At 66.9% G+C, this 50,506-nt stretch carries 52 protein-coding genes, 1 pseudogene and 2 riboswitches (1 of these 55 running past the window's edge); of the genes and pseudogenes, 21 read left to right on the plus strand and 32 right to left on the minus strand.

What is annotated here, in order from left to right:
* The 5 genes in view from RM96_RS04985 to RM96_RS05005 are tightly spaced (at most 41 nt apart) and all read left to right on the plus strand, a layout consistent with a single transcriptional unit that may run on beyond the window.
* Positions 1–733: the 3' portion of a branched-chain amino acid ABC transporter permease gene (locus RM96_RS04985; RefSeq protein WP_039008351.1), read on the plus strand. It extends 164 nt beyond the left edge of the window; only the last 733 of its 897 coding nucleotides appear in the window; the start codon falls outside the window, past its left edge; its stop codon occupies positions 731–733.
* Entirely contained in the window at positions 730–1,752 is a 1,023-nt protein-coding gene (locus RM96_RS04990; protein ID WP_152624042.1) for a branched-chain amino acid ABC transporter permease, read from the plus strand. Before RM96_RS04985 ends, RM96_RS04990 begins: the two co-directional genes overlap by 4 nt.
* Positions 1,749–2,495 (plus strand): ABC transporter ATP-binding protein, encoded by a 747-nt coding sequence (locus RM96_RS04995; RefSeq protein WP_039008353.1) that lies wholly within the window; start codon positions 1,749–1,751, stop codon positions 2,493–2,495. Before RM96_RS04990 ends, RM96_RS04995 begins: the two co-directional genes overlap by 4 nt.
* 2 nt (positions 2,496–2,497) lie before the next feature.
* Entirely contained in the window at positions 2,498–3,325 is an 828-nt protein-coding gene (locus RM96_RS05000) for an ABC transporter ATP-binding protein (protein WP_039008355.1), read from the plus strand.
* Between the two features lie 41 nt (positions 3,326–3,366).
* On the plus strand, positions 3,367–3,804 hold the full coding sequence (locus RM96_RS05005; RefSeq protein WP_039008356.1) for a universal stress protein: 438 nt from the start codon (positions 3,367–3,369) through the stop codon (positions 3,802–3,804).
* A gap of 10 nt (positions 3,805–3,814) precedes the next feature.
* Here the strand turns inward: RM96_RS05005 and RM96_RS05010 are convergent, their stop codons facing one another.
* From RM96_RS05010 to RM96_RS05025, 4 genes are all read right to left on the minus strand, one after another.
* Entirely contained in the window at positions 3,815–5,050 is a 1,236-nt protein-coding gene (locus tag RM96_RS05010) for a multifunctional CCA addition/repair protein (RefSeq protein WP_039008357.1), read from the minus strand.
* Between the two features lie 43 nt (positions 5,051–5,093).
* On the minus strand, positions 5,094–5,783 hold the full coding sequence (locus RM96_RS05015; RefSeq protein WP_039008358.1) for a glutathione S-transferase family protein: 690 nt from the start codon (positions 5,781–5,783) through the stop codon (positions 5,094–5,096).
* 181 nt (positions 5,784–5,964) lie between these two features.
* Positions 5,965–6,987 (minus strand): complex I NDUFA9 subunit family protein, encoded by a 1,023-nt coding sequence (locus RM96_RS05020; RefSeq protein WP_039008359.1) that lies wholly within the window; start codon positions 6,985–6,987, stop codon positions 5,965–5,967.
* An 80-nt stretch (positions 6,988–7,067) separates the two neighbouring features.
* A complete protein-coding gene (locus RM96_RS05025; RefSeq protein WP_039008360.1) occupies positions 7,068–9,026 on the minus strand; it encodes a lytic transglycosylase domain-containing protein in 1,959 nt (652 codons plus the stop codon).
* Between the two features lie 108 nt (positions 9,027–9,134).
* Here RM96_RS05025 and RM96_RS05030 point away from each other — a divergent pair, with 108 nt between their 5' ends.
* Positions 9,135–9,734, plus strand: coding sequence for a 5-formyltetrahydrofolate cyclo-ligase (locus RM96_RS05030; RefSeq protein ID WP_039008361.1), 600 nt, complete (start codon positions 9,135–9,137; stop codon positions 9,732–9,734).
* Positions 9,735–9,934: 200 nt separating this feature from the next.
* Here the strand turns inward: RM96_RS05030 and RM96_RS05035 are convergent, their stop codons facing one another.
* The 5 genes from RM96_RS05035 to ahcY form a co-directional block, all read right to left on the minus strand.
* Positions 9,935–10,678, minus strand: coding sequence for a Mut7-C RNAse domain-containing protein (locus RM96_RS05035; RefSeq protein ID WP_039008362.1), 744 nt, complete (start codon positions 10,676–10,678; stop codon positions 9,935–9,937).
* A gap of 54 nt (positions 10,679–10,732) precedes the next feature.
* Positions 10,733–11,092 carry a TfoX/Sxy family protein gene (locus RM96_RS05040; RefSeq protein ID WP_039008364.1) on the minus strand — a complete coding sequence of 120 codons (360 nt, stop codon included), beginning with the start codon at positions 11,090–11,092 and terminating at the stop codon, positions 10,733–10,735.
* A 9-nt stretch (positions 11,093–11,101) separates the two neighbouring features.
* Positions 11,102–11,932 carry a methylenetetrahydrofolate reductase [NAD(P)H] gene (gene metF, locus RM96_RS05045; RefSeq protein WP_039008366.1) on the minus strand — a complete coding sequence of 277 codons (831 nt, stop codon included), beginning with the start codon at positions 11,930–11,932 and terminating at the stop codon, positions 11,102–11,104.
* Between the two features lie 58 nt (positions 11,933–11,990).
* Complete coding sequence (locus RM96_RS05050) at positions 11,991–12,341, minus strand: phage holin family protein (protein ID WP_039008368.1); 351 nt, start codon at positions 12,339–12,341, stop codon at positions 11,991–11,993.
* Between the two features lie 80 nt (positions 12,342–12,421).
* Positions 12,422–13,840, minus strand: a complete 1,419-nt coding sequence (gene ahcY, locus RM96_RS05055) for an adenosylhomocysteinase (protein WP_039008370.1) — start codon at positions 13,838–13,840, stop codon at positions 12,422–12,424.
* Positions 13,841–13,971: 131 nt separating this feature from the next.
* A riboswitch (S-adenosyl-L-homocysteine riboswitch) is annotated at positions 13,972–14,088 on the minus strand.
* A gap of 95 nt (positions 14,089–14,183) precedes the next feature.
* Here ahcY and thiD point away from each other — a divergent pair.
* Positions 14,184–15,020 (plus strand): bifunctional hydroxymethylpyrimidine kinase/phosphomethylpyrimidine kinase, encoded by an 837-nt coding sequence (thiD, locus tag RM96_RS05060; RefSeq protein ID WP_052279333.1) that lies wholly within the window; start codon positions 14,184–14,186, stop codon positions 15,018–15,020.
* 7 nt (positions 15,021–15,027) lie between these two features.
* A complete protein-coding gene (locus RM96_RS05065; RefSeq protein WP_039008372.1) occupies positions 15,028–15,462 on the plus strand; it encodes a PGDYG domain-containing protein in 435 nt (144 codons plus the stop codon).
* A gap of 3 nt (positions 15,463–15,465) precedes the next feature.
* Here RM96_RS05065 and RM96_RS05070 read toward each other — a convergent pair whose 3' ends face one another.
* The 7 genes from RM96_RS05070 to thiC form a co-directional block, all read right to left on the minus strand.
* Positions 15,466–15,918, minus strand: coding sequence for a PaaI family thioesterase (locus RM96_RS05070; protein WP_039008374.1), 453 nt, complete (start codon positions 15,916–15,918; stop codon positions 15,466–15,468).
* 279 nt (positions 15,919–16,197) lie between these two features.
* Positions 16,198–16,716 carry a GNAT family N-acetyltransferase gene (locus RM96_RS05075; RefSeq protein ID WP_039008376.1) on the minus strand — a complete coding sequence of 173 codons (519 nt, stop codon included), beginning with the start codon at positions 16,714–16,716 and terminating at the stop codon, positions 16,198–16,200.
* Positions 16,717–16,727: 11 nt separating this feature from the next.
* The gene (locus tag RM96_RS05080) at positions 16,728–17,864 is read right to left on the minus strand and encodes a thiamine phosphate synthase (RefSeq protein ID WP_039008378.1); all 1,137 of its coding nucleotides are present in this window, start codon (positions 17,862–17,864) and stop codon (positions 16,728–16,730) included.
* Positions 17,861–18,697: a thiazole synthase gene (locus RM96_RS05085; RefSeq protein WP_039008380.1), complete on the minus strand. Its 837-nt coding sequence runs from the start codon at positions 18,695–18,697 to the stop codon at positions 17,861–17,863. Before RM96_RS05085 ends, RM96_RS05080 begins: the two co-directional genes overlap by 4 nt.
* Positions 18,698–18,702: 5 nt before the next feature.
* Positions 18,703–18,900 (minus strand): sulfur carrier protein ThiS, encoded by a 198-nt coding sequence (thiS, locus tag RM96_RS05090; protein ID WP_039008382.1) that lies wholly within the window; start codon positions 18,898–18,900, stop codon positions 18,703–18,705.
* A gap of 12 nt (positions 18,901–18,912) precedes the next feature.
* Complete coding sequence (locus tag RM96_RS05095; RefSeq protein ID WP_193752395.1) at positions 18,913–20,115, minus strand: FAD-dependent oxidoreductase; 1,203 nt, start codon at positions 20,113–20,115, stop codon at positions 18,913–18,915.
* A gap of 125 nt (positions 20,116–20,240) precedes the next feature.
* On the minus strand, positions 20,241–22,127 hold the full coding sequence (thiC, locus tag RM96_RS05100; protein WP_039008386.1) for a phosphomethylpyrimidine synthase ThiC: 1,887 nt from the start codon (positions 22,125–22,127) through the stop codon (positions 20,241–20,243).
* Between the two features lie 110 nt (positions 22,128–22,237).
* Positions 22,238–22,339: riboswitch (TPP riboswitch) on the minus strand.
* Between the two features lie 201 nt (positions 22,340–22,540).
* On the opposite strand from thiC, the gene RM96_RS05105 reads away from it, so the two are divergent.
* Positions 22,541–24,202, plus strand: a complete 1,662-nt coding sequence (locus RM96_RS05105; protein WP_039008388.1) for an acyl-CoA dehydrogenase family protein — start codon at positions 22,541–22,543, stop codon at positions 24,200–24,202.
* A gap of 11 nt (positions 24,203–24,213) precedes the next feature.
* On the opposite strand, the gene RM96_RS05110 is transcribed toward RM96_RS05105, so the two are convergent.
* Positions 24,214–25,893, minus strand: coding sequence for a GMC family oxidoreductase (locus RM96_RS05110; protein ID WP_039008390.1), 1,680 nt, complete (start codon positions 25,891–25,893; stop codon positions 24,214–24,216).
* 334 nt (positions 25,894–26,227) lie between these two features.
* Between RM96_RS05110 and RM96_RS05115 the strand changes: the two genes are divergently transcribed.
* The gene (locus tag RM96_RS05115) at positions 26,228–27,631 is read left to right on the plus strand and encodes a coniferyl aldehyde dehydrogenase (RefSeq protein WP_039008392.1); all 1,404 of its coding nucleotides are present in this window, start codon (positions 26,228–26,230) and stop codon (positions 27,629–27,631) included.
* Here the strand turns inward: RM96_RS05115 and RM96_RS05120 are convergent, their stop codons facing one another.
* Together RM96_RS05120 and metK are read right to left on the minus strand one after the other, a co-directional pair.
* Complete coding sequence (locus RM96_RS05120; RefSeq protein ID WP_052279334.1) at positions 27,632–28,531, minus strand: Kdo hydroxylase family protein; 900 nt, start codon at positions 28,529–28,531, stop codon at positions 27,632–27,634.
* A 235-nt stretch (positions 28,532–28,766) separates the two neighbouring features.
* Positions 28,767–29,930, minus strand: a complete 1,164-nt coding sequence (gene metK, locus RM96_RS05125) for a methionine adenosyltransferase (protein ID WP_039008396.1) — start codon at positions 29,928–29,930, stop codon at positions 28,767–28,769.
* A gap of 328 nt (positions 29,931–30,258) precedes the next feature.
* Between metK and RM96_RS05130 the strand changes: the two genes are divergently transcribed.
* From RM96_RS05130 to RM96_RS05145, 4 genes are all read left to right on the plus strand, one after another.
* A complete protein-coding gene (locus RM96_RS05130; protein ID WP_039008402.1) occupies positions 30,259–31,146 on the plus strand; it encodes a lysophospholipid acyltransferase family protein in 888 nt (295 codons plus the stop codon).
* Positions 31,143–32,036: a lipid A biosynthesis lauroyl acyltransferase gene (locus RM96_RS05135; protein ID WP_039008404.1), complete on the plus strand. Its 894-nt coding sequence runs from the start codon at positions 31,143–31,145 to the stop codon at positions 32,034–32,036. The genes RM96_RS05130 and RM96_RS05135 overlap by 4 nt, the downstream gene beginning before the upstream one ends.
* 42 nt (positions 32,037–32,078) lie before the next feature.
* A complete protein-coding gene (gene dapF / locus RM96_RS05140) occupies positions 32,079–32,945 on the plus strand; it encodes a diaminopimelate epimerase (RefSeq protein ID WP_039008406.1) in 867 nt (288 codons plus the stop codon).
* Between the two features lie 96 nt (positions 32,946–33,041).
* Positions 33,042–33,851, plus strand: a complete 810-nt coding sequence (locus tag RM96_RS05145) for a polyphosphate kinase 2 family protein (RefSeq protein WP_039008408.1) — start codon at positions 33,042–33,044, stop codon at positions 33,849–33,851.
* A gap of 8 nt (positions 33,852–33,859) precedes the next feature.
* Here RM96_RS05145 and RM96_RS05150 read toward each other — a convergent pair whose 3' ends face one another.
* Together RM96_RS05150 and pyrE are read right to left on the minus strand one after the other, a co-directional pair.
* A complete protein-coding gene (locus tag RM96_RS05150) occupies positions 33,860–35,146 on the minus strand; it encodes a DUF3734 domain-containing protein (RefSeq protein ID WP_039008410.1) in 1,287 nt (428 codons plus the stop codon).
* An 86-nt stretch (positions 35,147–35,232) separates the two neighbouring features.
* Positions 35,233–35,928 (minus strand): orotate phosphoribosyltransferase, encoded by a 696-nt coding sequence (pyrE, locus tag RM96_RS05155; RefSeq protein ID WP_039008411.1) that lies wholly within the window; start codon positions 35,926–35,928, stop codon positions 35,233–35,235.
* A 30-nt stretch (positions 35,929–35,958) separates the two neighbouring features.
* Here pyrE and RM96_RS05160 point away from each other — a divergent pair, with 30 nt between their 5' ends.
* On the plus strand, positions 35,959–36,735 hold the full coding sequence (locus RM96_RS05160) for an exodeoxyribonuclease III (RefSeq protein WP_039008413.1): 777 nt from the start codon (positions 35,959–35,961) through the stop codon (positions 36,733–36,735).
* Positions 36,736–36,741: 6 nt separating this feature from the next.
* Here RM96_RS05160 and RM96_RS05165 read toward each other — a convergent pair whose 3' ends face one another.
* Both RM96_RS05165 and RM96_RS05170 read right to left on the minus strand, forming a co-directional pair.
* Positions 36,742–37,143 carry a type II TA system antitoxin MqsA family protein gene (locus RM96_RS05165; RefSeq protein ID WP_039008417.1) on the minus strand — a complete coding sequence of 134 codons (402 nt, stop codon included), beginning with the start codon at positions 37,141–37,143 and terminating at the stop codon, positions 36,742–36,744.
* 15 nt (positions 37,144–37,158) lie between these two features.
* Positions 37,159–37,455, minus strand: coding sequence for a type II toxin-antitoxin system MqsR family toxin (locus RM96_RS05170; protein WP_039008418.1), 297 nt, complete (start codon positions 37,453–37,455; stop codon positions 37,159–37,161).
* Positions 37,456–37,618: 163 nt separating this feature from the next.
* Between RM96_RS05170 and argC the strand changes: the two genes are divergently transcribed.
* Positions 37,619–38,566, plus strand: coding sequence for an N-acetyl-gamma-glutamyl-phosphate reductase (argC, locus tag RM96_RS05175; protein WP_039008420.1), 948 nt, complete (start codon positions 37,619–37,621; stop codon positions 38,564–38,566).
* 67 nt (positions 38,567–38,633) lie between these two features.
* Here argC and RM96_RS05180 read toward each other — a convergent pair whose 3' ends face one another.
* Positions 38,634–39,581 (minus strand): M48 family metallopeptidase, encoded by a 948-nt coding sequence (locus RM96_RS05180; RefSeq protein WP_039008423.1) that lies wholly within the window; start codon positions 39,579–39,581, stop codon positions 38,634–38,636.
* A 148-nt stretch (positions 39,582–39,729) separates the two neighbouring features.
* On the opposite strand from RM96_RS05180, the gene RM96_RS05185 reads away from it, so the two are divergent.
* The gene (locus RM96_RS05185) at positions 39,730–40,989 is read left to right on the plus strand and encodes a muropeptide transporter (RefSeq protein WP_039008426.1); all 1,260 of its coding nucleotides are present in this window, start codon (positions 39,730–39,732) and stop codon (positions 40,987–40,989) included.
* Between the two features lie 13 nt (positions 40,990–41,002).
* Here the strand turns inward: RM96_RS05185 and RM96_RS05190 are convergent, their stop codons facing one another.
* Together RM96_RS05190 and RM96_RS05195 are read right to left on the minus strand one after the other, a co-directional pair.
* Entirely contained in the window at positions 41,003–41,854 is an 852-nt protein-coding gene (locus RM96_RS05190; protein ID WP_052279335.1) for an acyl-CoA thioesterase, read from the minus strand.
* Between the two features lie 80 nt (positions 41,855–41,934).
* Entirely contained in the window at positions 41,935–42,822 is an 888-nt protein-coding gene (locus tag RM96_RS05195; RefSeq protein WP_039008458.1) for a DMT family transporter, read from the minus strand.
* 110 nt (positions 42,823–42,932) lie between these two features.
* Between RM96_RS05195 and RM96_RS05200 the strand changes: the two genes are divergently transcribed.
* Positions 42,933–43,838 (plus strand): LysR family transcriptional regulator, encoded by a 906-nt coding sequence (locus RM96_RS05200; protein ID WP_039008427.1) that lies wholly within the window; start codon positions 42,933–42,935, stop codon positions 43,836–43,838.
* 2 nt (positions 43,839–43,840) lie between these two features.
* On the opposite strand, the gene metW is transcribed toward RM96_RS05200, so the two are convergent.
* The 5 genes from metW to argB form a co-directional block, all read right to left on the minus strand.
* A complete protein-coding gene (gene metW, locus RM96_RS05205; protein WP_039008428.1) occupies positions 43,841–44,455 on the minus strand; it encodes a methionine biosynthesis protein MetW in 615 nt (204 codons plus the stop codon).
* Positions 44,452–45,624, minus strand: coding sequence for a homoserine O-succinyltransferase MetX (gene metX / locus RM96_RS05210; protein ID WP_039008460.1), 1,173 nt, complete (start codon positions 45,622–45,624; stop codon positions 44,452–44,454). The genes metW and metX overlap by 4 nt, the downstream gene beginning before the upstream one ends.
* 256 nt (positions 45,625–45,880) lie before the next feature.
* The gene (slmA, locus tag RM96_RS05215; RefSeq protein ID WP_039008431.1) at positions 45,881–46,543 is read right to left on the minus strand and encodes a nucleoid occlusion factor SlmA; all 663 of its coding nucleotides are present in this window, start codon (positions 46,541–46,543) and stop codon (positions 45,881–45,883) included.
* Positions 46,540–47,520, minus strand: coding sequence for a pyrimidine 5'-nucleotidase (locus tag RM96_RS05220; RefSeq protein ID WP_039008433.1), 981 nt, complete (start codon positions 47,518–47,520; stop codon positions 46,540–46,542). The genes slmA and RM96_RS05220 overlap by 4 nt, the downstream gene beginning before the upstream one ends.
* A gap of 74 nt (positions 47,521–47,594) precedes the next feature.
* Positions 47,595–48,512, minus strand: coding sequence for an acetylglutamate kinase (gene argB / locus RM96_RS05225; protein ID WP_039008462.1), 918 nt, complete (start codon positions 48,510–48,512; stop codon positions 47,595–47,597).
* 304 nt (positions 48,513–48,816) lie between these two features.
* Here argB and RM96_RS05230 point away from each other — a divergent pair, with 304 nt between their 5' ends.
* The 3 genes from RM96_RS05230 to RM96_RS05240 are packed head-to-tail and all read left to right on the plus strand — an operon-like array spanning position 48,817 to position 49,920.
* A complete protein-coding gene (locus RM96_RS05230) occupies positions 48,817–49,422 on the plus strand; it encodes a sigma-70 family RNA polymerase sigma factor (RefSeq protein WP_039008435.1) in 606 nt (201 codons plus the stop codon).
* Between the two features lie 55 nt (positions 49,423–49,477).
* Positions 49,478–49,705, plus strand: a complete 228-nt coding sequence (locus RM96_RS05235) for a zf-HC2 domain-containing protein (protein ID WP_039008437.1) — start codon at positions 49,478–49,480, stop codon at positions 49,703–49,705.
* Entirely contained in the window at positions 49,702–49,920 is a 219-nt protein-coding gene (locus tag RM96_RS05240) for a cysteine-rich CWC family protein (RefSeq protein WP_039008439.1), read from the plus strand. The genes RM96_RS05235 and RM96_RS05240 overlap by 4 nt, the downstream gene beginning before the upstream one ends.
* Here RM96_RS05240 and RM96_RS05245 read toward each other — a convergent pair.
* Positions 49,905–50,434: pseudogene (locus tag RM96_RS05245) on the minus strand (DMT family transporter). The gene RM96_RS05240 and the pseudogene RM96_RS05245 overlap by 16 nt on opposite strands.
* Positions 50,435–50,506: the final 72 nt, after the last annotated feature.

Raw genomic sequence — 50,506 nt, forward strand, 5'->3', positions numbered from 1 at the left:
GGGCGGCTATATCGTGATCTGGCTGGCCGGCAAGGGCGTGCCCCCGATGCTGGCCGTGCCGGTTGCCGCGGCGGTGATGTACTGCGTGGGCTGGGGGCTCTATCGCATCGTCATCTTCCGGCTGGTCGAGCGCGATCTCTTCGTCTCGGTGCTGGCCACCTTCGGCCTGAGCATCGTGCTGCAGCAGCTCGCCAACCTGGCGTTCGGCGCCAACGTGCGCACGCTCGATGCCGGGCTGGGCAGCCTGTTCCTGGCCGGCGGACTGGTGGTGCCGAAGATCAAGCTGGCCGCGTTCGCCGCAGCCCTGGCGCTGGGCGCAGCGCTGATGCTGTTCCTCAGGTATTCCCGCCGTGGCCAGGCAATCCGGGCCACGGCGCAGAACGCGCGCGCAGCCCGCGTGCTGGGCGTGGACACCGATCGCGTCTATGCCGCGACCTTCGCCCTCAATGCCGCCATCTGCGGCGCCGCCGGCGGTCTGGTGGCGATGACCTGGATCATCCACCCCTACCTGGGCCTGCCCTATACGGTGCGTGCCTTCATGATCGTGGTGGTGGCCGGACTGGGCAGCATGCTGCCGGTCCTCGGCGCCGGCGGCGGACTTGGCATTGCCGAAAACTACGCCGGCTTCCTGCTCGGCACCGAGTACCAGACCGCCTTCCTCTACGCGCTGCTGGTGGTGATTCTGGTAAGCCGCAACCTGATGCTGCGCCGGCATCGAGGCTACCTGCGATGAATCCCCACCTGCGCGGCGTACGCCGGCTCGAAGCGGATGTCCCGGTGACCTCGCCCGCCCCGGTCACCGGGCTCGCCCTGCTCGCGGGCGGCCTGGGCGCCCTCGCGGCGCCGTGGCTGTTCGCCGGCATCACCACGCAACTGACCTTCCTCTGGCTGATGATGCTGTTCGCGCTGACGTGGGACGTGATGGGCGGCCAGATGGGCTACAACTCCTTCGGCAACATCGTGTTCTTCGGCGTGGGTGCCTATGTCTGCGCGGTGGCGCAGCGCGACTTCGGGCTGGGCTACTTTGCCGGCCTGGCAGCGGGTACCGGCCTGGCGGCGCTGGGGGCTGTAGCCGTGGCGCTTGCGCTGGGCCCGGCCATGCTGGGCTTGCGCGGCCACTACTTCGCAATCGGGACGCTGGGCCTGGGGATTGCCTTCGCCGATGCCGCGGCCGGCTGGGATTTCATCGGCGCAGGATCGGGCATGACGCTCCCGCTGTTCCCGGGTGCGGCCGGCCGCCGTGAGCCGTTCTTCTACTACGCGATGCTGATGCTGGCCGCCGCTACCCTGCTGACGCTGCGCTGGCTCTATGCGCGCCCGTTCGGCCTGGCGCTCAATGCCATCCGCGACGACGAGGACAAGGCCGAGGCGCTGGGCCTGCACACCACGCGCTACAAGATCCTGGCCTGGTGTGTCTGCGCCCTCTTCCTCGGCATGGCGGGCGCCCTGGCGGGCAACCTGGTCGGCTTCATCGATCCGCGCGAGCTGGCGTTCGCCGGCACCACCTTCGGCGTGTGGATGGTGGTAATGGCGATCCTCGGCGGCAAGGGCACGCTGTGGGGGCCGGTGATCGGCGCCACGTTGTTCCACCTCACCCAGGAGCTGTTCTGGACCTACCTGCTGAACTGGCAGCGCGTTGCGCTGGGCGTGCTGATCGTGCTGATCGTGGTGCTGTTCCCGACCGGCATCATGGGCTGGCTGCGCGATGACAACCCAAACCGCCGCCGCATAACGGGGAGTGCCGCGCCATGACCGACCTGCTTGCGGTGCGCGGCGTCACCAAGCGCTTCGGCGGTGTCGTCGCCAACCATGAGATCTCCCTGCAGGTGCCGCACGGCAGCATCGTGGGCCTGATCGGGCCGAACGGTTCGGGCAAGACGACCCTGTTCAATTCCATCGTCGGTTATCACCCGATCGACGGCGGATCGATCCTGTTCGACGGGCGCGAGATCTCGCGCCTGCGCGTACCCGAGATCGCCCGCCTGGGCCTGGTGCGCACCTTCCAGCAGACCCGGGTGTTCGGCAAGATGAACTGCCTGCAGAACCTGCTGGTCAGCGTGCCCCACGTGCAGGAAGGATTCGCCGCGATGTGCACGCGGCAGGCGCCGGCGGTGACGGAACGGGCCCGGCAGATCCTGCGCCTTGCCGGCCTGGAGGACCACGTGGACCAGCGCGGCGCCGATCTGTCGTTCGGACAACAGAAGCTGCTCGAGATCGCCATGGCCCTGATGAACGAGCCCAGGCTGCTGCTGCTCGACGAGCCGACCGCCGGCGTGAACCCGGTGATGATCGAGAGCCTGATCGCCCTGCTGCGGGACATCAACGCGCGGCTCGGCATCACGCTGCTGGTGATCGAACACAATATGCGGGTGATGATGCAACTGGCCGGCCATGTCTGCTGCCTGGCGCATGGCGAGGTGCTGGCGCAGGGATCGCCGGCGCAGATCACCGCCAACCGCGCCGTGATCGAGGCCTACCTGGGAGGACAGCCGTGAACATGGCGCACACCATGGCCCAGCCGGTTGCCCGGGTGCCTGCCGCCACGCTCGCCGCCGCCCTCTCGCGCCCCCGGCCAACCGTTGCGCAGCTCGAGCAACTGGCCGGCGGGACGCCGATGGTCGCCGTGGACAACCTGGTCGCGGGCTACGGCGGCATGGAGATCCTGCACGGCTTCGGCCTGCGCGTGGCGCGCGGCGGTTCGCTGTGCCTGATTGGCCCGAACGGCGCGGGCAAGTCCACGGTGCTGCGCGCCATCTACGGCCTCGCCCGGGTCATGTCGGGGACCATTACCGTGGCTGGCGCGCCGGTCACCCACCTGCGTGCCGAGCAGAAGCTGCTGCAGGCAGGCGTGGCCTACGTGCTGCAGGAGGGTTCGATCTTCCCCGACATGACGGTCGAGGAAAACCTGCTGATGGGCGGGTACCTGATGCGGCACCCGCGGGACGCCGCGGCCGCCGCCGAGCGCATCTTCCAGCGCCATGGCGCGCTGGCGCAGCGGCGCGGCCAGCGCGCCAGCGTGCTTTCCGGCGGGGAGCGCAGGCTGCTGGAAATCGCGCGCGCGCTGATGATGGACCCCGCCGTGCTGCTGGTGGACGAGCCCTCGATCGGACTGCAGCCGCGCTATGTCGACATGGTGTTCGAACTCCTGCGCCATCTGCAGCAAGACGAGGGCAAGACCATCATCCTTGTCGAGCAGAACGCCCGCAAGGGGCTCGCATTCGCCGACCTCGGCTATGTCCTGGTGGCCGGGCAACTGGCCATGGCCGGCACCGGTGGCGAACTGGGCCGGGACCCGGAGGTCGGCCGGCTGTTTCTCGGGGCCTGACCCGGACGGGATGGCAGGCGCCGGCATACAAGGAGACCCAAATGTTCAAGCATCTGCTCGTGGCGGTCGACGGCTCGACCCTGTCCGATACGGCCTACCGCAAAGCCATTGCGCTAGCCCAGGCGCTGCAGGCCCGCATTACCGCAATCGAGGTTGTCGCGCACTATGACGTGATGCGCCTGCAGACCGCCATGCTGCGCGAAACCCGGGAACACTACATGCAGGAAGCCTACCGGCAGGCCGAGGCGTACCTGACGACGATTGCGGAAGAGGCTGCCGCGGCCGGCGTGAACTGCGATACCGCCTGCGTCACCGGCGACCATATCTTCCAGGCCATCATCGACGAGGCCGAAGCCAGGCAATGCGACCTCATCGTGATGGCATCCCACGGGCGGCGCGGGGTGGAGGCGCTGGTGATCGGCAGCGAGACGCACAGGGTGCTCACGCATACGAAGATTGCGGTGCTGGTCTTCCGGTAGACGCCTGCGCTTAGCTGCCGAGGCGCTCCGCCACGGCCGCCACACGCGCCGCATGGACGCGGTCGCGGATCTGGCTGACATCGTCGCCGCATGCGCGCGCGATGGCGCCGGCGTCCACCGCCGCGGCTGCGTCCAGTGCGGCCAGCAAGCGCGCTGCCTGGGGGTACTCGCTCGATTCAAAGCCCTTGCGTCCGCGCAGGTCGGCCTCGCAGGCCTGTAGCGCTTCGGCAAAGCGGGCCGGCTTGCGCAGTGCGTCGCAGCGCTCGAGCAGCCGCATCGCCGCCGCCGCGCCGATCTCCTGCGAGCGGTGGATATTGCCGTGCTCGCGCGCCACCACCAGCGCCAGGTCGCGGCATTCGTTGGGCACGCGCAGGCGCGCGCAGACGTCCTCGAGCAATTTCACGCTGCGCATCTCGTGGCCGATATGGCGCGGCAGGATGTCCTCGGGCGTGGTGCCCTTGCCCAGGTCGTGCATCAGCGCGGCGAAGCGCACCGTCAGGGGGGCGCCCATCGCGGCGGCGCAATCGATCACCATCATCACGTGCACGCCGGTATCGATTTCCGGATGGTAGTCCGCACGCTGGGGCACGCCCCACAGGCGGTCCAGCTCCGGCATCAGCCGCGCCAGCGCGCCGCACTCGCGCAGCACTTCGAACATGCGCGAGGGCTTTGCTTCCATCAGCCCACGCGCCAGTTCCTGCCAGACGCGCTCAGGCACCAGTGCATCGACCTCGCCGGCAGCCACCATCTCGCGCATCAGCCGCACGGTTTCCGCGGCGACGCTGAACTCATGAAAGCGCGCAGCAAAGCGCGCTACGCGCAGGATGCGCACCGGGTCTTCGGCGAATGCCTCGGAGACATGCCGGAACAGGCGCGCCGCGAGGTCGCGCTGGCCGCCATGGGGATCGATGACCGGGCCGACCAGGTTGCCATCGGCATCGACCTCGCGCGCCATCGCGTTGATGGTGAGGTCGCGCCGCACCAGGTCGTCCTCCAGGGTGACATCGGGCTCGCAATAGAAGGCAAAGCCCTTGTAGCCCATCGCCGTCTTGCGCTCGGTGCGGGCCAGCGCGTACTCCTCTTTCGTGCGCGGATGCAGGAAGACGGGGAAGTCCTTGCCGACCGGCTTGTAGCCGGCGGCTTCCATTTCGGCCGGGGTCGCGCCCACCACCACGTAGTCGCGATCCTGGCTGGGCTTGCCCAGCAATTCGTCGCGAATCGCTCCGCCGACGGCGTACACCTGCATCGTTTGCCCCTCTGTGCTGTGGTCCGCCGGCTCCACCCGGCGATCAGTGGCTGATGATAATCGCATCGGGGCGATCGGGCGCCATCCGGTACGGCTCATCGTCGGCGAGGAAATCGCGCTCCTCGCGCGCGCCGGCAATCCAGGCCTGCATGGCGGGCAGTGCCAGCATGAAGTCCGCGTACGCCTTGGCCGCATCGGGCAGGTGGATGCCGTAGGTGGCGAAGCGGCTCACGACCGGCGCGAAGAAGGCATCCGCGATCGTGAACTCGCCGAACAGGAACGGCCCCGCGGCGCCATGCCGGGTGCGCAGGTCAGACCAGATCTCGGCGATGCGGGCGACGTCGCGCTGCACCGCCACGTTCCAGCCGCGCCCGGGCAGCACGGCGGTGACGTTCATCGGCAGCTGGCTGCGCAGGTTGCCGAAGCCCGAGTGCATCTCCGCACAGATCGAACGCGCATAAGCGCGCGCGGCGGTGTCGGCGGGCCACAGCTTCTTCGCGGGAAATTTCTCGGCCAGGTATTCGGCGATCGACAGCGAGTCCCACACCGCGATGTCGCCGTCGATCAGCACCGGCACCTTGCCGGCCGGCGAATAGCGCGCAATCTCGGCGGCAAAGTCTCCGGCGAAAAGGCGGACCTGCACTTCCTCGAACTCGATGCCCGCATGCTGCATCAGCAGCCAGGGGCGCAGCGACCAGGAAGAATAGTTTTTGTTGCCGATGATGAGCTTCATCGTGGAATCCTTGGGGGAGGCATTGAGAAAGGCGGGGCAGCAGGACATGCGCGGCCAGTCCTGCGATCGGAGCCGCTGGCCGCGCGCCCGAACCGCTCATTCTGCCAGCGCGAACGGCGGCGTCAAAGTGAATTGCGCTCGCAACCAGTATGAATCCTGGTCACATAGGCGCGCCGGATCGCTACCGATGGACGCTGGCGCGCATGGGCTTGAGCTGCATGTCGCGGCTGCGTCCGGCCAGCACGTCGGTCATCACGGACTCGAGGCTGGCCGGGCGCAGGCGCAGTTCGCTCGCCATGGGATGCTCCAGCACATTGTCCAGTGTCATCGAGTCAAGGTTGTCGCGCGACAGCAGCGGATCGCCGGGCATATGCTCCATGATGGCGGCCTCGACGCGCGCCAGCGCATCGGGCAGCGCGATCACGGGGCGCGGATGCCCGGACGCACGCCCGGCAAAGCGCACCAGTTCTTCCAGCGTATAAACCTGCGGGCCGCCCAGCTCGTAGCCATGGTCGATCGTGGCGGGCGTGACCATCGCATTGAGGAAGGCCTGCACCACGTCCTGCACGAACACCGGCTGGAAGCGCGACTGCGCGCACGCCAGCGGCACCACCGGCGCCGCCTGCTGCATCCGGGCAAAGAGATTGAGGAAATGATCGTCCGGCCCGAACACGACCGACGGGCGGAAGATAGTCCAGTCCAGGCCGCTGCCGCGCACGATGCGCTCGCCGTCGCCCTTGCTGCGCAGGTACATCGACGGGCCCTGGCTGTCGGCGCCCAGCGCGCTCATATGGAGCAGCCGGCGAACCCCGGTGCTCAGGCACGACGCCACGATCTGCCGGACCAGCTCGACATGCGCCATGAGGAACGCATTGCCATATGGCTCGGCGCGTTCACCGTGCAGCACACCGACGAGATTGACGACGATGCCGTCGACGCCGAGCGAACCGATCGCGTCGTCGAGCGCGGCATTGTCCGCCACGCCGAGTTCGACCACTTCGACGCGTGGCAGCAACAACAGGTGTTGCGCATGCTCGACCTTGCGGGTGCCCACCAGGATACGGTCGGGGGCGATGGGGGAATCGGGATTCGTGCCGGGTTCCAGCGGTGCGCCTGAGGCCGAGGCGGCCCCGGCCAGCCGGGAAATGAGGTGGCTGCCAATGAAGCCGGCGCCACCGATCACTAGGACATTGCTGGTCTGCATGGAGGTCTCCGTGCCAAGTGAACTGCACGCCGCGTCGCAGACCAGCTTTTTTGCCCCGGCGGCCCGGGGCGCACATCAGCTCAGGGCAAGCTGGTGGTGATCTCCGACGACGGCGTGACCGAGCCGAGCCGCCCCTTCAGCGACTGCGGCTTGCCACTCATCAATGCAGCATAGTACGTGGCGTTGGAAAGCACATTCTTCACGTAGTTTCGCGTCTCGGTGAACGGGATGGTCTCGGCGAAGATGGCGCCTTCCACCGGGCGCGACAGCGTGCTGCGCCATGCCTTGGGACGTCCCGGGCCGGCGTTGTAGGCCGCCGAAGCCAGCGTCCACGAGCTGTCCAGGTCGGTGAAGACCATGCTCATGTAGTTGGTGCCGAGCACGATATTGATGTTCGGGTCGCTCATCATCGACGGCGAGAAGTCCGTCATGCCGATCTTGCGCGCGACATACTTCGCCGTTGCCGGCATCACCTGCATCAGGCCATGCGCGCCGGCCGAGGAGCGCGCGTTCATGATGAAGCGCGATTCCTGCCGCACCAGGCCATAAGCCCAAGCCATGTCGAGGCCCACGTCGTCGGTCGCGCGCTGCATGATGTCGCGGTACGGCATCAGGAAGCGCAGCGTGAAGTCGTGCTCGGCCCGGGTGCGGTCGGCGGTGTTGACGGTGCGGTCAAGCAGGTCGATGCGGCGGGCATAGTCCGCGGCGGCCAGCAACTCGCGGTCACTCATGCCACGCAGTTCCCAGTTCCACTCGCGGTTGCCTTCGAAGCGCAGGTTCAGGTTGTAGAGCTTCTGCGCGCGCTGGAAGCCCGGACGCGTGCGCATGGCCATGGCCTCGGCATCGGTGACCGTGGTGCGGGCCGGCAGCGTGATGCGGTTGCCCAGCTCCTCACTGGCCAGCTGGCCGTAGAAGTTGAACTGGTCGGCGATCTGCTGGTACTGCTGCTGCGCCTCGGCCGTGCGGTTGTCGGCCTGCAGCGCGCGGCCGTACCAGTAGGTCCAGGCCGGATCCTTCGCGCGCAGTTCCGGACGCATCAGCTCGATCGACTGGCGAACCTGCTTCCAGTCACCCTGGCGCAGCGCGGCACGCACGCGCCACTCCTGCGTTTCATCGGACAGCCACTGGTTGCCGCCCTGGTCAATCTGACGGCGATAGTAGCCGGCCGCTTCGGGCAGCAGCTTCTTGGCGGCGAACTGGCCGATAACGCCCCACGCCGCGCCCTGCTCGTCGCGCGACAGGCTGCCCTGGCTAGCGTTCAGGTAGGCCGAAGCCTGCGACGGGTCGTTGCGCGCCATCTTGACGATGGTGGCCAGCGTGTCGCCGTCGACACGCGCGTCGGGCACCACGGCGGCGATCTTGCCGGCCAGGGTGGTGAAGTTCTGCTCCAGCGCCAGGCGCGCCTGGAAGGCGACGTCGCTGCGCTGGATCTGCTGGCTCTGCGAGAGGTAGCCGATCAGGTCGACACAGCCCTCGCCGTAGTAGCGCGGGTCGCTCAGCACGTTGCGCGCTTCCGCCGCCACATTCTGGCCCTTCAGCGCACGCGACAGCAGCGCGTAGCACTCGACCTGCGTGTCGTCCTTCAGAACGAACTGCGGATACTCGGCATCAAAGTTCGCCCAGTCGCGCTTCTTGCCCAGCACCAGCAGCCAGTCGTTGCGCATGCGGTCGGCAATGGCCTCGCCCTTGTAGCGCTGCAGGAACGAGCGCACCTGGTCGTCGGGCGCGTCGATGCGCGCCAGGCCGCTGGCGTCGAACATCTGCGGCTTGATGCGGAAGTACTCCACATACGAAGGAATCGGGTAGTCCACCAGCGTGGCCGAAATCGCGTAGGCGCGTTCCACGTCGTTCTTGCGTGCGGCCTCGCGCAGCGCCGTGAAGGCGTCGTCGGGGTCGCTCGGGATCACGGGCGCGGCCGGCGCGCGCGCCGCCTGCTGCTGCGGGCGCTTTTGCGCGTACACCGGCGAGGCAAGCAACGCACATGCAAAGGCCACCCATGCGGCCCGTCCGGCACGCTGCAGATATACTCCCTTCAGCATTCTTTGTATTCCTTATCGATGACGGCAATGCCGGCGATTGCGACATTTGCGCTCTGCCCCTGGCATCTGCCATCCGTGTTAGGTCGATCGCAGCCATTATCCCACGCCATGTCCGCCCCTAACGCACCCGAGGCACCTGAGTCACCAGCCCCGGCCGAATTCCCCGAAGACCGCCGCGCACTGCGCAGCCGCCTGCTCGGGTTGCGCGCCGCGCTGCCCGCGCGCGAGGCGGCCGACGCACGGATCGAAGCGGCCCTGCTGCAACTGCTGGACCGCCTCGCCGTGCACTGCCTGGGCTTCTACTGGCCGATCCAGCAGGAATTCGACGCGCGGGGCGCCGTCACCCGATGGCTGGCCGAAGCCCCCGGCCGCCAGGCCGCGCTGCCCGCGGTGAGCCGCCCCGGCGCGCCGCTGGACTTCCACCTCTGGACCCCGCAAGCGCCAATGGCCACCGGCCACTACGGCATTCCGGTGCCCGACGGCACCGAAGCCGCGGCACCCGATGCATTGATCATTCCCTGTGTCGGTTTCAGCCCCGACAAGTTCCGCCTCGGCTACGGCGGCGGCTTCTACGACCGCACGCTGGCCGCCATGCCGCAGGCACCGGTCGCCATCGGCGTCGGCTACGAGGCATGCCGCATCGCCTTGCAGGCACAGGCGCATGACCTGCCGATGGACTGGATCGTCACCGAGGCGGGGGCGTTCTAGTGTCCTGTTTCGCATATGGCTTGCCAAAATGAAGTCGTCCGGTTGCTCGTCAGGCTAGGCGCGAGGAGGCGCCATAGCCGTAGCTATGGCAACGACGAGCAACGACGCATGGCGGGCAACCGGGCGATTTCATGGCAAGGTATTTGCGGAACAGGACACTAGCTCAACGGCAGGTCAGCGCAGAGCTTGAGAGGGAATGGTCAGGCGTCCTGCACCAGTTCGTCCACCAGCGCACGCATGCAGCGCCAGTGCGAACCTTCCCAGAACACGCGCCGGCAGCAGTCGCAGGTCACGAAGCGCTCATGGCGCTCCAGCACCGCGGGCGGCACGCGATCGGCCACGGCGGTGCGGTCGATGCGCTGCAGTGGCGCGTTGCAATCCAGGCAGAGGGAAAATGGCCTGGCGCTGCGGGCCAGGTCGAGGCGGCTGAAGATCTCGCGCACCTGCAGCGTGGACTTGATCGCGCGCACGTAGCAGCCGTGGGTGATGCCGCGCCGCTTGAGCAGCTCGCGGTCGCGCGTCAGCACGATGCGGCCTTCCCGCGCGGCAATGCGCTCGATCTCGCTGTCTTCGAAATGGTTGTCGTAGAGCGTGTCGAAGCCGGTCATGCGCAACAGGTGCGCCAGCCCGCCCAAGTGCGCATCGGCCACGAAGCGCATCACGCGCAGCGGCTGCGTGCGTACCCGCAGCAGCGGGGAAACATCGAGCCGTTCGAACTTGGGATAGACCGAGACACGGTCGCCGTCGCACAGCTGCCGGCCGAAGGCCGACGACTCGCCGTTGACCAGGATCAGCTCGACTTCGGTATGCGGCACGCCCAGTGCCTCGATCATGTGCTTGACCGTGGCAGCCCGCGCGCAAGGGCAGGTCAGGTCACGCCGGCGCTGGTCCGGCGCGAGAAAGTCGTTCAGTTCCTCGTAGAAGCGGAAGGTGGCGGTGACCATGGGGCGAGTATGGCACCGTTGGCGGGATGAGGCGATGCCCGTCCCGGCAGCCGCTCAGCCCGCGTTCCCCAGCCGCAACGCCGCCTCCACCGCCAGCTTCGCCCATGGCGTCATCGCCGCGGGCGATTCCAGGCAAGCAGGCGGCAGGCTCAGGTAGTGGCGCATGGTGACTTCGCGCTGCGCCGAGCGATAGCGGAACGGCTGGCTGCCTTCGGCTTCGAACTTCGCCTGCGTGGCGTCGTCGGCCTTCAGGTAGCACGTTCCGCCTGAAACCAGCGCGAACATCAGCCCGTCATAGAACAGGCCATGGCCGCCGAACATCCGCTTCGCGGAGATGGGGCCGATGCGCGCCGCCAGCGGGCCCATCAGTTCGAGCAGATGTTCGATGAAGGGATCGGGGCGGCGCGTGACCATGTGGTTCCTTTACAGCTTCAGCCTTTGCCAGATCGCCTTGGTGGCGCCGGCTGCGTTGAGCGTGTAGAAGTGCAGGCCCGGCACGCCGGCGGCAAGCAGGCGCTCGCACAGCGCGGTCACCACGTCCAGGCCGAACGCGCGGATCGACTCGCGGTCATCACCGAAGCTCTCCAGCCGCTTGGCGACCCAGCGCGGCACTTCCGCGCCGCACATCTCGGAGAAGCGCATTAGCTGCGAGTAGTTGGTGATCGGCATGATGCCCGGCACGATCGGCACTTCGACGCCCGTTGCGCGCACGTCCTCGACGAAGCGGAAGTAGGCGTCGGCGTTGTAGAAGTACTGCGTGATCGCGGAATTGGCGCCGGCCCTGACCTTGCGCACGAAGTTCTCGAGATCGTGGCGCGGCGACCTGGCCTGCGGGTGATACTCGGGATAGGCCGCGACTTCGATATTGAACCAGTCGCCGGTCTCGGCGCGGATGAACTCCACCAGCTCGTTGGCGTAGCGGAACTCGCCGATTTCGCCCATGCCCGACGGCATGTCGCCGCGCAGCGCGACGATGTGGCGGATGCCGCCATCGCGGTACTGTTTCAGGATATCGCGGATGCTCTCGCGCGACGAGCCCACGCACGACAGGTGCGGCGCGGCCTCGATGCCCTCGCGCTGGATTTCCAGCACGGCGTCGAGCGTGCCTTGCTGCGTGGTGCCGCCAGCGCCGAACGTCACCGAGATGTATTTGGGATTGAGCGGAGCGAGCTGCGCACGCGTGTTGCGCAACTTCTCCAGGCCCTCCGCCGTCTTGGGCGGGAAGAATTCAAAGCTGAAGTAGCGGTCTTGCATGATGGTGGCGCGCCGCGTTGGCGGCGCGCGTTGTATGACTCGTAAATGTGCAGCCGCCTCAGGCGGTACGCTCGCCCAGCAGCAGGCTGGCAAGCAGCCACGAGATCACGCTGTACAGGATGGAGCCCAGCAGGGCCGCGCCGAAACCGCCAACCGTGAAGCCCGACAGCAGGTTGCCGACGAACAGGAACAGCAGCGCGTTGATCACGAAGATGAACAGGCCCAGGGTGAGCAGCGTCACCGGCAGGGTCAGGATCACCAGGATCGGCCGGACCAGCGTATTGACCAGGCCCAGTACCAGCGCCGCCAGCATCGCCGAGCCAAAGCTCCTGATGTGGATCGACGGAACGATGTACGGCAGCACGAACAGCGCAATGGCGTTGATGACCCAGACGACCAGTAGTCTCATGACGGCTCCATTATTGGTGTTCCTCCCGTCCCCCACTCATGGGAGACGGGAGTCCGGCAAGCGCAGAGGGCGAACCCGGATCAGTAGCGGTAGTGATCCGCCTTGTACGGGCCTTCCTTCTTCACGCCGATGTACGCGGCCTGCTGCTCGGTCAGCTCGGTCAGCTGCGCATTCAGCTTCTTGAGCTGCAGGCGCGCGACCTTCTCGTCCAGGTGCTTGGGCAGCGTGTAGACGCCGACCGGGTACTTGCCGCTGTCGCGCTCCAGCCAGAGCTCGATCTGCGCGATGGTCTGGTTGGCGAACGAGCTGCTCATCACGTACGACGGGTGGCCGGTGGCGCAGCCCAGGTTCACCAGGCGGCCCTTTGCCAGGATGATGATCTTCTTGCCGTCCGGGAATTTGACGTGATCGACCTGCGGCTTGATCTCGTCCCACTCGTACTTCTCGACCGAGGCGATGTCGATCTCGTTGTCGAAGTGGCCGATGTTGCAGACGATGGCCTGGTCCTTCATCTTCGCCATGTGGTCATGGGTGATGACGTGGTAGTTGCCGGTGCAGGTCACGAAGATATCGCCGTGCTCGGCTGCGTAATCCATGGTCACCACGCGATAGCCTTCCATGGCGGCCTGCAGTGCGCAGATCGGGTCGATTTCAGTTACCCACACTTGCGCCGACAGTGCGCGCAGCGCCTGCGCGCTGCCCTTGCCCACGTCGCCGTAGCCGGCCACCACGGCAACCTTGCCGGCAATCATCACGTCGGTGGCGCGCTTGATGCCGTCCACCAGCGATTCGCGGCAGCCGTACAGGTTGTCGAACTTGCTCTTGGTCACCGAGTCGTTGACGTTGATGGCCGGGAAACGGAGCTCGCCCTTCTGCGCCATCTGGTACAGGCGGTGCACGCCAGTGGTGGTTTCCTCGGTCACACCGCGGATGGCTGCCAGGTTGCGGCTGTACCAGGTGTTGTCCCTGGCCAGCTTTTCCTTGATGGCGGCAAACAGGAAGGTTTCTTCCTCGCTGCCCGGATTGGCGATCACCGAGGCGTCCTTCTCGGCGCGGGCGCCCAGGTGCAGCAGCAGCGTGGCATCACCGCCGTCGTCCAGGATCATGTTCGGCGTGCCGCCGTCGGCCCAGTCGAAGATGCGGTGCGTGAAGTCCCAGTATTCCTTCAGCGATTCGCCCTTGAAAGCGAACACGGGCGTGCCGCCGGCGGCGATGGCGGCCGCGGCGTGGTCCTGCGTCGAGAAGATGTTGCACGAGGCCCAGCGCACGTCGGCGCCCAGCGCCTTGAGCGTTTCAATCAGCACGGCGGTCTGGATCGTCATGTGCAGCGAGCCGGCGATGCGGGCGCCCTTGAGCGGCTGGCTGGCGGCGAATTCGTCGCGGATCGCCATCAGGCCAGGCATTTCGGTCTCGGCAATGGCGATTTCCTTGCGGCCCCAGCCGGCCAGGCCGATGTCGGCCACGAGGTAGTCTTGCTTCAGGTCGGTCACAGCGTTCATGTTTCACTCCGGTGAAGAGTGGCACGCAGGTGACGAGTACGGGAATGGCCCGCGCCGGCGATGGCAATGCAGGGAATCCTGCAGCCGTGCATAGCGGGCGGATAGGTCGACTCGCCTCCGTGCAAACCACGGATCAGCGAGCGCCGTTGAAGACAGTCCGAGCCTGGCGGATGGCATGGTCGGGATTTCCCGACAGCCGGGCGACTCTGTTCGCCCTGGCTCCATCCGTTGCAACGCTCCTCGGAGTGGCGCTATTGTAGCGTGCCCGGCGGCCTTGCGCACCGGCGATTTGCTTCCGGGCAGGCCACGCTTCCTGCGCCTGCTTCCCCCCTTTCCTTTACAGATGACCCCAACGCCACCCCGCACACTGACCATCGCCGGCTCCGATTCCGGCGGCGGCGCCGGCATCCAGGCCGACCTCAAGACCTTTTCCGCGCTGGGCTGCTTCGGCATGAGCGCCATCACCGCCATCACCGCGCAGAACACGCTCGGCGTCACCGGCGTGCATGCGATTCCCGCGGACATGGTGGCGGCACAGATCGATGCGGTGGCTTCAGACATCGGCGTCGACGCCGCCAAGACCGGCATGCTGGGCACGGCCTCCATCGTCGAGGCCGTGGCCGCGGCGGCGGACCGGCACGGCATCCGCAAGCTGGTGGTGGACCCGGTGATGATCTCGACCTCGGGCGCCACACTGTCCGACGACGCCACCAGCCAGGCCATGGTGCGCCTGCTGTTCCCGCGCGCCGTGCTGGTCACGCCGAACCTGCCGGAAGCTTCTTACCTGCTGGGCCGCAAGATCACGCGCCGCGCCGAGATGGAACAGGCTGCCGCCGAGCTGATCGCGATGGGATGCCCTGCGGTGCTGCTAAAGGGCGGCCACCTGGAAGACGATGGCCCCGCTGCCGGCTCGGGCGGGCTGGACGACCTGCTGATGCTGGCCGACGGCACCGCGCGCGTGTTCACGCATCCACGCATCGACACGCGCAACCTGCATGGCACCGGCTGCACGCTGGCCGCGGCAATCACGGCGCAACTGGCGCGTGGGGAAGCGCTGGAAACGGCAGTCGGCAAGGCACTGGACTATGTCGCGCAGGCTATCGCGGCGGGCGCCGGCCTGAAGCTGGGCGCTGGCAACGGCCCGCTTAACCATACTTTCGCGCCACGCGCACTGGGCTGAGGATCACATGCCGACACTGACCGATATCGACCTGCGCAGCGATCCCGCCGCAGCGTTCTACCTCAAGCATGAAGTCGTCGACGTGGTATTCGCGACCGAAGCCGGCGAGCTGATCAGCCGTGAGGGCCCCAACCGCTACCAGCCCGCGGATGCCATCATCACCAGCCGCTCGGGCGACCGCTGGTGCGTCTCGCGCGACCGCTTCGACCCCAAGTACGAAGCGGTGCCGCCGCTCGCCCACGGCCAGGACGGCGCCTACCGGAACAAGCCAATCCCGGTGCTGGCCAGGGAAATGCACGAGCCGTTCAGCATCGCGCGCACGGCCGGCGGTGACGTCCTGCACGGCAAGCCGGGCGACTGGCTGATGCAATACGCGCCCGGCGACTATGGCATCACCGAGCGCGTGCGCTTCGAACAGGTGTATCGGCCGCTGCAGGACTGAGTGTCAGTTGCCGCCGCTGGATAGCGGCACCAGCTTGAACGCCGCCCGCGCCACGCACACCACGGTGCCGGCAGCATCCTTCACCTCGCCTTCGCAGAACGCAATGCGCGCCCCACGGCGCATGCAGCGCGCTTCCAGCGTCAGCTCGCCGCGGGCGGCGGCCAGGAAGTGGGTGGACATGTCGATGGTGATCACCCCCGTTTCCAGCGGCGCGTGCGAGCGCGCGGCGCCGCTCAGCGTGAAGTCGAGCGTGGCCATCAGCGTGCCGCCGTGGACATCGCCGCGGCTGTTGACCAGCGCCGGGTGCGCCGGCAGGCGCGTGCGGCACAGCCCTTCCTCGATATGCACCGGCTGCAGGCCGAAATAGCGCATCAGCGGGACGTCGATGCCGAAGTAGGGCTTTTCGGGCGTGCCGGGGGCAACGGGGACGATTTCAGTGGCGGTCGGGGCGGACATGGTTGGGATGCGGGGTAGTTGGCGGGAAATGCTGTCCGCCATCATAGCGGCGCGTTGCTGCTCGGTTCCGGCGGCTGGGCGAATGTCGCACAAATCTTGGCTACGGCAGGCCCGCCGTAGTCAACGCCATATGAACGAGGCTCCCCTCTCCCGCGAAGTGGGAGAGGGGTGGGGGTGAGGGCCGGTGCCTCAACGAAGTCCGGGCGCCGCGGTGTGCCGATGCCTGCCCTCACCCCCGGCCCCTCTCCCGCAAGCGGGAGAGGGGAGCAAACCGTCACTTCAGAACACTTGCCGCATGGCAATCCGCTGGCGCAATCCCGCGGCGCGCTGCGCAGCCAGCGCATCGGCAAGCAGCGGGCAGAGTTCACCCTCGGCCAGCGGGCGAAACCCCAGCTTTGCGTAGAACGGCGCATTCCAGGGCAGATGGGCGAACGTGGTCAGGCTGAGCGAGCGCAGGCCGCCCGCGCGTGCCCACGCCTGCACCGCGCCGACCAGCGCCCGGCCGATGCCTTGCCGGCCGTGATCCGGATGCACATCCATCTCGTCGAGATAGCCGCGATGGCCATTGCGGCTGGCGAGCACGAAGCCGGCGAGGGTGCCGTGGCGTTCCGCCACCCACAGCCGCGACTCGCGCTGCGCCGCGGACAGTACCGTTTCCGGCGTGCTCACCACGCGCAGCAGCGCCGGCAGGTCGACATCCGGAAACAGTGCCGCTGCGGCGAGCTCGATGGCCGGCAACTGCGGCACGTCCTCCGCCAGGGCCAGGCGGATGAGGACGGAGCCCGTCTGCAGCGCCATCGGCACTGTGGTCAGGCTTTGGGGAACAGGCCGACGAGATGCGCTACCGCCGCCGGCACGTCGTCCGCTTCAGTGATCGCGCGCACCACGGCAGCACTGCCGACGCCGACCGCCAGCACCTCGCCCATATTGGCGGCATTGACGCCGCCGATGCCGACCAGCGCCGGAATCACCGGCTTCATCAGCGTCGCGTAGGCCTGGAAGCGGCCCATGCCTTGCGGCGCGGTAGGCATCACCTTGGTGGTGGTCGGGAAGATCGCGCCCAGCGCGAGGTAGCTCGGCCCGATCGCCGCGACGCGCAGCATTTCTGCGTAGCCGTGCGTCGATACGCCCAGGCGCAGGCCCGAGGCGCGCAGCGCATCCAGGTCTGCTTCATCCAGGTCTTCCTGGCCGAGGTGGATGCCGTAGATACCGCTGTCGCCGCCGTTGGCGGCGTGATAGTCGACAGCTTCACGCCAGTGGTCGTTGATGAAGAGCCGCGACGACGAGCCGCGCGCGGCCTGCGCGGCTCGCGCCACTTCGGCTTTGATGGCGGCAGCATCATCAGACTTGAAGCGCAGTTGCACCGTCGGTACGCCCAGCGGCACCAGGCGCTCGATCCACTCGGCACTCGGCACCACCGAGTACAGGCCCAGCGCGGGCGGGCATGGTGCAAACGGCCGAGCCGCCTGCTCCGGCGCCACCAGCGCGGCGTGCCGCACACGCGGGAAGCGCGCGAAATCGGCAGGCCATTCGAGCGAACCGGGCTGCCAGGCACGCGCGAGGCAGAGCGCGTCGTGCGCCGGGAAATGCAGCGCGAGGCAGGCGGTCAGCACCGCAACGAAGGCCGGCGAGTGCGCGTGGTCGTCATCGGCCTGCGCGCTCAGCACCCAGGTGCCCATCGGCGAACGGACCGTGTCGACCCAATGCCCGCCTTCGCGGTCGGTCTCGATCAGGATCGCGCCGGCAGCCGCCACGCGGTCGATGACATCGGCCGTGGCCTCGCCATCGCCCAGCAGGACATCGTTGGCACCGAGTTCCGGCGGCGCGTCGGCCGCGCGCCAGGCCTGCCAGTTCCGGTCAGACTGGCCGAAGGTGGCGCCGAAGCGCGCCAGCACGGCCTTGCGCAACGCCTCGTCGCTGGCGGCATGGGCTCCGGGGCGCGTCATGCGCGGTCCTCCGCGCCTTCGGCGTGCCAGAACGGCATGCCGACCACCGGCGTGCTGGCCTGCGCGATCTCGCGCTCGGGCATCGGGCCGGCCAGATAGGCGGTGCGGCCGGCTTCCACGGCCTGCGCGAAGGCGCGCGCCATGTTGACCGGGTAGGCGGCCTGCGCCACGGCGGTGTTGAGCAGCACGCCGTCGTAGCCCCATTCCAGCACCTGCGCCGCGTGGGAGGGCAGGCCCAGGCCCGCGTCAACGATCAGCGGCGTGTCCGGCAGGCGCTCGCGCAGCACGCGCATGGCGTGCGGGTTGACCGCGCCACGGCCGGTGCCGATGGGCGCGGCCCACGGCATCAGCGCCTGGCAGCCCACGTCGAGCAGGCGGCGGCACAGCACCAGGTCTTCGGTGCAGTACGGCAGCACCTTGAAGCCTTCCTTGATCAGCGTCTCTGCCACCGCGGGCAGGTTCAGCGTGTCGGGCTGCAGCGTGTAGTCGTCGCCGATCAGCTCCAGCTTGATCCACGGCGTTTCGAAGACCTCGCGCGCCATCATCGAAGTCGTGATGACTTCCTGCGCGGTGAAGCAGCCCGCGGTATTCGGCAGCACCGGCACGTTCAGCGCCTTGAGCATCTGCCAGAACGCCTGCCCGCCCTCGCCCGCGCCCACCGCGCCCTGGCGGCGCAGCGCGACGGTGATCATAGCCGGACGCGAAGCCTGCACGGCGGCTTCGAGCGTGGCCGGCGACGGATAGCGCGCGGTGCCGAGCAGCAGGCGCGAGGCGAACGACTCGCCATAGAGCACGAAGGGATCGCGCAGGGTTTCGGAAGGTTCGAATGTCATGGTGGTCAGCCTCCCGTCACGGGTTGCACGAGATCGATGCGGTCGCCGGCCGCGAGGGGGGTGTTGGCATGCGCGGCGCGCGGCACGAACTGGCCGTTGACCGCCGCGGCAAAGGGGGGCGCGATCTCGGCCGCGGTCACCGCGTCCGCCAGCGTGGCGGAATCGGCAAGTGCGAGAGGTCGGCCGTTGAGCAGGATATCCATGTCTTTATGGCTTTAGTGCAGCAACCCGGCACCGTCGGCGCCGGCGGACACCGGCGTCTCGGTCACGGCTTCGATCATGCCGGGCCAGCGCACGGCCGCAGGCACGGCGTGTGCCGCCGGATCGTCGTTGAGCAGCGCCCTGACCACGGCACAGGCCGCTTCGGTCACCGCCGGCGCAATCAGGAAGCCGTGCCGGTACAGGCCGTTGACGCGCACGGTGCGCGCGGCCTGGTCGACGCGGATCGCCGGCAGGTGATCGGGCCGGGTCGGGCGGCGCTGGACGTTCAGCTCCAGCACGCGCGCCTCGCCGAATGCGGGATGCAGGGAATGCGCCGCCGACAGCAGTTCCAGCGCGGAACGCACACTCATCGGCGAATCGTCCTCGCTTTCGAGTTCGGTCGCGCCGATCACGTACAGGTCGTTGGGCTTGGGCGCGATGTAGATCGGGTAGCGCGGATGCAGCATCCGCACCGGACGGCGCAGCTTGACGTCCGGCGCGTGCACGCGCACCACTTCGCCGCGCAGGCCGCGCAGGCCCGGCATGGCGCCAGGGCCTGCCTGCCCGGGTTGCGCCGGCCAGGCTGCGCGCGCACCAAGGCCGCGGCAGTCGAGCACCACGCGGGCGCAGATGCCGAGTGACGGCAAGGCATCGGCATCCACCTCGCCAGCCTCCCAGACGCAATGCACGCCTTCACTGACGGCGCACGACAACAGCGCGCGCAGCACGCCGCGATTGTCGAGCTGCCCTTCGCCGGCCAGGAACAGGCCTTGCGGAAAGCGGCCCGCCAGCGCGGGTTCGAGTTCGGCCACACCCGCGCCGTCCAGCGTGCGCATGCGTTGCGCCACCAGTTCGGGCGGCGCGACGGCGCGCACGCGGCTGGCGAACAGGGACATCTCGCCGCGGTCGCGCGCATGCCAGACCACCAGCGTGCCGTCTTCCTGGAAGAAGACCGGCTCGGGCAGTTCGGCCAGCCACGCGCGCCACAGGTCGACGCTGGCAATGCCAAGGTCGACGATGCGGCGCTCGGCGATGGCCGATTCCGCCAGCGGCGCCAGCATGGCCGCCGCCACATGGGCCGCGGAACCGGTGCCGTCGGGCCCGCCGCGCTCGACCAGCGCGACACGGGCGCCCGAGCGCACCAGGTGCCACGCGGCAAGGCGGCCTGCCAGGCCGGCGCCGAGGATGGCGACATCAAACGACTGCACTGCTGTCATGGGAATTTCTAGTGCCGGACAGGGCATGCGCCGCGCCGGCCTCCTGTTGTCGGTGCTGCCGCGCGGGGCGCTGCGCGACAGGCGGAAAACAAGCGGGCATGGGTGCGAGCCATGCCCATACTACCTTACGAGTAGATCTTGCTGCCCTTCTTCAGGAACTCGATCGACTTCTCTTCCATGCCCTGCTGCGCTTCCTTCGGCAGCGAAGCCGCGTAGTCGCGCACTTCCTGCGTGATCTTCATCGAGCAGAACTTTGGCCCGCACATCGAGCAGAAGTGGGCGATCTTGGCGCCTTCGGCAGGCAGCGTGGCGTCATGGTACGAACGCGCGCGTTCCGGATCGAGGCCGAGGTTGAACTGGTCTTCCCAGCGGAACTCGAAGCGCGCCTTGGACAGCGCGTTGTCGCGCAACTGTGCGCCAGGCCAGCCCTTGGCCAGGTCAGCCGCGTGGGCAGCGATCTTGTAGGTGATGATGCCCTCGCGCACGTCTTCCTTGTCCGGCAGGCCCAGGTGTTCCTTCGGCGTGACGTAGCACAGCATGGCGGTGCCCATCCAGCCGATATTGGCCGCGCCGATGCCGCTGGTGATGTGGTCGTAGCCGGGGGCGATGTCCGTCACCAGCGGTCCGAGCGTGTAGAACGGCGCCTCGTAGCAGTGCTTGAGTTCTTCGTCCATATTGGCCTGGATGCGCTGCAGCGGCACGTGGCCCGGGCCTTCGATCATGACCTGCACGTCGTGCTTCCACGCCTTGGCGGTCAGCTCGCCCAGCGTGCGCAGTTCGCCGAACTGGGCGTCGTCGTTCGAATCCGCGATGCAGCCCGGACGCAGGCCGTCGCCGAGGCTGAACGACACGTCGTACGCCTTCATGATCTCGCAGATCTCGTCGAAGTGCGTGTACAGGAAGTTTTCCTTGTGATGCGCCAGGCACCACTTGGCCATGATCGAGCCACCGCGCGAAACGATGCCCGTCACGCGGTCGGCCGTCAGCGGCACGTAGCGCAGCAGCACGCCGGCGTGAATGGTGAAGTAGTCGACGCCCTGCTCCGCCTGCTCGATCAGCGTGTCGCGGAACATTTCCCAGGTCAGGTCCTCGGCGATGCCGCCGGTCTTGTCCAGTGCCTGGTAAATCGGCACCGTACCGATGGGCACCGGCGAGTTGCGCAGGATCCATTCACGCGTTTCGTGGATGTGCTTGCCGGTGGACAGGTCCATGATGGTGTCGGCGCCCCAGCGGATCGACCACACCATCTTTTCCACTTCCTCGGCCAGCGACGAGGTCACCGCCGAGTTGCCCAGGTTGCCGTTGATCTTGACGCGGAAGTTGCGCCCGATCGCCATCGGCTCCAGTTCGGTGTGGTTGATGTTGGCGGGGATGATGGCACGGCCCGAGGCGATTTCCTGGCGCACGAATTCCGGCGTAATGTCTTCCGGACGCAGCGGCAGGCCAGCGCCGAGCGCATTGCCCGGGTGCTGGCGCAGCAGCGCCTTGTACTCGGGCTTGTCGTACAGCGCCTGCAGGTTCAGCGACTCGCGCAGCGCCACGTACTCCATTTCCGGCGTGATGATGCCCTTGCGCGCATAGTGCATCTGCGACACGTTGGCGCCGGCCCTGGCGCGGCGCGGGTTGGTCAGCTGGGCAAAGCGCAGGTGCGCGGTGGCAGGGTCGTTGGCGCGGTCGCGGCCATATTCCGACGACAAGCCTTTCAGCACTTCAGTGTCGCCGCGCGCTTCGATCCACTTGGCGCGCACGGCGGGCAGGCCGGCCTTCAGGTCGATATGCACGTCCGGGTCGCTGTATGGGCCCGAGGTGTCGTACACCGGGATCGGCGGATTGGACATCTCGCCCTTGTCGGTGTGCGTGGAGGTCTGCAGGATCGTGCGCAGCGGCACGCGGATATCGGGGCGGCTGCCCGTCAGGTAGGTCTTGCTGGAAGCCGGGTACGCGAATTTCTGGTCGAGGTCGCTTTCGAGCGATTCGAAGGAAGCGGCGGGGGCGGAATTATTGCGGGCCATGGGTTGTCGTCCTCTCTCTTGCGGGGATGGACGAAACCAGGAGCCCTGTGAGCGTCTTCCGGTGGTGCGGGCACTGCCTGGAAGAGGAGTCCCGTTCGGGACAAGAGGCTTTTGGTCTTGCTGAAACTTCCCACGCCGGTACTAGCCGGATCGGGTTCAAAGGGACTCTCTCAGCCGCACGGCCCATCCGTACGGCACCCCTGTTTCATCCAACGGGGTGAATTTAAGCACAAGGGGAAGGACCGCGCCACCCCCATTTATGTCGTCGCACCTGTGCGCACAGGTATCAGGTCAGTCATGGTGCAGTGCATGATCCGCGCATAAGGGCAGGCCCCGGCACTCAAACGCAGCGAAGGTGCTCTACCATGCAATCAGACGTGCTGACTTTCATCGCCAGGATGCAAGGAATCGAAATGACCGACGCCGCCACCCATCGCGTGTTCAACCAGGTGCCCGATCTCGCGCACTACAACCTGTTCGCGACCGACCCGACGCTGCGAAAGGCCCTGGAGCGCCTGGGCGGCGGCTGGCACGCCGAAGCGCTGGAGGCCTTTGGCGCGCGCCTGGGCGAGCCCGAAGTGCAGGCATGGGCCGCGGATGCCAACCGCTACACGCCCGAACTGCATACGCACAGCCGCACCGGCGAGCGCATCGATGAAGTCATCTTCCACCCGAGCTGGCATGCGCTGCTTGCCCTGCTGCGCAGCCAGCAATTGCAGGCGCTGCCCTTCGCCCAGCCGCGCGCCGGCGCATGGATGGCGCGCACCGCAGGCTACTTCCTGCAGGCGCAGGTCGAATCCGGATCGCTCTGCCCCACCACCATGACCCTTGCCAGCATTCCCGTGCTGCGCAAGGAAACTGCGCTGTTCGCCGAACTCGAGCCCCGCCTGTACGCCGCGCAACACGATCCGCGCGACCTGCCCTGGCGCGAGAAGACCGCGATCATGATCGGCATGGGCATGACCGAGAAGCAGGGCGGCTCGGATGTGCGCGCCAACACCACCGTGGCCCGCCCTGTGAGCGGCGAAGGCCGCGGCGCCGAGTACGCGCTGACCGGCCACAAGTGGTTCTTCTCCGCGCCGATGTGCGATGCGCACCTTGTGGTGGCGCGCATGGGCGCCGAAGACGGGCCGCTGTCGTGCTTCTTCGTGCCGCGCTTTCGCGATGACGGCAGCAAGAATCCCGTGCAGATCCAGCGCCTGAAGGACAAGCTCGGCAACCGCTCCAATTCCAGCAGCGAAGTGGAGTTCCGCGACGCCACCGGCATCCTGATCGGCGAGGAGGGCCGTGGCATCCCGACCATCATCGAGATGGCGACCAATACGCGGCTCGATTGCGTGATCGGCAGCGCCGCCATCCTGCGCGCCGCGCTCGTGCAGGCGCTGCACCACACACGCCACCGCATGGCCTTCGGCCGCCTGCTGGCCGACCAGCCGCTGATGCGCAATGTGCTGGCCGACCTCGCGCTCGAAAGCGAAGCGGCCACGCTGCTGATGATGGAACTCAGCCACGCCTTCGAACATGCCGACACTGATCCGCTGGCGGCCGCATGGAAGCGCGTGGTCACGCCCGCGGCCAAGTTCTGGATCTGCAAGCGCGCGCTCGAAGCCACCGGCGAGGCGATGGAAGTCTGGGGCGGCAACGGCTACGTGGAAGACGGCCCGATGGCGCGGCTCTATCGCGAAGCGCCGGTCAATTCGATCTGGGAAGGCTCGGGCAACATCATGTGCCTGGACGTGCTGAGGGCAATCCAGCGCGCGCCGGACGATGCCTCGCTGCTGCTGCAGGACCTGGCGCGCCGTGCGGGCGGCAATGCGGCGGTGCGTGCGGAGCTTGCGTCGCTGCAGGCGATGCTGCGCGGATCACCGGAACAGCTGGAAACACAGGCGCGGCGGTTTGCACAGGGCCTGGTGCTGACGGCGCAGGCAGCGCTGATGCTCGCCCACGCCGATGCGGAGAATGCGGAGTGCTTCGTCGCCAGCCGGCTGGGTCGCCAGCATGGGCGCGTATTCGGCACGCTGGATGCGGACGAGAACGTGTTGAAGCGTGTCTTCGAGCGAGCGTGGGAAGGCTGAACCGGAAGAGCTCAGCCCTCCACCAGTTCACGGATCCGCAGCATCACCTTGGGCGCATAACGAATCAGGTCATGCGCCCGCTCTCCGATCATGATCGCCGGCGCATTGGTATTGCCGCCGATCAGCGCCGGCATGATCGAAGCATCGACCACCCGCAGCCCTTCCACGCCACGCACGCGTAATTGCGGATCCACCACCGCCATTGCGTCCATGCCCATGCGGCACGTGCCCACCGGGTGGTAGATGGTATCCGCGCGCTCGCGGATCATGTCGCGCACGGCGTCATCATCGCTGCCATCGCACAGCAGGTGCGCGGAATACAGTTCCTTGCCGCCAAAACAGGCCAGTTGCGGCTGCGCAAAGATGCGGCGCACGATGTGCACGCCGGCCAGCAGGTCGTCGAGATCGCGCGGATCGGACAAATAGCACGGATCGATCAGGGGCGCCTTGCGCATATCGGGCGACGCCAGCCAGACCTGCCCGCGGCTGCGCGGGCGCAGCACGCAGACGTGGCATGAATAGCCGTGGCCGAAGTTGACACGGCGCATGTGGTCGTCGGCCATGCCCACGACGAAGTGCAGTTGCAGGTCCGGTTCGGCAAGGTCCGGCCGGCTTCTGACGAAGCCGCCGGCCTCGGCGAAGTTGGAGGTCAGCATGCCCGCGCGCTCGCGCCGGTAGCGCAGGATTTCGGACAGCAGGTGCGTGGCACCGGACAATGACAGCCCGAACAGCTCGGGCGCGGCGACGCGCTTGTGCAGGATGACGTCCAGATGGTCCTGCAGGTTGCTGCCCACGCCGGGCAGGTCATGCACGACCGCGATGCCAAGCTCGCGCAGATGCGCAGGCGGCCCGACGCCGGACGCCATCAGCAGTTGCGGCGAGCCGAACGCGCCGGCGGAAAGAATCACGTCGCGCCGCGCGCGCAGCAGGTGCTGCCGGCCGTCGCGCATCACCAGCACGCCAACTGCATGCCGTCCTTCGAAGACCACGCGCAGGACCTGCGTATCGGTCATCACATGCAAGCTGGCGCGCCCGCCGTTGCAGGCCTTGTCGCGGACATTGCCGCCGTGCAGGTAGGCGCGCGCCGCGTTCCAGCGTTCGCCGGCGTGCTGGGTGACCTGGTACCAGCCGACGCCCTCCTGCTCGACGCCATTGAAGTCGTCATTGCGCAGGAAGCCCGCCTGCTGGGCGGCGTCGATGAAGTGCTGGCCGAACGGGTTGGGCGTGCGCAGGTCGGACACATGGAGCGGTCCGTTGCCGCCATGCAGCGGATCATCGTCGCTGCCCGCGAAGCGCTCGTTGCATTCGGCGCGGCGGAAGTACGGCAGCACGTCGTCCCATGCCCAGCCGTCGCAACCGGCGGCAGCCCAAGCGTCGTAATCCGCGGGGCGCCCGCGGGTGTAGATCATCGCGTTGATCGACGAGCTGCCGCCCAGGCCGCGTCCGCGCGGCTGGAAGCCGCGCCGGCCGTTAAGCCCCGGTTGCGGCACGGTCTGGTAACCGTAATTGCGGGCCCCGGCGCGCGGCAGGATGGCGGCGCACGCAGCCGGTGTCCGCACCAGCACATGATGGTCGTGATGACCGGCTTCGATCAGCGCAATGCTGTCATTGCCGCTGTCGGCCAGGCGGCCGGCAAGCGCACACCCCGCCGAACCCGCGCCAACGACGATAAAGTCAAAGGTGGTTTCCATCAGTCTCCCCGCGAGTCCCGAGGTCCGTGCCTGGCGCCCGCAAGCAAAGACAGCGAGCCGTGAAAATCAGTGTAGGCGCTGGGGCGCGCGGAAGAAAAGAACCGGGCGGCGCTGGGGCGCGCCGCCGAAGGACAGCTGTTTGAATCGTCCGATCTGGTGGACTCCCTCCATTGTCATGAATGGCAAGGTGGCCTATGGTGCGCGGAACGCGAGCCGGGAGCGCGCAAACGAAGCCCGTGGCCGGCTGTTGGCTCCGGAGTCAGCTAGATACCGGCGCCCGTTAGCCAGACCCGATACCCGAACCGAAATCAGACCGCTGCCCAGGAGAGCGCAAATGCGAGAAGTCCCCGATATTTCGTCCGTATTTGGCGCCATACACGCGGCCTCGCGGCGCGACCAGATGCCGGACTGGCCGGTCCGCGCCGATCGCCTGCGGCGCCTGCGCCGGCTGGTAACTGCCAACCAGGAAGCGATTGCCGCAGCAATCAGCGCCGACTTCACCAACCGGCCGCGGCAAGAAACCGCGCTGCTCGAAGTCTTTCCCGGCGTCGCCGGCATTGACGATGCGCTGCGCCACGGCAAGCGCTGGATGCGCGTGCGCCGGGTCTCCACCGGTTTCTGGTTCCGCCCGGGCAAATCGCGCCTGATGCCGCAGCCGCTGGGTGTGGTGGGCATCGTGGTGCCCTGGAACTACCCGCTGTACCTGACCGTGGGGCCGCTCGCCGGCGCGCTGGCGGCGGGCAACCGGGCGATGGTGAAGCTGTCGGAGTACACGCCGCGCTTTGCGGCGTTGTTCGCGCAACTGGTGCGGGCCACCTTCGCGCCGGACGAGATCGTCGTCGTCAATGGCGATGCCGAAGTGGCCAGCGCGTTCAGCGCCCTGCCATTCGATCACCTGCTGTTCACGGGTTCCACCGCGGTCGGCCATCATGTGATGCGCACGGCGGCTGACAACCTCACGCCGGTGACGCTGGAACTGGGCGGGAAATCACCCGCCATTATCGGCGCCGGCGCGGACTTCCCGCGTGCGGTCGAGCGCATCCTGGTCGGCAAGCTGATGAATGCGGGCCAGACCTGCATCGCACCCGACTACGTGCTCGTGCCCGAGGCCATGCGCGAGCGCTTTGTCGACGAAGCGCGCCGCTGCGTGGACCGCCTCTATCCGGACCTGGCGCGCAATCCGGACTACACCAGCATCATCAGCCCGCGTCACTTCGCCAGGCTCGCGGGGCTGGTGCAGGATGCCGGCGCGCAGGGCGCGCGCACGGTGCCGCTGTCCGATGCAACGCCGGATGCCGATATGCGCCGGATGCCGCCGGTGCTGCTGCTGGATGTGCCCGAGGACGCCACGGCCCTGAAGGAGGAAATCTTCGGGCCGGTGCTGCCCGTGGTGACCTACCGGTCGGTGGAAGATGCGGTCGCCTACATCAATGCGCGGCCGCGGCCCCTTGCCCTGTACGTCTTCGATCGAGACCGCCGCACGATCGACCATGTGATGCAGCAGACCGTTGCCGGCGGCGTCACCGTGAATGACACGCTATTCCATATCGCCCAGGACAACCTGCCCTTCGGCGGCGTTGGCCCGAGCGGCATGGGTGCCTATCACGGCGGCGCGGGCTTCGAGACCTTCTCCAAGCTCAAGCCGGTGTTCCATCAGGCCTCACTCAATGGCGCCGGGCTGCTCAAGCCGCCCTACGGCAAGACCTTCGAGACGATGCTGCGACTGCTGCTGCGCTGATCAGCTCACCAGCATCGGCCGCCCGAGCATGCGCGAGAGCACGGCTTCGGGCGAGTGGGTGTGGTCGGAGATCGCCTTCGGGTCGAGATAGATGGTCTGCTCCATCATCGCGCGCCCGCGCATGGCGGCGTGCAGCAGCTGGTCGCTGAAGACGATCCAGGTCGAGCCCGGCGGGAAATGGAATTCCTGCTGCGGCACATTGGCCTGGTAGTCCAGGTCGGCCTTGGCCAGGTCGTGCAGCTGCAGCATGCGATGGTCATATTCCGAGCGCTTGCGCTTGGTGATGTGCAGCTGCTTCATCAGCCACGCCTGCCCCGGCCACATGCCGTGCGTCTTCGGCACAAAACGCTGGGCAAAATCCGCAAACGGCTCGCCCACGCGCCACACGCGCGGCGCTGCCGGATCGATGTTATGGAAGACGCGCAGCAGGCGCTTGCCCAGCATCGGATTGGACGGAAACGAGTCGACATGCAGGCGCGTGTCGTCCTTGCGCCAGCTCACCGGACGCCCGGCGATCTCGCTGGGGCGCAGCGAGGTGCCGGCGCGTGTCATGTGCGGGCCGTACTCGGGGAACAGCGACAGGATCAGTTTCTCGCTGCTTTCCGCATAGCGGCGGATCAGGGCATGCAGGTCCGCAAGGTCCTGCGGGCTGCCGACAGCGCCGCGCACGGCGCTCTCATTGGCCCGCAGGTTGATGTTCTTCGATTTCCCGTCCGACCAGCGGCTGTCCAGGAAGCGCTCTTCACCGGGCTGGAAGTGGAAATGCAGGTTCGGGAAATACAGGACCGCGCCCTGCTCGAGTTCGCGACGCAGGCTGGCCCGGGTTTCAGCCGACACCTGCGGCGCCCATTCCGTGTACGGCTGGGTGCGGATCAGGTCGAGGCCCCCGGTTGCCGGCATGGATGCCGTGGCAGCGGACGGGACGGGCGAGGCGGTAGCAATGGTCGAAGCTTGGGACATGGCATCCTCGGTGAACGTTCACCTTGTTGGGAGGGACGCCGCGAACTGGCGGCGACACCGGATGCCGGGATTTTACTCCGCGGCGCTTGTGGTGGCGGCGGCATCACGTCCGACAAAAAACCCCGCGGGCCTGCCGGCCGGCGGGGTCTTTGCCAAAGCGGGGACTGGGCGACGCTTACAGACCGGCCGCGGCCCGCAGAATAGCCGCCTTGTCGGTGGCTTCCCACGAGAACTCCGGCTCTTCGCGGCCGAAATGGCCGTAAGCAGCGGTCTTCTCGTAGATCGGGCGCAGCAGGTCCAGCATCTGCACGATGCCCTTCGGACGCAGGTCGAAATGCTCCTGCACCAGCTCGGCGATCTTGGCGTCAGGAATCTTCCCGGTGCCTTCTGTGTAGACCGTCACGTTGATCGGGCGGGCCACGCCGATGGCGTAGCTGACCTGCACCTGGCACTGGCGCGCCAGGCCCGAGGCCACCACGTTCTTGGCCACATAGCGCGCGGCATAGGCGGCCGAGCGGTCGACCTTGGACGGATCCTTGCCCGAGAACGCGCCGCCGCCGTGGGGCGAAGCGCCGCCGTAGGTATCGACGATGATCTTGCGACCGGTCAGGCCGCAGTCGCCCTGCGGGCCGCCGATCACGAAGCGCCCGGTCGGGTTGACCAGGTACTTGGTTTCCTTGAGCATCTCGGCCGGCAGCACCGGCTTGATGATCTCCTCGATCACCGCTTCGCGGATCTGCGCCTGGGTGATATCGGGCGAATGCTGGGTCGACAGCACCACGGTGTCCACGCTATGCGGCTTGCCGTCGACATAGCGCACGGTCACCTGCGACTTGGCGTCCGGACGCAGCCAGGGCAGCCGGCCGTCGCGGCGCAGCAGCGACTGGCGCTCCACCAGGCGGTGGGCGTAGTAGATCGGGAACGGCATCAGTTCCGGGGTCTCGTCGCAGGCGTAGCCGAACATCAGGCCCTGGTCGCCGGCGCCCTGGTTCAGGTAGTCGTCCGAGGCGCGGTCCACGCCCTGCGCGATATCCGGCGATTGCTTGTCGTAGGCGACCAGCACCGCGCAGCCCTTGTAGTCGATGCCGTAGTCGGTGTTGTCGTAGCCGATGCGCTTGATGGTGTCGCGCGCGATCTGGATGTAATCGACGTTGGCGGTCGTGGTGATTTCCCCGGCAAGCACGACCAGGCCGGTGTTGCACAGCGTCTCGGCTGCGACACGCGCGTACTTGTCTTGCGCCAGGATGGCGTCAAGGACGGCGTCGGAAATCTGGTCGGCGACTTTGTCGGGATGGCCTTCGGAGACGGATTCCGAAGTGAAGAGGAAGTCGTTTGCCACGAGCGTTATTCTCCAGGTTGGCTATTGCGCGCCAACCTCTCAACGCGGGCGGCGACGCTTTAGCGGTATTTCTGCCACTCGGGTAGAGCAGCATCGCCCCGCAAGTTGTCAGTTAACTCGGCGATACACGCTATTATACGCGCCTGCCCGGCGCTGTGCATTACGCCTCGCCTGGACTGCCGTACCGCCGGCAACGGCCCTGCAGGCCGGTCTGTCCGTATTAGCGGTGCCTGCCGCCGGAACTTGATGCCGGCACGCAAACAAAGGTATTTAGTTCGCCTGTTCCCGGCCAGACGCCACAGGACAGGCCCATTCCGCCGAACCGCCGATGACTTTCCTGTTCTGGCTGATCTCCCGACTTCCCCTGCGCGTGCTGCATGCCGTCGGCGGGGCGCTTGGCCTTTTCGTGGCACGCCTGCCAGGCCGTTACGGCCAGCGCCTGAAAGAGAACTTCCTCACCGCTTTTCCTGACGCCACCGACGAGATGCTGGCCGAGGCCGCACGCTCCACCGGTCGCATGATCATGGAGATGCCCTACTTCTGGAGCCGCAAGCGCGTCACCGCGCCGCTGTTCGGCTTCAACGAGTTCCTGTGGCCCGAACTGGACCGACTGCAGAAGCAGGCCAACGGCGTCATCATCCTGACGCCGCACCTGGGTTGCTTCGAAGTGCTGCCGCAGTCGCACGCGGAGGTGCGCCCCGTTACCGCCCTGTTCAAGCCGCCTCACCAGCCGTGGCTGCGCGACTGGATCGAGCGCATGCGCACGCGCCCCAACCTGTATATGGCGCCGGCCACCCCGCGTGGTGTGCGGATGCTGGTCAAGGCGCTCAAGCGCGGGGAAGCGGTCGGCATCCTGCCCGACCAGGTGCCGAGCGGCGGCGAGGGTAACTGGGCACCGTTCTTCGGCAAGCCGGCCTACACCATGGCGCTGGTGCATCGCCTGCAGCAGCTGACCAATGCCCCGGTGGTGGGCATCTTTGCCGAACGCCTGCCGCACGGACAGGGCTATCGCGGGCATCTCCGCATCGTCAACGTCAACGGCAGGCTGCCCGAAGACCCCGCCGAAGCGGCCGTCGCCATCAACGAGTGCGTACAGGACCTGGTAGCGATGGCGCCGACCCAATACCTGTGGGGCTACAACCGCTACAAGCAACCGGCCGGCGCCGGCCTGCCGCCGCAAGCCGCAGCCGCCTCTTCCGAACCATCCAATTCATGAGCCGAGTTTTCACCTGGCTCGGCATCGGTCTCCTCACCGTGCTGGGCAAACTGCCGTATCCGCTTGTCGCCCGCTTTGGCGAGGCACTGGGCGGCCTGCTCTACCGCATCCCCAACGGACGGCGCCGCGTGGTGCAGGCCAACCTGCGCCTGTGCTTCCCCGAGAAGACCGAGGCCGAGATCGACGAGCTTTCCCGACAGGCCTTTCGCACGGTGTTCCGCAGCTTTGCCGAACGCGGCATTTTCTGGACCGGCAGTGAGGCGCAGATGCGCCGCTGGGTGCAGATCGACGACCAGGCCGACCTGGTGGCGCTGGACGGCACCCCGCACATCCTGGTGACGATGCACCTATCCGGCGTCGAGGCCGGCGCGATCCGCCTGACCATTCATCTGCGCGACCACGTCAAGCGCTCGGGCGCATCGCTGTACACCAAGCAGAAGAACGGCCTCTTCGATGCCTTCCTGAAGCATGCCCGGGGCCGCTTCGGCGCCAAGATGATTTCGCGCAACGACAGCGCGCGCGACATCCTGCGCTGCCTGAAAAAGGGCGAGGCGATGCAACTGATTGCCGACATGGACTTCGGCGAGCGCGATTCCGAGTTCGTGCCGTTCTTCGGCGTGCAGGCGCTGACGCTGACCTCGGTGTCGCGTTTGGCGCGCCTGACCGGTGCCAAGGTGGTGCCGATCTACACCGAGATGCTGCCGGACTACCAGGGCTATGTGCTGCGCGTCCTGCCCGCCTGGGAGAACTATCCGGGAGAAAGCGTCACCGACGACACCCGGCGCATGAACGCCTTTTTCGAAGACTGCATCCGCCCGCGCGTAGCCGAGTATTACTGGGTGCACAAGCGCTTCAAGCACCGCCCGCCCGGCGAGCCGAACATCTACTGAACGCCCCGGCAGGCCCCGCGCCGCAAGGCTACAATTCGCACCATGAAACTCCAGTTCACCAAGATGCATGGCGCCGGCAACGATTTCGTCGTGCTGGACGGCATCCACCAGAAGCTCGATCTCACCACCGCGCAGTGGCGCGCGCTTGCCAGCCGGCATTTCGGCGTAGGCGCCGACCAGATGCTGGTGGTGGAGAAGCCCACGCGCGACGACGTCGATTTCCGCTACCGCATCTTCAATGCCGACGGCAGCGAAGTGGAGCACTGCGGCAACGGTGCGCGCTGCTTCGTGCGCTTCGTGACCGACAAGGGCATGACCGACAAGCGCTCCGTGCGCGTAGAGGTCATGAACGGCGTCATCACGCTGACGCTGCAGGATGACGGCCAGGTCACGGTGGACATGGGCGCGCCCGAGCTGGAGCCGGCCCGCGTGCCGTTCCGCGCCGACGGCCTGCCGACCCGCACCGAGGGCGCCGACACGCTCCATGGGCTCGAGGTCAACGGCCGCACCGAATGGATCTCGGCGGTATCGATGGGCAACCCGCACGCGGTGCAGGTGGTCGGCGATGTCGAGAATTTCCCGGTCCTGCAGGACGGCCCGGTGATCGAGCATCACGCCACCTTCCCGAACCGCGTCAACGCGGGCTTCATGGAAGTGGTGAACCGCAACACCATCCGCCTGCGCGTGTATGAGCGCGGCGCTGGCGAAACGCTGGCCTGCGGCACGGGTGCCTGCGCGGCGGTGGTGGCGGGTATCCGCCGCGGCCTGATCGACTCGCCGGTCAAGGTGCACACCCACGGCGGCGATCTCACCATTGCCTGGGACGGCGGCGCCGAACCGGTGCGCATGACCGGCCCGGCCACCACCGTGTTCGAGGGCAGCATTGACCTCTCAGCCCTGCCGGCCTGACCATAGGGGCTGCGCGCCCCGCTTTGCCCGTTTTCTCTTCCCGCAGCGGCGGGGCCGCCCGACGTTGATCATGCAGGTCAGACCGATGGAGCGCACATGCCGCTGGACGATTTCTGCATTACCTCAGGCAAGGACTTTCGCCTTGACGCCTTTGCCCCCGAAAGCAAGCCGATGTCTGGCGGCGACAAGCCGGCCGATATCGCGCGCATCGCGCAGCTGAGCACCGAACTCGACGCCAAGCAGGACATCTTCTACGCCGAGCACCGCCGCAAGCTGCTGGTCGTGCTGCAGGGAATGGACACCAGCGGCAAGGACGGCACCGTACGCACGGTGTTCCGCAGCTTCGATCCGCTGGGCATCCGCGTGGTGGGATTCAAGGCGCCGTCGCCCGAGGAGCTGGCGCGCGACTACCTGTGGCGGGTGCACCTGCAGGTGCCGAAGTCCGGCGAGATCGTGGTCTTCAACCGCAGCCACTACGAGGATGTCCTGATCACGCGCGTGCACGGCTGGATCGATGCCGCCGAATGCGAGCGCCGCTACCGGCAGATCCGCGCGTTCGAGACCATGCTGACAGAAACCGGCACCACCATCGTCAAGTGCTTCCTGCATATTTCGAAGGACGAACAGAAGGCGCGGCTGGAGGCCCGCCTCGCCGATCCTCAGAAGCACTGGAAGTTCGATATCACCGACCTGGCCGAGCGCAAGCACTGGAAGGCGTACATGGACGCCTACGAGTCCGCCATTGCCGCTACCAGCACGCCGGAGTGCCCGTGGTACATCGTGCCTGCCGACTCCAAGACGCATCGCAACCTGATGGTGGCGGAAATCCTGGCGCACGTCTTCGCGAAGCTGAAGCCCGCCTATCCGCCCGCGCGGCCGGAACTTGCCAAACTGCAAGTCGACTAGCCAATTGGCTATCCGCCGTTGCCGCGATGCACGTCGTGCGTGACGAAGGGATGCTCGCGGCTGGGCATGGCCAGCCAGTGAGGATGCTTCAGCGTCTGGCGGATATCGTCCCGCCCGCTGGCCCAGTGCTCGTGCATGGTCAGCGAGCCAAACTGGTAGTCCTTGGCGAGGCTCTCGAACGACTTGTCGCGATAGATCAGCTGGATCACATTGCGGCGCGCGTCGCACGCCTGCTCGGCCGCGCGGCGGTACCAGTCGTTGTCACGCTTTGACTGCGGCACCAGCGCCATCACTTCATTGAGCGTGCGGCGGAAATTCTGCTGCTCGCGCATATAGTCGGTGATGGCCCGGGTGCGGCTGGAGTACTGGATATCCTTCTGGCGCTCGGCCACATCGATCAGGTCATGCGGCAGCTTGCCGCGCGCGCTCCACAGGTCCACCTGGAAGATCAGCGCGTCGCGCCGTGGCTGCGCGGTCAGCACTTCGGCTAGGGGCGTGTTCGACACGAGGCCGCCGTCCCAGTAGTACTCGCCGTCGATCTCCACGGCCGGAAAGCCGGGCGGCAAGGCGCCCGAAGCCATGAAATGCTCGGCCCGCAGCTTGTCGCGGGTATTGTCGAAATAGGCGAAGTTGCCGGTACGCACATTGACCGCGCCGACCGACACCCGCAACTCCTGGGGCCGGTGGTTGATCAGGTCGAAGTCGGCGAAGCGCTCCAGCGTGGCCTTGAGCGGCGTGGTGTCGTAGTAGCTGGCGCGGCCAGGGCCGGTGTAGCGGGAGACCAGTTCCAGCCAGCTGCGTGGCTGGAAAAAGCCGCGCTGCCCTTCGAACATCGCTCGCGCGGCATTCAGGCCGTCGAACCAGACGCGCAGCGGCTCCGGCCAGTTCTCCGCACCATCGGTCAGCCACGACTGCGTCAGGCTGGGCAGCCAGGGCTGCGCGCAGATGTACTCCCAGAACGCGCACAGCTGCTCGACACGGCGTTCAGGCGGGTTGCCCGCGATGACCGCCGCATTCAGCGCGCCGATGGAGATGCCGGCGATCCAGTTCGGATAAATGCCGCCTTCGGCCAGGCCCTGGTAGACGCCGGCCTGATAGGCACCCAGCGCGCCGCCGCCCTGCAGCACCAGCGCCCGCACGGCATACGCTTCGTGCGGCGGGTGATCGGGCGCCTTGGCGGCCTTGCGCACTGGCTGGAGCGGCTTGACCTGCGCGCCGCGCTCCGCAGGCGAATCCGCCTGCGCATCCTTCATTGCCTGCCGCCCTGCCCGTTCCTGCTGTTCTTTTGCTGCCACGCCGCGCTCCGTGCCGTAGGGAAAGTCCGCCTGCCGCTAATGCTCTGGCGCACGGACAGCGGTCCGCGCGCCGCCTTGCCTTGCCGTCAGACGCCGTAGCGCTGGCGATACGCCGCCACGGCTTCGCGCGAGGCGCCCAGCGCCGGATCCTGCGAGGCGTCGAGATACGCCAGCAAGTCCTTCAGGCTGGCAATCGCGATCACGGGGATGCCGTATTCGCGCTGCACGTCCTGCACCGCCGAGTGCGTACCGATGTTGTCCGCCGTGCCGCTCTTCTCCATGCGATCGAGCGCGATCAGTACCGCGGCCGGCTCTGCTCCGGCCGCGCGGATCAGCTGCATCGACTCGCGCACCGAAGTGCCAGCGGATATCACGTCGTCGATGATGACGACCTTGCCCTTCAGCTTGGCGCCGACCAGGGTGCCGCCTTCGCCGTGGTCCTTGGCTTCCTTGCGGTTGTAGGCAAAGCCCACGTCGCGGCCCAGGCCTGCCAGCGCCACGGCGGTGGCCGAGGCCAGCGTGATGCCCTTGTAGGCCGGCCCGAACAGCACGTCGAACTGCACGCCCGAAGCCAGCAGGGTTTTCGCATAGAATTGCGCCACCTGGCCGAGCATCGCCCCCTGGTTGAACAGGCCGGCATTGAAGAAGTACGGCGACTTCCGGCCTGCCTTGGTAACGAACTCGCCAAAGGACAGCACGCCGGCGTCGAGTGCAAAGCGGATGAAGGTCTGGCTGAGATCGGCTGCCTGCTGCGTGGCGGCGGGCGTGGTCTGCTGCGTCATCTTTTCTCTCTGAATTCAAAATTTCCCGGAATGTTACGGATTATCAGCGCCAACCTCAACGGCATCCGCTCCGCCTCCAAGAAGGGCTTCTTCGAGTGGATGGGAAAGCAGAACGCGGACATGGTCTGCGTGCAGGAGCTCAAGGCGCAGGCCGCCGACATGACCGAAGCGTTCCTTGCGCCACATGGCTATCACGGCTACTTCCATTATGCGGAGAAGAAGGGCTATAGCGGCGTGGGCCTGTACACGCGCCACAAGCCCGAACGCGTGGTGACGGGCTTCGGCAATCCCGAGTTCGACAGCGAAGGCCGCTACGTGGAAGTGCAGTACCCGCACCTGGCCGTGATCTCGGTCTACGTGCCGTCCGGCTCCAGTTCGGAGGAGCGCCAGCAGGCAAAGTTCCGCTTCATGGAAGTGTTCCTGCCGCACCTGCTGCAACTGAAGGCCAGCGGGCGCGAGATCGTGCTGTGCGGCGACGTCAACATCGCGCACAAGGAAATCGACATCAAGAACTGGAAGGGCAACCTGAAGAATTCAGGCTTCCTGCCCGAGGAGCGCGCCTGGATCGGTGAACTGTTCGATACCCACGGCTATGTGGACGTGTTCCGCAAGCTGGACCCGCGCCCCGAGCAATACACCTGGTGGAGCAACCGCGGCCAGGCCTATGCGAAGAACGTCGGGTGGCGCATCGATTACCATCTGGCGACCCCGAAGATCGCAGCAACAGCCCATATTTGCTCGATCTACAAGGACGAGAAGTTCAGCGACCACGCCCCCCTGTCGATCGATTACGACTTTCCGCTTTGACGGTGGCTATGCCGCCCGGACTTCCTCAAGGAGTTCCGGGTGGCGGTCAAGCAGCTTGAGAAGCTTGACCAGCGCCAATGGCGGCTTGGTCCGGCCGGTTTCGTAGCGCGAGAAGGCGTTGACGCCGCCGCCGAAAATCTCGGCGGCTTCGCGCTGGTCGAGGTGGAGTTTCTTGCGGACTTCGGTGATGTAGGTGGGATCCACGAACGCGGCATTGACCTCGCGATTGAATGCGTTCATCAGCTTCATCACGCGGTCGCTTTCCTGCCAGTTGGTCACGGATTCGCCACAGGCCGGGCAGAAGTCGCCGTGCACGGATTCCAGCATCGTGGTCTGGCCGCGATATGTATAGGAAACGGCGCGCACGTCAGTGACCAGTTCGGCCACGCCACAAGCGGGGCATTTCATTTCGTACAACTCCTTTCATCGCGCCTTGAACGACACGACCAGCAGGTCTTCTGTCACCGTCAGCTTCAGGTACGCCGGACCGTGCGGTGTCGCCGGGCGGTAGACGTCCTGCCATATGGTGTGGTCGGCATAGGACGTCATACTTTTGTAGAAGTCCGAGCTGCGGAGAGACGCAATCACGTGCGCCAGACCCGCCATGTCATAGCCCAGTGCCGTGGCGCCTTCCCGTGCGCATCGGGTCAGGCGTAATCGCTTCTGCCCAATCAGCTCCCTGACCCGCCAGAGCGGGTAATGCGCCGTCCCCTTTTCCATGTAAATTAACCTACTAGGTTATTCCATGCAAGCCTCGAATAGCGCGAGATCGCAATAACCCAATTGGTACAAACCCCTGCGACCCGCCCCGAAGCTCGCTACAATGCAGGTTCCCCGCCGCGTCCGGCATGGGACGTTTCGCATTTCTCAGAGTGAGTCCGCCATGGTTTTCAAAGTGTTCGTCGATGGTCAGGAAGGCACCACCGGTCTCCGGCTGCTTGACTATCTTTCCGGTCGTTCCGACGTGGAACTGCTGCGCATTGCCGATGACAAGCGCAAGGACCCGGCCGAACGAGCACGCTTCCTGAACGCCGCCGATGTTGCCTTCCTGTGCCTGCCCGACGTGGCCTCGCGCGAGGCGGTGTCACTGGTGACGAACCCGAATACCTGCGTGATCGACGCCAGCACGGCATTCCGCACCTCCGACAACTGGGCCTATGGCCTGCCCGAACTGGTGCACGGCCAGCGCGAGAAGATTCGCGCCAGCAAGCGCATCGCGGTGCCGGGCTGCCACGCCAGCGCCTTCGTGCTGGCGGTGCGCCCGCTGGTGGACGCCGGCGTGCTGCCGGCCGACTACCCGGTTTCCGCGTTCTCCCTGACCGGCTACAGCGGCGGCGGCAAGTCGATGATTGCCGAGTTTGAAGCCGGCGGTAATCCGAAGCTGGACAGCCCGCGCCCGTACGCACTGGGCCTGGAGCACAAGCACCTGCCCGAAATGCGCGTGCAGGCCGGCCTGGCGCAAGCGCCGATCTTCAATCCGATCGTCGGCAACTTCCTCAAGGGCCTGTCGGTGACAGTGCCGGTCTATGCGGACCGCCTGGCGCGCAAGGTCAGCCCGGAGCAGATCGTCGAGATCTATCGCAAGCACTACGAAGGCGAGCAGTTCATCCGCGTGATGCCTTACAACAGCGCCGACAACCTCGACGGCGGCTTCTTCGACGTGCAGGCCAACAACGACACCAACCGTGTCGACCTGTTCGTGTTCGGCAATGCCGAGCGCCTGAACCTGGTCGCCCGCCTGGACAACCTGGGCAAGGGCGCGGCAGGCGCGGCCGTGCAGTGCATGAACGTGCATGTGGGCGCGGACGAGGCAACCGGGCTACGCGCCTGAGCGGCCTGTTCGCCCGAATGCAAAAACGCCGGCAATGCCGGCGTTTTTGTTTTTGGGTCGGCCTGCCTCAGCGCTTCAGCGGCCGCTGGCGGTCGTCGTCGCCGCTGTCGACCGGAGCATCGCCAAGGTTGGCCATGTTGGTGTGATACGGCGGCAGGCGGTCGACCGGGGTGTTGATGGCGCGCGCGTAGAGCGGCAGCACCTCGGGCATGTGCCTCTCCAGGTCGGCAATCCGGCTGCGCCCGGACGGGTGGGTCGAAAGGAATTCCGTGCCCGACTGCGTGACCTTGGCCATTTTCTGCCACAGCGTGACGGCGGCGCGCGGATCGTAGCCGGCGCGGGCGGCGATATCCATGCCGATCAGGTCGGCCTCGGTTTCATCGGCGCGCGAGAAGCGCAGCGTCAGCAGGTGCGCGCCCGTGCCCAGCGCCATGTTGCCGAGATTGCCGAAGCCGAACAGCTGGGAAACGACGTTGGCGCCCAGGTTGGTGATTTCCGACTTGGCGGCGCGCTCGCGGGCATGCTCCTGCAGTGCGTGGGCGATCTCATGGCCCATCGCCATCGCCACCTCATCGTCGGTCAGCTTGAGCTGGTCGAGCAGGCCGGTATAGAAGGCGATCTTGCCGCCGGGCATGCAGAAGGCATTGACCTGCTTCGAGCCGATCAGGTTGACTTCCCACTGCCACTGCTTCGCGCGCTCGTTCCAGCGCACCGTTTCCGGCAGCAGGCGCTTGCCGATGGCGCGCAGGCGGATCAGCTGCGGATTGCTGTCGCTCGCCAGCGCATGCTTGGCGATGGCTTCCTGCTTGAGCTGCTCGTATTCCTGCGCGGCCTGCTGCTCGATCACCTCGACCGGCACGATCTTGCGCACCTGCGAGCCGCCCCGCTCGAGCCGCACACCGTCCTGCGCGTTGCCTTCCTGGGCATGGGCGGACAAGGCGAGTCCTGACATCAGCGCGCACATGGCCAGTCGATGGAGGGGCGGGCGCTGAACACCTGGCAGGCGGCGGGGCATTGTGCGATTCCTCGGACGCAAACGGGATGCTGGGAAAGGGCTGGAAAAGCAGACGGAAAAAACTGCAGAACGACGGGCCAGACAAACGGGTGATGCAATAATACACGGCGCCCGCGCAGCCGCACGACGCCACCCGCCACCGCGATTCATGAACCTCCAAGACTATCTCGATATCTTCCGCAACCGCCGCATCGGCGCCATGCTGGCGCTGGGCTTCGCCTCGGGGCTGCCGCTGGCGCTGACCTCGGGCACGCTGCAGGCGTGGATGACCGTCGAAGGGCTCGATATCAAGACCATCGGGTTTTTCTCGCTGGTGGGCCAGGCCTATATCTTCAAGTTCCTGTGGGCGCCGCTGATGGACCGCTACACGCCCCCGCTGCTGGGCCGGCGCCGCGGCTGGCTGCTGGTGACCCAGCTCGGGCTGGTGCTGGGCATTGCGGCCATGGCCTTCTGTCCGCCGCGCGAGGCGCTGTGGACGCTGGCGGCACTGGCCACGCTGGTGGCCTTCCTGTCGGCGTCGCAGGACATCGTGTTCGATGCCTACAGCACCGATGTGCTGCGCCCGCCCGAGCGCGGCGTGGGCGCCGCCGTGAAAGTGCTGGGCTACCGGCTGGCAATGCTGGTCTCGGGCGGGCTGGCGCTGTGGCTGGCCGACCGCGTGATGGGCTGGCAGCAGATGTACATCCTGATGGCCGGGCTGATGGGCGTGGGCATCTTCACGCTGGTGTGGGCGCCCGAGCCTGACGTGCCGGCCCGCGCGCCGCGCTCGCTCGAAGAAGCCATACTCGGGCCGCTGCGCGACTTCTTCTCGCGCCCGGGCGCGTGGTGGCTGCTGCTGCTGATCGTGCTGTACAAGCTGGGCGATGCCTTTGCCGGCAGCCTGTCGACAACCTTCCTGATCCGCGGCGTGGGTTTCTCCGCCGGCGAGGTCGGCATCGTCAACAAGACGCTGGGCCTGGCGGCCACCATCGTCGGCGCGCTGTTCGGCGGCACGCTGATGGTCAGGCTGGGGCTGTACCGGTCGCTGATGCTGTTCGGCATCCTGCAGGCCGTGTCCAACCTCGGATACTGGATCCTGGCGGTCACCCCGCCGCACCTGTGGACGATGGGTGCCACCATCGCGGTGGAGAACCTGTGCGGCGGCATGGGCACCGCGGCCTTCGTCGCGCTGCTGATGACGCTGTGCAACCGCTCGTTCTCGGCCACGCAGTATGCGCTGCTGTCGGCGCTGGCATCGGTCGGCCGCGTCTACGTGGGGCCGACTTCCGGCTATATGGTCGAGGCCTGGGGTTGGGCGCCCTTCTATCTCGGCACCGTGGCCGTCGCCCTGCCAGGCGTGGCGCTGCTCTGGGCAATGCGCCATACCGTGCACCGCTACGAGGCCCAGGCGCGCGAAGCGATCGCCTGAGCCCTTTCAGTCCTTATTCTTTGTAATAAACGATCTGGTTGGAGGTGGCCAGCAGTTCGCCGCCTGCGCTCCAGATCTGCGCGCTCTGGTCGAAATAGCCCTGGCGGAACACCTGTGCCTGCGCGCTGGCCAGCACGTGGCTGTCGCCCAGCGCGGCCAGCGTGGCTGCATCCGTGTGGAAATACGTGGTCAGCGACACCGTGCCGGCGGGCACGAAGCCCGCGCGCTTGAGGAAGATGCGCGGATAGAAGCTGTCGCACCATGCGGCGACGGCGGCAAAGTCAGGCGTGCGCGCCGGCTGGTCGCGCAGCCAGAACCGGGTCACGCTGTCGGGATGCTCCGTGCCTGCCTCGGCGGTCGGCTTGGCGCCGCGCACCGGGCGCATGTCGTAGGCCTTGAGCCAGCGAACCGGCGCAAACCCGGCCATGGCCGGCACGGTGTCGGCCGCAGGCGCTTCGGGACGGACGGCCTCGCCGCAGGCCCAGGTCTCGCGCCGCACGGCAAAGACCGCGCTGCCGGTGGTGGCCACCGCATCGCCCTGGCGCAGTTCAAAGCTCCAGTGCTGGGTCGAACGGTTGGTGCGCGTGGGCCGGGCCTCGATCTCGAACGGGCCTTCGGCAATCGGGCCGGCAAAGTTGACGGTCAGCGAAATCGGGTCGCCCAGCCGCTGCGGATGCTGCAGCGCCGCCTGCAGGAGCGTGGCAGCAGTAATGCCGCCGAACGGCCCGATCATGTTCCAGTAGGCCTCAGTGGTGCGGCCGAGGTAGCGATGTTCGCCAGCCGGCTCCAGCACCATGGCATCGTCAAAGGGATGAGGCAGGGAACCCGCCACGGTGGCGGCAGCAGTCAGGGGCGCGGAGGACATGGGAAATAGTACGATCGTTCGATGACCTGCCTACACTAACCGTAGTCAGGGATCCGGTCAATAAGCTTTTCGCCCTCCGGTCATCCGCGCGCCCGGATCCGCATTGGCACGCTCCAGCCAAGCTGGTTAGCGATCACTCCCAACAAGACCAGTGCCATGCCTGCCAGCTGCAACGGGCTAAGCACCACATGGAATACCGTCACATCGATCACGATCGCCACCAGCGGGTAGACGAAGGACAGGGTGGCAATCGACACGACATTGAGCCGCTGGAACGCGCCATACAGCAGCGTGTACATCACGCCGGTATGGACCAGGCCCAGCGCCAGCAGCGCGCCCCAGGTGCGGCCGTCGAACGTGCTCACGGCCGGATGCGCGAGTGGCGCCAGCATCAGCACGCCCAGCACCATTTGCAGGCCCGCGATCTGCCCCGGCGCTATGCCCTGCAGGCGCCGTGTCGCCATGGTGGTAATGGCGTACAGCAGCGCTGCCAGCATTGCCAGCCCAATCCCGACCATCATCCCGCCACCGCTGGCGCCATGATCGAGCCCGGTGATCAGCACCACCCCGGCAAAGGCCAGCAGAAGCCACGGCAGCCGGGCGAAGGGAAACGGCTCGCGCTGGAACACCGCGGTCAGTATCAGCAGGAAGAACGGCTGGGTGTGATAGACCACCGTGGCAACCGATATCCCGCTGTAGGAATAGGCCGAAAACAGGCACAGCCAGTTCAGGATCAGCGTGACGCCGCCCAGCGCCAGCCAGCCGAGGCGTGCACGGTCCATGCGCACCCAGCCGCGCTGCAGCGTGAGCGCACCCAGTAGCGCTGCGCCGCCGAACAGGCAGCGGAAGAAAACGACATCGATCGGCGACTGGCCGCTGGTGACCACGAACCAGCCTATGGTGCCCGATAGCGCCATCGCCGCGATCATGCGCCAGGCCCCGCCGGACATGGGTTGCTGCTTGTTCATCTGTTGCTCCTTGGCATTCATGCCGGCATTGTTCCACCATGCGCCCAGATCAACAATCCAGCTCCAACTCAATTACCATTTGACTTCAAGTCAAAGAATGGGGGTTAGGGATGCCTGCTGCGCCACTCAATGCCATGGCCGTCTTTGCGCGCGTCGTTGAATGCGGCAGCTTCTCGGCCGCCGCGCAGGAGCTGGGCATGACGCCGTCGGCGGTCAGCCGCCATGTGTCGCGGCTGGAAGCCACGCTGGGCGCGAGCCTGCTGCAGCGGACCACGCGCGCGTTCGCCCTGACCGAACTGGGCCAGTCGGTCTACGCCGCCTGCGCACGCATGACGGCCGCCGCGCGGGAGGTCACCGCGCTGGGCGGCGACCACACCGGCGAGCCGCACGGCGTGCTGCGCGTGAGCGCCCCGGTCTCGTTCGGACAGGCGTGGCTGGCGCCACGATTGCCGGCGCTGCTGGCCCGATATCCGGCGCTGGAGCTGCAAATCACGCTGGCCGACCGCATGGTGGACCTGGTGGAGGAAGGGCTGGACGTTGCCATCCGCATCGCGCGCGAACTGGCACCCGGACTGGTGGCGCGGCCACTGCGCGAAGTGCACTACCGGCTCGTTGCCTCACCGGCCTACGTCCGCCAGCACGGTGCGCCGGCTACCCCCAATGACTTGCCCGCCGCGCGCTGCCTTTACCTGGGCTATGGCGCCTTCGGCGAACACTGGACGCTGCGGCCCAAGGCCGGCGGCGACAGTTTGTCCGTGCGCATCCCGCCGCGGCTGACACTTAACAACAGCCTGGCCATCGTGACGATGGTGGAGCGCGATGCGGGCATCGGACTTGTGCCGGACTTCTCCGCCGCGGACGGGCTCGCGGATGGCCGGCTGGTCACCGTGCTGGATGACTGGGACATCCTGGAGCCCTATGTCGGCACTGCCTATGCCGTCTACACGCCCACGCGGCACGTGGCGCCGAAGGTGCGTGCCTTCGTCGACCACCTTGCCGGGTCGGGGGCAAGCTGAGTTCAGTCGGTCGCGCAGACGCGGTACACCGCAAGGCTGCCGCGCCAGTTCAAGCCCCAGTTGACTGTCACGCCTTCGTGCATGACCACGCGATCAATCACGCGCAGCCCGACCTTCGGCGCCAGCGCTTCGAAATCGCTGATGGTCAGTACGCGCACGTTCGGCGTGTTGTACCACTGGTAAGGCAGCGATTCCGACACCGGCATGCGGCCGCGGAACACCGACAGGCGGTGCGGCCAGTAGCCGAAGTTCGGGAACGACACGATGCACTCGCGTCCGACGCGCAGCGTGTCGCGCAGCACCTGTGCGGTGTTGTGGATGGTCTGCAGCGTCTGCGACAGGATCACCGTGTCGAAGCTCTTGTCCTCGAACAGCGCGAGCCCGCCCTCCAGGTTCTGCTGGATGACATGCACGCCCTTCTGCGCGCACGCCAGCACGCCTTCGTCCTGGATCTCGATGCCGTAGGCCTGCACGTCCAGCTCGTCCTGCAGCACGCGCAGCAGGCTGCCGTCGCCGCAGCCCAGGTCGAGCACGGTGGAGTTGGGTTCGATCCAGCGCGCGATCGCGCGGAAGTCGGGGCGCAGCGCCAGGATATTGGGATTGGCCAGGGCGTTCATGCGCCGATCTCCTCTGCGATGCGGTCGTAGTAGGCGCGCATCAGGTTGTGATAGCGCGGGTCGTCGAGCAGGAAGGCATCGTGGCCGTGCGGCGCGTCGATCTCGGCGTACGAGACCGGGCGCTTGTTGTCCAGCAGCGCCTTGACCAGCTCGCGGCTGCGGTTGGGCGCAAAGCGCCAGTCGGTGCTGAAGCTCGCCACCAGGAAGCTCGCCTGCGTCTGCGCCATGGCGCGCGTGAGGTCGCCGCCGAAAGCCAGCGCCGGGTCGAAGTAGTCCAGCGCGCGCGTGATCAGCAGGTAGGTGTTGGCGTCGAAGTACTCGGCAAACTTGTCGCCCTGGTAGCGCAGGTAGCTCTCCACCTGGAACTCGACATCGAACGAGAAGCGGATGTCCTCGGTCTTCAGCTCGCGGCCGAATTTCTCGGCCATGTCCTCGTCCGACAAATAGGTGATATGGCCGATCATGCGCGCCACGCGCAGGCCACGCTTGGGCTTCACGCCGTGCGCGTAGTAGTTGCCGCCGTGGAAGTCCGGGTCGGACAGGATGGAGCTGCGCGCCACCTCGTTGAACGCGATGTTCTGCGCGGAAAGCTTGGGCGTGGAAGCGACCACGATGCAGTGGCGCAGCCGCTCCGGATACATCAGGCTCCACGCCACGGCCTGCATGCCGCCCAGGCTGCCGCCCATCACCGCGGCGAACTGGGTGATGCCGAACGCATCGGCCACGCGCGCCTGCGCGTTGACCCAGTCTTCCACCGTCACCACCGGGAAGGTCGCGCCATAGGGCTGGCCGGTGGCGGGGTTGATGCTCATCGGGCCGGTCGAGCCGAAGCACGAACCGAGGTTGTTCACGCCGATGACGAAGAAGCGGTTGGTGTCGAGCGGCTTGCCGGGACCGACCATGTTGTCCCACCAGCCCACGTCGCGCGGATCGTCGGCATAGACGCCCGCCACATGGTGCGAGGCATTGAGCGCGTGGCAGACCAGCACCGCATTCGAGCGGGCCGCGTTGAGCGTGCCGTAGGTCTCGACCATCAGGTCGTAGCCGGCGAACGACGAGCCGTTGCGCAGCTTCAGCGGCTCGGGGAAATGCATGCGCTGCGGCGTGACCACGCCGACCGAATCAGGCGGCAGCGCAATCGTGGCAGGCGGCGAGGCGACATCTGTCATGGAATCCGGCCCGTAGCGAACGGGCATAAAAAAACCCGACCGGCTGTGCGTGTGATGCTTCGCAGCCAAGTCGGGCATTCGCGGGATCCCGCGTGCCGGCGTTTTGTCCTCCGTAAGGGGCGCCGACCCAACTTCTTTAGCCGCATTTATATTGGCAGTCGGAGCATATTGCCCTCCGGCTGCCGCGCGCCCGCAAGCCAGTCATCAAATCGGCGCGACCGGGCAATTATAGAGCAATCGGCCCGGGGTAGTCATTTCAGCCCAGCAGCACCCTCAGATGCGCCTCCGCATGGTCGGAAGGCGACTTGCGGAAACCGCTCTTGGCATAGCGATGCCATTGCCCCTGCACGGTCGCCATGATCAGCGCCGCGCGCGCGGGAATATCGGCATCGGCGGGGAAGGCGGCCTGCGTGACCGCCATCTTCAGGCACTGGCGCAGCGACGCCTCGATGCGGTCGATCACCTGGTTGATGCGTTCCTGCAGCCGTTCGTGCTCGCCCACCAGCGCCTCGCCGGTCAGCACGCGCGTCATGCCGGGGTTCTTCTCGGCAAACGACAGCAGCATGCGCACGATGGCATGGACCTGGCGCAGGCCGTGCTCTTCCTGCGTGGTGATCTGGTTGATCAGGCCGAACACGGTCTGTTCGATAAAGCCGATCAGCCCCTCGTACATCTGCGCCTTGCTGGCGAAATGGCGGTACAGCGCCGCCTCCGACACGCTCAGGCGCGCCGCCAGCGCGGCGGTGGTGATCTTCTCCCCGCGGGGATGTTCCAGCATGGCCGCCAGAGTCTGCAGGATCTGGACGCGCCGCTCGCCCGGACGCGGGCGCTTGCGCACCGGCGCGCCGGTCTCCAGTCCACTCTCCTGCCCGCTGCCATCCTGGACGGCCTCCGGCTGGCTCCCGTTGCTTTGCGTCATGACCCGATTCTCCGCATTCGTCGTTGGAGTTGATGCATCGATTGTACTTTTATGTCCACATAGGCCGGCCGGTTCGGCACGCGCGCCCGTACGCGCGGGACGTGGTCGGGCTGGGACTGAGGCGCCAGCGCGCCGGTATTTCCGGTTTTTTCGGCGGCTGGCGGGTCCTGCGTCTCGGCTGCAACCAGCGTCACCGAACGCTCCTGCGCCGCGTGCGCAACGTGCTGGCGGTCTTCGGCCTCGAGCGTCGAGCGCACCGCGGCGTCGCCGCGGCTGCCATCGTCGCGTTCGGCCGGCGATATGTGCGGCCGCGACGGCGCGATGGTGCGCAGGTAGCCCGTCACCCACGCCGTGCGGATGCCGGTGCCGGCGTAGTGCTTCAGGTGCGACAGCGTGTCTTCGACCAATATCGCACGATGCGCCGCGATGCCGGTCTGCGCCAGCAGGCGGCGCAGCATGCGGCGATCGGGCTTGGGCCGCAGATGGCCGTGCACCCACATCTGCTCGATCGCCACCACGCGCTCGAAGCAGTGGCGAATGCCGGCGATGTCCAGCACCGCATGCGCGTAGTCCTGCGGGGCGTTGGTCACCAGGATCTTGCGCCCTGGCAGCCGGCGCAGGTGCGCGGCCAGCCCGCGCCGGACCCGGACCATGCCGGCCAGCTCCGGAAACTCGTGCGCCGCGCGCAGGAAGTCCGCCGGATCCACGCCATGGTGCCGGATCATGCCGAGCAACGTGGCGCCATAGCGCTGCCAGTAGTCCACGCGCACGCGGCTGGCGGTGGCGTCGTCGCAGCCCAGCACGCGCGCCACGTAGGCCGTCATCAGCCGGTTGATGGCCGGGAAGATGGCGTGCGAGGCGTCGTGCAGCGTGTTGTCCAGGTCGAACAGCCAGACCGTGCGCCCGGAGACATCACCGACCGGCCGCCTGCGCAGGCGCGCGCGGACGCGGCGTGAAGGTTGAAGACTGGATGGCACGCCGGGAAGCTCTGAGAATGATGGGGATTTTTCCCGGAGCAGCGCGCCATGCGGGCGGCCGCCCCGGTAACCGCTCAGTGCGAGCGGATCATCGTGCCGAACGCTTGCTCGGTCAGGATTTCCAGCAGCAGCGAATGCTCGATGCGGCCGTCGATGATGTGGACCGAATGCACGCCGCTCTTGGCCGCATCCAGCGCCGACGAGATCTTCGGCAGCATGCCGCCCGAGATGGTGCCGTCAGCGAACAGCTCTTCGATCTCGCGTGCCGACAGGTCGGTCAGCAGGTTGCCCTTCTTGTCCATCACGCCGGGGATATTGGTCATCATGACCAGCTTCTCGGCCTTCAGGATCTCGGCCATCTTGCCGGCGACCACGTCGGCGTTGATGTTGTAGGCCTGGCCATCGTCGGAGAAGCCGATCGGCGAGATCACCGGAATGAAGGCGTCGTCCTGCAGCGCCTTGACCACGGCCGGGTTGATCGCCTCGATATCGCCCACATAGCCGATATCGATAAAGGCGCCCGGGTTTTCGCGGTCCGGCATCTGCAGGCGCTTGGCGCGGATCAGGCCGCCGTCCTTGCCGGTCAGGCCCACGGCCTGGCCGCCGTACTGGTTGATCAGCATCACGATGTCCTGCTGGACTTCGCCGCCGAGCACCCACTCGACCACTTCCATGGTCTCTTCGTCGGTGACGCGCATGCCCTGCACGAAGGTGCCGACCTTGCCGACTTTCTTCAGTGCTTCATCGATCTGCGGGCCACCGCCGTGCACCACCACCGGGTTCATGCCGACCAGCTTCAGCAGGATCACGTCGCGCGCGAAGCCATGCTTGAGCTTTTCTTCGGTCATCGCATTGCCGCCGTACTTGACCACGATGGTCTTGCCGTGAAACTTGCGGATATAGGGCAGCGCCTCGGCGAGGATCTCGGCCTTGAGGGCTGGGGCAATGGCGGCCACCGCAGTTGCGGCAGGCCCGGGGTTGTCGGCGTTCATGGCAAAGGACATCCGTGAGATTCAACAGGTATCATGGCAAATCTGCCGCAAGGCTGGCGGGAAACTGACGGGCGCCACGGGAAAGTGCCCCGAAAGTGCGCCCGAATGTGGATCCGAATGTGGACCATACGGCTGCGGCAGGCGCCGATTTTACAAGAAACCGCGCAGTGCGCGAGCGCGCCGGCCGCCGCCGGGGGCGGATGCCCGGTTCAAGCGCCGCGTGGCGCACCGTACCGCGCGCCAAAGCGTTCTATTTGCGCAACAGCCTGCCCGACGACCGCCCACCAACACGCCGCCGCAGCCGATGAGCCTCGATCCCGCCGAACTGCAGTCCGTACGCCCCTACCTGCTGCGCTTTGCGCGCCTGCAACTGCGCGACGAGGCCCTCGCCGAGGACACCGTCTCCGAGACCCTGCTTGCCGCGCTGGAGCATCCGGAGCGCTTTGCCGGCCAGTCGGCGCTCAGGACCTACCTGATAGGAATTCTGAAGCACAAGATCATCGACATGATGCGCAGCGGCAAGCGCGAAGTCCGGCTGACGCTGGCGGCCGACGACGACGGCGACGTGCAGTCCGAGCAGGATGCCTTCGACGCCCTCTTCACCCGCAACGGCCATTACCAGAACCAGCCTTCGGACTGGGGCGACCCCGACCGGACGCTCGAGCGGCGCGAGTTCTTCGAGGTGCTGCAGGTCTGCGTCGACCGCCTGCCGGCCAAGATTGCCCGGATCTTCATGATGCGCGAATGGCTGGAGCTGGAAACCGAAGAAATCTGTCAGGATCTGCAGATCAGCACGACTAATGCCTGGGTAATGCTGTACCGGGCACGCATGCGCTTGCGCGAGTGCCTGGAGCTGAACTGGTTCGGCCAGCAACCCGGTGCACGCGCCGCCACCGGCAAGGCCGGGTGAGCATGCGGAATCCGTCGCGACCTGCCATCGCCCTGCCATTCAACCTGAGGAGCCCATGCCCGAATCGCCCCGTCCGCGCCGCCTGATCCCCAACTGCCAGGAGGTGCATCACCTGACCATGAAGGGGATGGACCGCCCGCTCAACTGGGTGGAGCGCCTGCGCGTGCGCAGCCACCTTGTCATCTGCGACGCCTGCACCCGCTTCAACGCCCAGATGCAGCTGATGCGCGCGGCCATGCGCAGGTTCGGCCAGGACGACGATCTCCCCGGCAGCCCGCGATGACCGATCCCGCCACGGTGCTGACCGGGCAACTCCGGCCCGTCGAGCATTGCAGCCAGTGCGGGGCCGCATTTGTCTGCGGCTACGTGACCGGCCTGCCCGAATGCTGGTGCGCGAGCCAGCCCCTGCTGCCCGCGCGGCAGATCGTGGCGGGCCAGCACTGCCTGTGCCCGCAGTGCCTGCGGGAGCGGAAAGCGTCCGCTCAGCCGTCAGCCTGAGCCGCACCCGCTGCTGCGGGAGCGCGCTCCGGTGCAGCGCCCTTTGCGCCACTCCACTGCATCACCACCATCCCGAGCACGATCAGCGCCGCGCCGGCGTGAGCGCACGCACGGCAAATCCGGCCAGGCCGAACTGGTCCACCAGCAGCGCGGCCAGTACCTGGCCCGCCATCACGGCGGCGATGAAGCTGCCAGCCCCCAGCCGGGGCGCCAGCATCAGCGCAGCGGTGATGTAGAACACGCCCAGCAGGCCGCCAATCCACATCCAGCCCGGCCCACGTCCGGACTGCGCCAGCGCTGGGAGCGGCACCTTAAGCAGCCAGAGCAGCGGCAGGATCGCGGCCAGGCTGATCAGCAGCGAGGCCACGGTGGCCCATAACGGATGGCCCAGCGTGCGCCCCAGCGTGGCGTTGGCGCCGGCCTGGATCGGGATGGCGGCACCCGCCAGCACGGCGGGAAGGAGGGGCTTGAACTGCTGACAGAAATACTTGCGCGTTCTTGCGCAGTTGTGCACAATTTGCGCATGATACGCACGATGGTCAGCATTCAAGAGGCTGCGGAGTTTCTGGGCGTCTCGGCGCAAACG

Origin of the sequence: Cupriavidus sp. IDO (assembly GCF_000812465.1) — a bacterium.
GTDB lineage: Bacteria > Pseudomonadota > Gammaproteobacteria > Burkholderiales > Burkholderiaceae > Cupriavidus.

Coding starts and splice junctions, on each gene's coding strand:
- RM96_RS05050 (WP_039008368.1), bottom strand. CDS start 12,341: ATGAGACTACTGGTCGTCTGGGTCATCAACGCCATTGCGCTGTTCGTG.
- RM96_RS05070 (WP_039008374.1), bottom strand. CDS start 15,918: ATGTCCGCCCCGACCGCCACTGAAATCGTCCCCGTTGCCCCCGGCACG.
- RM96_RS05040 (WP_039008364.1), bottom strand. CDS start 11,092: ATGGTCACGCGCCGCCCCGATCCCTTCATCGAACATCTGCTCGAACTG.
- RM96_RS05005 (WP_039008356.1), top strand. CDS start 3,367: ATGTTCAAGCATCTGCTCGTGGCGGTCGACGGCTCGACCCTGTCCGAT.
- RM96_RS05075 (WP_039008376.1), bottom strand. CDS start 16,716: ATGGCGCTGCAGACGGGCTCCGTCCTCATCCGCCTGGCCCTGGCGGAG.
- RM96_RS04990 (WP_152624042.1), top strand. CDS start 730: ATGAATCCCCACCTGCGCGGCGTACGCCGGCTCGAAGCGGATGTCCCG.
- RM96_RS05105 (WP_039008388.1), top strand. CDS start 22,541: ATGACCGACGCCGCCACCCATCGCGTGTTCAACCAGGTGCCCGATCTC.
- RM96_RS05030 (WP_039008361.1), top strand. CDS start 9,135: ATGTCCGCCCCTAACGCACCCGAGGCACCTGAGTCACCAGCCCCGGCC.
- argB (WP_039008462.1), bottom strand. CDS start 48,512: ATGAACGCCGACAACCCCGGGCCTGCCGCAACTGCGGTGGCCGCCATT.
- RM96_RS05000 (WP_039008355.1), top strand. CDS start 2,498: ATGGCGCACACCATGGCCCAGCCGGTTGCCCGGGTGCCTGCCGCCACG.
- thiC (WP_039008386.1), bottom strand. CDS start 22,127: ATGGCCCGCAATAATTCCGCCCCCGCCGCTTCCTTCGAATCGCTCGAA.
- RM96_RS05200 (WP_039008427.1), top strand. CDS start 42,933: ATGCCTGCTGCGCCACTCAATGCCATGGCCGTCTTTGCGCGCGTCGTT.
- metW (WP_039008428.1), bottom strand. CDS start 44,455: ATGAACGCCCTGGCCAATCCCAATATCCTGGCGCTGCGCCCCGACTTC.
- RM96_RS05170 (WP_039008418.1), bottom strand. CDS start 37,455: ATGGAAAAGGGGACGGCGCATTACCCGCTCTGGCGGGTCAGGGAGCTG.
- RM96_RS05080 (WP_039008378.1), bottom strand. CDS start 17,864: ATGACGCGCCCCGGAGCCCATGCCGCCAGCGACGAGGCGTTGCGCAAG.
- metF (WP_039008366.1), bottom strand. CDS start 11,932: ATGCAAGACCGCTACTTCAGCTTTGAATTCTTCCCGCCCAAGACGGCG.
- dapF (WP_039008406.1), top strand. CDS start 32,079: ATGAAACTCCAGTTCACCAAGATGCATGGCGCCGGCAACGATTTCGTC.
- RM96_RS05160 (WP_039008413.1), top strand. CDS start 35,959: ATGTTACGGATTATCAGCGCCAACCTCAACGGCATCCGCTCCGCCTCC.
- RM96_RS05020 (WP_039008359.1), bottom strand. CDS start 6,987: ATGCAGACCAGCAATGTCCTAGTGATCGGTGGCGCCGGCTTCATTGGC.
- RM96_RS05235 (WP_039008437.1), top strand. CDS start 49,478: ATGCCCGAATCGCCCCGTCCGCGCCGCCTGATCCCCAACTGCCAGGAG.
- RM96_RS05010 (WP_039008357.1), bottom strand. CDS start 5,050: ATGCAGGTGTACGCCGTCGGCGGAGCGATTCGCGACGAATTGCTGGGC.
- RM96_RS05065 (WP_039008372.1), top strand. CDS start 15,028: ATGCCGACACTGACCGATATCGACCTGCGCAGCGATCCCGCCGCAGCG.
- thiD (WP_052279333.1), top strand. CDS start 14,184: ATGACCCCAACGCCACCCCGCACACTGACCATCGCCGGCTCCGATTCC.
- RM96_RS05135 (WP_039008404.1), top strand. CDS start 31,143: ATGAGCCGAGTTTTCACCTGGCTCGGCATCGGTCTCCTCACCGTGCTG.
- RM96_RS05185 (WP_039008426.1), top strand. CDS start 39,730: ATGAACCTCCAAGACTATCTCGATATCTTCCGCAACCGCCGCATCGGC.
- ahcY (WP_039008370.1), bottom strand. CDS start 13,840: ATGAACGCTGTGACCGACCTGAAGCAAGACTACCTCGTGGCCGACATC.
- thiS (WP_039008382.1), bottom strand. CDS start 18,900: ATGGATATCCTGCTCAACGGCCGACCTCTCGCACTTGCCGATTCCGCC.
- pyrE (WP_039008411.1), bottom strand. CDS start 35,928: ATGACGCAGCAGACCACGCCCGCCGCCACGCAGCAGGCAGCCGATCTC.
- RM96_RS05240 (WP_039008439.1), top strand. CDS start 49,702: ATGACCGATCCCGCCACGGTGCTGACCGGGCAACTCCGGCCCGTCGAG.
- RM96_RS05085 (WP_039008380.1), bottom strand. CDS start 18,697: ATGACATTCGAACCTTCCGAAACCCTGCGCGATCCCTTCGTGCTCTAT.
- RM96_RS05130 (WP_039008402.1), top strand. CDS start 30,259: ATGACTTTCCTGTTCTGGCTGATCTCCCGACTTCCCCTGCGCGTGCTG.
- RM96_RS05190 (WP_052279335.1), bottom strand. CDS start 41,854: ATGTCCTCCGCGCCCCTGACTGCTGCCGCCACCGTGGCGGGTTCCCTG.
- RM96_RS04995 (WP_039008353.1), top strand. CDS start 1,749: ATGACCGACCTGCTTGCGGTGCGCGGCGTCACCAAGCGCTTCGGCGGT.
- slmA (WP_039008431.1), bottom strand. CDS start 46,543: ATGACGCAAAGCAACGGGAGCCAGCCGGAGGCCGTCCAGGATGGCAGC.
- RM96_RS05035 (WP_039008362.1), bottom strand. CDS start 10,678: ATGGTCACCGCCACCTTCCGCTTCTACGAGGAACTGAACGACTTTCTC.
- RM96_RS05110 (WP_039008390.1), bottom strand. CDS start 25,893: ATGGAAACCACCTTTGACTTTATCGTCGTTGGCGCGGGTTCGGCGGGG.
- RM96_RS05165 (WP_039008417.1), bottom strand. CDS start 37,143: ATGAAATGCCCCGCTTGTGGCGTGGCCGAACTGGTCACTGACGTGCGC.
- RM96_RS05115 (WP_039008392.1), top strand. CDS start 26,228: ATGCGAGAAGTCCCCGATATTTCGTCCGTATTTGGCGCCATACACGCG.
- RM96_RS05095 (WP_193752395.1), bottom strand. CDS start 20,115: ATGACAGCAGTGCAGTCGTTTGATGTCGCCATCCTCGGCGCCGGCCTG.
- argC (WP_039008420.1), top strand. CDS start 37,619: ATGGTTTTCAAAGTGTTCGTCGATGGTCAGGAAGGCACCACCGGTCTC.
- RM96_RS05180 (WP_039008423.1), bottom strand. CDS start 39,581: ATGCCCCGCCGCCTGCCAGGTGTTCAGCGCCCGCCCCTCCATCGACTG.
- RM96_RS05120 (WP_052279334.1), bottom strand. CDS start 28,531: ATGCCGGCAACCGGGGGCCTCGACCTGATCCGCACCCAGCCGTACACG.
- RM96_RS05025 (WP_039008360.1), bottom strand. CDS start 9,026: ATGCTGAAGGGAGTATATCTGCAGCGTGCCGGACGGGCCGCATGGGTG.
- RM96_RS05195 (WP_039008458.1), bottom strand. CDS start 42,822: ATGAACAAGCAGCAACCCATGTCCGGCGGGGCCTGGCGCATGATCGCG.
- RM96_RS05015 (WP_039008358.1), bottom strand. CDS start 5,783: ATGAAGCTCATCATCGGCAACAAAAACTATTCTTCCTGGTCGCTGCGC.
- RM96_RS05230 (WP_039008435.1), top strand. CDS start 48,817: ATGAGCCTCGATCCCGCCGAACTGCAGTCCGTACGCCCCTACCTGCTG.
- RM96_RS05145 (WP_039008408.1), top strand. CDS start 33,042: ATGCCGCTGGACGATTTCTGCATTACCTCAGGCAAGGACTTTCGCCTT.
- metX (WP_039008460.1), bottom strand. CDS start 45,624: ATGACAGATGTCGCCTCGCCGCCTGCCACGATTGCGCTGCCGCCTGAT.